Consider the following 56,526-nt stretch of genomic DNA (forward strand, 5'->3'; position numbering starts at 1 on the left):
CCCCCAGATAAATCGCCGCTTCAGCCAGGCTATTGCTGATCGCCGGGCGGGCAACGGAGGGCAGGGGAAAGGTGGTGCTGCGGTTCTCATGGTCCGTCCACACCACCGACCCGCCGACCACCTCCAGCCGCTGCGCCAAGGAATGGCTCCAGCCAAAGCCCAGCCCGCAATCCACCTCCACGGCACTGGTGCGATACAGGCGTGTCCAGGCAAATGGCAGCACGCCATCCAGTTCGCCATCGGTCAGGGTCAGCAGTTCTTCGCCGGTGACCATGGACACCGGGCAACCATGGGTCGCGGTTTTATCAGCGCTGGCGGTTGCCTCACCGTTGGGGTTTTTCGCGGAGGAGGGTGCGTCGTCCAACGCCTCTGCCTGCTTGAGCGTGGTATTGCGCCGCGCGCCCCAGTGCATCTGCAGGCCACCCTTTTTCAAGCCGCCAACCACGCCGCGCACAGCCACCGTCTTGTAGCGATCCACCGCCCCCATAAAACGCTTGAGGATGTCGAACACGCCTTTGACGAAACCCACTGCAACGTCAACCACCTGCTTGCCATACTTCGCCAGACGCAGCCCCAGGTACGCGATCCCGGCACCTTGCAGGGCAATGGTCAGCACCAGCGCAATCAGCAAATCAATGAGCAGCGACACGGCAAACCCGGCAATCACCTCGGCGGTTTTCCCTGCCACCTGGCTGGGAGGCAACGCCGACAACCAGATCATCGCCGTGCGCAACATCAGGTACAGCGCCGCTTCGTCGCTGGCCAGCAACATCGCCTGTTCCATCACCTGCGGCGCTTCGCGCGCCAGGGCTGTCAGCTCGGCGGCCTGGGCGCCAAGGCGTTCGATGTGTTTGGCCGGGTCCTTGAGGATGTCCTGCACCAGCGACAGGCTGTCCCACACCTCGGAAATGGCTGACCAGGTACCGGCCAATACCCCACTGCCAATGGCACTTGACGCCGACACCTGCCAGTGCGGTTTGAACCCCCTCCATTCCTTGCGCAGCCAGGCTTGTAGCTCGGCGGTCAAACCGTCGTAGGACGCAAACAGCGCCTCCATCTGCGCCGCCGAAGCCCCGCCCTGTACGCGCACCTGATAGCGCCCACCGGCCGCGCAGTGATGGGTACCCTTGCCCTGTTCATCCAGTTGGATAAACGTGGAACTGCCGTCCTCCAGGCCAATCACCTGCACCTGGAGATTGCCCAGCGGCACGTCATACACCGACTCGAATTTGCTTTCGATCTTCAGCTCGCCGCCTGCCGGGCACACGGCAACACTGGAAGCAAAGTCGGTGTCGGTCAGGCTTACCGACACCTGGGAATCACCGACCCGCAGCACCCGCTCCATGCCCAGCAGCGACGGCAAATCCGTGGCGTGGCTGACCTTGTCCAGGGCCTGCGCGTACCAGCTTGTTACCTGCTGGCGATACAGCGCCAGGCTCTGGTGAAAGCCATCCAGCTCGTATTCGATCAGGTCGATGGGCGATGAATCAGGGGCAGGGGCTGGCATCCATGACGTCTCTGCAAAAGAAAGGCGTCGGAGAATGCCGCAGGAAAAGGGCGCTTGGAGGTGTGGTCTGTTAAATCAGAATGGGCTTACGGACAGGGGGAGTTTTTCAGTTGGAATCGGCGCTTATGCCCACATCAACTAGCGATCAGTCTTAAAGAAAGACACAGGGTTTACGGCTATGGAGCGGCGCGTAATCGCTTGTATAAGGTATTGCGGCTGACCCCCAACTCCCTCGCCAAGTGGGAGATATTGCCGCCGACCGCTGCCAGTCGTTGCTGAAGGTTTTGCCTATCGTCCAGATCGTCCATGACCACCGGCGCGCTGGGTGCGGCTTGCCCCAGGTCGACAAAAAAATCATCCGGCAGGTGCTCGGGGCGAATCGGTTGATCTTCGGCCATGACCAGCGCCACCTGCATTACGCTGCTGACCTGGCGCAGGTTGCCCGGCCAGGGGTGTTGCTCGAATAACGCCAGCACTTCAGCACTGAGCCCGGCCCATTGCGTGGGTTCGCGGTGCTGTTGCCACAGTTGCTTGAACAGCGCCTGCTTGTCACTGCGCTCGCGCAGGGGCGGCAGTTCCAGGGTCAGGCCGCCGATGCGGTAGTACAAATCCTCCCGAAACCGTCCGATCTGCACCTGTTCGCGCAGCGAACGGTTGGTCGCCGAGATAATCCGCAGGTCCACCGGGAATAATTCGCTGCTGCCCACCGGCTGGACGCAGCGCTCCTGCAATACCCGCAGTAGCCGGGCCTGGGTGGGCAAGGGCATGTCACCGATTTCATCGAGAAACAGCGTGCCTTTGTCGGCCTTGCGGATCAGGCCAATGCTGCCTTTTTGATTGGCGCCGGTGAACGCGCCTTTTTCATAGCCAAACAGCTCCGATTCCACCAGCTCCGCCGGAATTGCCGCACAGTTGACCGCGATAAACGCCTGCTGGCTGCGGGAACTGGCCTGGTGCAGGGCTTTGACGAAAACTTCCTTGCCGACACCGGTTTCACCGTGGATCAGCAGCGGAATGTCTTTTTCCAGTAGGCGTTCGGCCTGGCGCACAGCCTTTTCCACGCGGCTGTCGCCAAAGTGCAGGGTCTTGAGGCCGATGGGCGCGGGGGCTGGTTCACTAAAGACCCTGGCCTGCACCGGCGCCTGTTTGGGGCGTTTGAGTAGGCACTGGAAACGGTTGCGCCCCGCAGCCTGCAGGGCAAAGGGCAGGCCTTCGGGCTGGTTGAGCAACTCCAGCAGCGAGACCTTGAACAGGCTGTCGATCATCACCCGCGACAGGCTGATGCCCAGCAAGTTGTCGGCGCGGCGATTGGCTGACAGCACCTGGCCACTTTCATCGAAGATCAGCAGGCCGGCCCATTGGCTGTCGAGGTTGTTCAGGCCGGTGTTGAAGGTCAGTTGGAAGTGTTCGCCGCCAAACAGGTTAAGGATCAGCCGGTTTTCCACGGTCTGGCTCATCATCTTGACCATGCCCAGGGTGTGGGAGGGCGGCAGGTAGCTGTCGCTGGACACATCCAGTACCGCAATGATCTCGCGGTTGGCATCAAAGATCGGCGCGGCTGAACCGGTCATAAAACGGTTGGCCTTGAGGAAGTGTTCGTCATGTTCGATATGCACCGCCTGGGCGCAGGCCAGCGCGGTGCCGATGGCGTTGGTGCCGGTGGCGCGCTCCATCCAACTGGCTCCGGCGTTGAAGCCACGGGCCAGCTTGGGGTCGATAAAGCGTTGGGTGCCCCACGAGGTCAGGACCTGGCCCTGATTGTCGGCCAGCATGATCAGGCAGTTGGAATTGCTGAGGATGTTCTCGTAATAAGGCAGCACTTCCTGGTGGGTGGTCTGGACCAGCGCGTGCTGGCTCTCCAGCAGTTGGCTGATGCCCTCGGCGGGCAGTTGGTCGAAGCTGGGGGCGCTCTGGTGATCCAGGCCGAACGCACGGCAGCGGCGCCAGGAGTCCTGGATGATGGTGTCGTGGGGCAAAAGCGGGGCTGGTGCGGCCATGGCGGTGACCTTCTTTTTATTGTTGTTATGAACCCTATGCAATTCCAATGTGCGAGCGGGCTTGCTCAGTGTTGTTCAGAACTGTTCATTGTCAACCTGGAGGTTGTTCAATTGTTCAGTTGTGAATGTTCATTTCTGTTCAGCACTGAGCAATGGTTTTGCTCAAGTCTTTGGCAAATCAACGTTTTTTACTATTGGCACGAAACTCGCTCTGTCCCTGGAAGAACAATTCCAATAAGAAAAAGGGCGTGTCATGTCATTGACCCTGGAACATGTGACCCGTGTCGTCGAAGGCCAGACCTGGATCGACGACGCCAACCTGCGCTTTGAAGCCGGTTCTTTCAATGTGTTGCTGGGCCGTACGCTGTCCGGCAAGACCAGCCTGATGCGCCTGATGGCCGGCCTGGACAAGCCTGACAGCGGACGCATCCTGATGAACGGCGTCGACGTCACCCATAAGCCGGTGCGCTTGCGCAATGTGTCGATGGTGTACCAGCAGTTCATCAACTACCCGACCATGACCGTGTTCGAGAACATCGCCTCGCCGCTGCGCCAGGCCGGGGCCTCCAACGAACTGATCCACAGCAAAGTGCTGGAAACCGCAAAGATGCTGCGCATCGAGAAGTTCCTGCAACGTCACCCTCTGGAGCTGTCCGGTGGCCAGCAGCAACGCACGGCGATGGCCCGGGCGCTGGTCAAGGATGCCGAGCTGATTCTGTTCGACGAACCCTTGGTCAATCTGGACTACAAACTGCGCGAAGAGCTGCGTCAGGAAATGCGCGAGCTGTTCAAGGCCCGCAACACCATTGCCATCTATGCCACCACCGAGCCCAACGAGGCACTGGCGCTGGGCGGCACCACCACCATTCTCCACGAAGGCCGGGTGATCCAGAGCGGCAAGGCCGCCGAGGTCTATCACCAACCGCAGACCGTGCTGGCGGCCGAGCTGTTTTCCGAACCGCCGATCAACCTGATGCCGGGGCGCATCAGCGGCAATGAAGTGAGTTTCGCCAGCGACGTGCACTTTCCGTTGAATGTCGACCTGCGCCCCATCGGCGAGGGCGAATTCCGCTTTGGTGTGCGCCCCAGCCATATCAGCCTGGTGCCCAGCAACGACGATGATCTGGAACTGGCAGTAACCGTGGAAGTGGCGGAGATCAGCGGCTCGGAAACCTTCCTGCACGTGCGCAGCGAGCATTTTTTGCTGGTTTTACACCTGCCGGGAGTACACGAGTACGACGTGGATGCGCCGATCCGCATCTATATTCCGACCCATAAACTGTTTGTGTTCGATGGTCAGGGCCGTTTGGTCCAGGCTCCCGGGCGCCGTGTCGCGAGGGTTGCCTGATGGCCGAGATCCATTTGCAGAACCTGGCACATAGCTACAGCCCTACACCCGCCGGGCCTGAAGACTACGCCATTCGCGAAATGAACCACATCTGGGAGCAGGGCGGTGCCTACGCGTTGCTCGGGCCGTCTGGCTGTGGCAAGTCAACCTTGCTCAACATCATCTCCGGCCTGCTCAGCCCTTCGGAAGGCCAGGTGCTGTTCGACAATAAGGTGGTAAATGAGCTGACCCCGGAAAAGCGCAATATCGCCCAGGTTTTCCAGTTCCCGGTGGTCTACGACACCATGACCGTGTTCGATAACCTAGCATTCCCCCTGCGCAACCAGGGCATGGCCGAGGCGAAAGTGCACAGCAAGGTGCAGGAAATTGCTGAAGTGCTCGACCTGCAGAACCTGCTGGGCAAAAAGGCCCGCAACCTGAGTGCCGATGAAAAGCAAAAGGTCTCGATGGGCCGTGGGCTGGTGCGCGATGACGTCTCGGCGATCCTGTTCGACGAGCCGCTGACGGTAATCGACCCGCACCTGAAGTGGAAACTGCGGCGCCAGCTCAAGCAGATCCATGAGCAGTTCAATATCACCATGGTTTACGTCACCCACGATCAGTTGGAGGCCTCGACCTTTGCCGACAAGATCGCGGTGATGTACGGCGGGCAGATTGTGCAGTTCGGCACGCCGCGGGAATTGTTTGAGCGTCCCAGCCATACCTTTGTCGGCTATTTCATCGGCAGCCCAGGGATGAATCTGATTGAAGTGCAGGCCGAAGCTGGTGGGGCGCGGTTTGCCGGGACACATCTGGCGTTGTCCGAGGTGCAGCAGCGGCAGATCGCGGAAAAGGACTACAAAAAACTTCAGGTCGGCATTCGTCCCGAGTTTATCCATGTGTGGGACGAGCCCAATCCTGATGCGTTGCAGGCCGACGTCATGCATATCGAAGACCTGGGCACCTACAAGATCCTGACCCTCAACCTCGACGGCGCGCCGTTGAAAGTACGCCTGGCCGAAGACAAACCGGTACCCGAGGGCCGGGCGTCGATCAGCTTCCCGGCGCAATGGTTGATGGTCTATGCCGATGATTACCTGCTGGAGGCGCGGCCATGAACAAGGTGCAGAACAACAAGGCCTGGTGGCTGGTATTGCCGGTGTTCCTGCTGGTGGCGTTTAGCGCGGTGATCCCGATGATGACCGTGGTCAACTACTCGGTGCAGGACATTTTCGACCAGTCCAGCCGCTATTTCGTCGGTGCCGACTGGTACAAGCAAGTGCTGCTGGACCCGCGCCTGCATGACTCGCTGCTGCGCCAGTTCATCTATTCCGCGTGTGTGCTGTTGATCGAGATCCCGCTGGGCATTGCCATTGCCCTGACCATGCCCACCAAAGGCCGCTGGTCGTCCCTGGTGCTGATTGTGATGGCCATCCCGCTGCTGATCCCGTGGAACGTGGTCGGTACCATCTGGCAGATCTTCGGCCGTGCCGATATCGGCCTGCTGGGTTCGAGCCTGAATGCCATGGGCATCAACTACAACTATGCCGCCAACACCATGGACGCCTGGGTCACGGTGCTGGTCATGGATGTGTGGCACTGGACCTCTCTGGTGGCGCTGCTGTGCTACTCCGGGCTGCGGGCCATACCGGATGTGTACTACCAGGCCGCGCGAATTGATCGGGCATCAGCCTGGGCGGTATTCCGACATATCCAGTTGCCGAAGATGAAGAGCGTGCTGCTGATCGCCGTGATGCTGCGCTTCATGGACAGTTTCATGATCTACACCGAGCCGTTTGTCCTGACGGGGGGCGGGCCGGGGAATGCGACGACCTTCCTCAGTCAGACCTTGACCCAGATGGCTATCGGCCAATTCGACCTGGGGCCGGCGGCAGCGTTTTCCCTGGTGTATTTCCTGATCATCCTGTTGGTGTCCTGGCTGTTCTACACCGCCATGACCCCCTCCGACGCCAACCGCTGAGGCCGCCAACATGAGCAAGCGCAAGGTCATCCCCCTGCTGATCTACATTCTGTTCCTGCTGGTGCCGATCTACTGGCTGCTGAACATGTCCTTCAAGAGCAACACCGAAATCCTCGGCGGCCTGACGCTGTTTCCGCAGGATTTCACCCTGGCCAACTACAAGGTGATTTTCACCGACCCCAGTTGGTACACCGGGTATCTGAACTCGCTGTACTACGTGAGCCTGAACACCGTGATTTCCCTGACGGTGGCACTGCCGGCGGCCTACGCGTTTTCGCGCTATCGCTTCCTCGGCGACAAGCACCTGTTCTTCTGGTTGCTGACCAACCGCATGGCGCCGCCGGCGGTGTTCCTGTTGCCGTTTTTCCAGTTGTATTCGTCCATCGGCCTGTTCGACACCCATATCGCTGTGGCTCTGGCCCACTGCCTGTTCAACGTGCCGCTGGCGGTGTGGATCCTGGAAGGCTTTATGTCGGGGGTGCCCAAGGAGATCGACGAAACGGCCTACATCGACGGCTATAGCTTTCCGAAGTTTTTCGTGAAGATCTTTATCCCGCTGATTGGCTCGGGGATCGGTGTCACGGCGTTTTTCTGCTTTATGTTTTCCTGGGTCGAACTGCTGCTGGCGCGCACGCTGACGTCCGTGAATGCCAAACCGATTGCCGCCGTGATGACCCGCACCGTGTCAGCGTCCGGGATTGACTGGGGCGTACTGGCGGCCGCCGGGGTGCTGACCATCCTGCCGGGCATGCTGGTGATCTGGTTTGTTCGCAACCATGTGGCCAAGGGCTTTGCCCTTGGCCGGGTCTGAGGAAACGATGATGGAATGGATGGCCTGGACCACCCCGACTGCACTGTTCTTTGCGGCGATTGCCCTGTTGCTGGCGGGCATGACCACGTGGGAGCTGCGTTCGCCGAGCATTCCCCGGCGCGGGTTGTTACCGATCAGCACCACCCGTGGTGATCGTTTGTTTATCGGTCTTCTCGGGAGCGCCTACCTGCATCTGCTGGTGATTGGCGTAACCGGCTGGAGCATCTGGGTGGCGTCCGCGCTGTCTGTGGTGTGGCTGTTGTCTGTGATGCGTTGGGGATAGCCACAGGCATCCCTTTTGATCCCAACCAGGAGGTCTCTATGTTCGATAAAAACAATAAGCTGCGACATAGCATTTCATTGGCCGCTGTCTTGGCCCTCAGTGGCCTGAGTGCTGCGGCCTGGGCTGATGCCTATGAGGATGCCGCGAAAAAATGGATTGGCAGCGAGTTCAAACCGTCCACTCTCACCGAAGCCCAGCAACTTGAAGAGTTGAAGTGGTTTATCAAGGCCGCCGAGCCGTTTCGTGGGATGAAGATCAATGTGGTGTCGGAAACCCTTACCACCCACGAGTACGAATCCAAGGTGCTGGCCAAGGCCTTCAGTGAAATCACCGGGATCAAGCTGACCCACGACCTGCTGCAGGAGGGCGATGTGGTGGAAAAACTGCAGACCCAGATGCAGTCGGACAAGAACATCTATGACGGCTGGGTCAACGATTCCGACCTGATCGGTACGCACTTTCGCTATGGCAAGACCGAATCCATCACCGACCTGATGGCCAATGAAGGCAAGGACTTCACCTCGCCGACCCTGGACCTCAAGGACTTTATCGGCATCTCGTTTACCACTGCGCCGGATGGCAAGATCTACCAGTTGCCCGACCAGCAATTTGCCAACTTGTACTGGTTCCGCGCCGACTGGTTCGAGCGGGCCGATCTCAAGGCCAAGTTCAAGGAAAAGTACGGCTATGAGTTGGGCGTCCCGGTGAACTGGTCGGCCTATGAAGATATCGCCAAGTTCTTCAGCGAAGACGTCAAGGAAATCGACGGCAAACGCGTCTATGGCCATATGGACTACGGCAAGAAGGATCCGTCCCTGGGCTGGCGTTTTACCGATGCCTGGTTCTCCATGGCCGGGGGCGGCGACAAGGGCCTGCCCAACGGCTTGCCGGTGGACGAGTGGGGCATTCGGGTCGAGGACTGCCACCCGGTGGGTTCCAGCGTGACCCGTGGCGGCGATACCAACGGCCCGGCCGCGGTGTTTGCCACGCAGAAATATGTCGACTGGATGCGCGCCTATGCGCCACCGGAAGCGGCGGGCATGACCTTCTCCGAGTCCGGGCCGGTACCGTCCCAGGGCAACATCGCGCAGCAGATTTTCTGGTACACCGCCTTTACTGCCGATATGACCAAGCCGGGCTTGCCGGTGATGAACGCCGATGGCACGCCGAAGTGGCGCATGGCACCGTCACCACGCGGTCCATATTGGGAGGAGGGTATGAAGCTGGGGTATCAGGACGTGGGCTCCTGGACCTTCCTCAAATCCACGCCTGAGAAGCAAAAACTGGCGGCCTGGCTGTATGCGCAGTTCGTCACCTCGAAAACCGTGTCCTTGAAGAAAACCATCGTCGGCCTGACGCCAATCCGCGAATCGGACATCAACTCCCAGGCCATGACTGACCTGGCACCGAAACTCGGCGGCCTGGTGGAGTTCTATCGCAGCCCGGCGCGGGTGCAATGGACGCCGACCGGCACCAACGTGCCGGATTATCCGCGCCTGGCGCAGCTGTGGTGGAGCCATATCTCGGAAGCCGCCAGCGGCGAGAAAACCCCACAACAGGCGCTGGATGGCCTGGCCAAAGATCAGGACGCCATCATGACGCGCCTGGAGCGCTCCAAGGTGCAGCCGATCTGCGGGCCGAAGATGAACCCCGAGCGCGATGCCCAGTACTGGTTCGACCAGCCGGGTGCACCGAAGCCGAAACTGGCGAACGAAAAGCCCAAGGGTGAAACCGTGAACTATGCCGACTTGCTCAAGTCGTGGGAGGCGGCGCGTAAGTGAGGTAGGGCAGATAGCACAACGGCACCGTGAGGTGCCGTTTTTTGTGGTGTCGCTGCTACCGCCATCGCGGGCAAGCCCGCTCCCACATTGATCCGGTTTCATCATGAGAGCACGGTCATGTGTGGGAGCGGGCTTGCCCGCGATGGCGACAGCGGTGGCACCGCATATCTCCCCCCAGAAACGCAAAACGGCACCCAAGGGTGCCGTTCTGTTTACTGCTTGAGCCTAAGCGATCAACCCGCCATCACCGCATGCTGCACCAGGGTGAGCAACGGTTGTGGGTAGACACCCAGGAAGAACGCCAGCAGGGCAATGGCCAGCAGCATCACGCCACCGGCTTTTTGCTCCCAGTGCAGCTCGGCGTCCACACGGCGCAGGTTTGGCTCGATCAGGTACAGGGTGACCATCACGCGCAGGTAGTAGAACACGCCGATGGCGCTGCCCAGTACCAGGGAGGCTACCAGCCACCATTCGTGGGCTTCAACACCGGTCGCGACGATGTAGAACTTGCCGATAAAGCCGGCGGTCAGCGGGATACCGGCCAGGGACAGCATCATCACGGTCAGCACGGCGGTCAGGTACGGACGGCGCCAGAACAGGCCGCGGTATTCGTACAGGGCGTCGGCGTCCCGACCTTTGTAAGGCGAGGACATCAGGGTGATCACGCCGAACGCACCGAGGCTGGTGATCACGTAGGTGACCAGGTACACGCCGATGGCTTCCACGGCCAGGCCTTTGCTCGCCACCAGGGCGATCAGCAGGTAGCCGAAGTGGGCGATGGACGAGTAACCCAGCAGACGCTTGAGGTTGTTCTGGGTCAGGGCCAGCAGGTTACCGAACAGGATCGACGCAATGGCGATCACGGTCAGCACGTCGCTGAGTACGCCGGTGTTGGCGGCAGGGGAGATCTGGAACAGACGCACCATCACCGCAAACACTGCAACCTTGGACGCGGTAGCCAGGAACGCGGCTACCGGTGCCGGGGCGCCTTCGTACACGTCCGGGGTCCACAGGTGGAACGGTACCAGCGACAGCTTGAACGCCAGGCCGATCAGCATCATGGCCAGGCCCAGTTGGGCAAGCGGCGCAGGCATGCTGGTGGTGGCCAGTGCGTGGCCGATACCGCTGAAGCTCAGGCTACCGGCTTCGGCGTAGAGCAGGGCCATACCGAACAACAGGAACGCGGAACCGGCGGCCGACAGCACCATGTACTTGATGCCGGCTTCCAGGGAGCGCTTGTTGAAGAAGGCGTAGGCCACCAGGCCGTAGGTCGGGATCGACAGCAGTTCCAGGCCGATGAACAAACCGGCCAGGTGCTGCGCGCTGACCAGCACGATACCGCCGGCCGCAGCCAGCAGGATCAGCAGGTACAGCTCTTCGCGGTTGCCCGGGTAGCCGGTGCCGCCTTCGCCGAGGTAAGCGTGGGCGAGGGTGACGCAGGCCAGTGTCGCAACCAGGATCAACGCGGTGTACAGCAGCGCGAAGTCATCGATCATCACCAGCGGGGTCACCGCCAGTGGGGCGACCTTGAGTGCCGGGATAATCGACAGCAAGGCCAGGTTCAGACCTGCGGTAGACAGCAGGAACGTCTGTGAGTGATTGCGGCGCCAGGCGATTGCCAGCATCACCACCACAATGGTGAGGCTGGTAATCAGCAGCGGCGCAAGCGCGATAAAGTGTTGGATCGTGAATTCCATAGCGCTCTTACCGGGCCGAAGCGAGTTGAGTGAAGGCGGTGCTCAACCACTGCTGCACGCCATGCATCGTGGCGGCAGAGGTGTCGAGGAACGGTTGCGGATACACGCCGATATACACCAGCAATGCCGCAAGGCCGAGCACCATGATCAGTTCGCGAGCATCCATCCCTTTAAGGACAGCGTCCGACTTGGTCGGGCCGAAGTAGGCGCGGTGGATCATGATCAGCGAGTAGACCGAACCGAACACCAGGCCGGAGGTGGCAATCGCGGTGATCCATGGCGCACTGACGAAGCTGCCCATCAGGATCAGGAACTCGCCGACAAAGTTACCAGTGCCCGGCAAGCCCAGGGAGGCGGCTGCAAAGAACAGGCTGATCGCCGGCAGGTAGGCGATACGCGACCAGATGCCGCCCATTTCACGCATGTCACGGGTGTGCAGGCGCTCGTACAGTTGGCCACTGAGGATAAACAGTGCGGCTGCCGAAACACCGTGAGCCAGCATCTGGATCACCGCGCCTTGCAACGCCAGCTGGCTGCCGGAGTAGATGCCGATCAGTACGAAACCCATGTGGGAAACGGACGAGAAGGCAATCAGACGCTTGATGTCGGTTTGTGCGAAGGCCAGGAACGCGCCGTAGAAGATCCCGATCAGACCCAGGGTCATGGCAATCGGCGCGAACTCGGCCGAAGCATTCGGGAACAGCGGCAGGGCGAAACGCAGCAGGCCGTAGGCCGCCGTCTTCAACAGGATACCGGCCAGGTCCACGGAACCTGCGGTGGGTGCCTGGGCGTGAGCGTCAGGCAACCAGGAGTGGAACGGTACCACTGGCAGCTTCACCGCGAAGGCGATGAAGAAACCGAGCATGAGAATGTACTCGGTGGTCATCGACATCTTGGTTTTCAACAGGTCGGCGTAGTTGAAGGTAATCACGCCGGTGTTGTTGAAGTTGACCAGGACCAGGCCCAGGATCGCCACCAACATGATCAGGCCGGAAGCCTGGGTGAAGATGAAGAACTTGGTCGCCGCGTAGATCCGGGTTTTCTTGCCGTCCGAAGAACTGTGACCCCAGAGCGCGATGAGGAAGTACATCGGCACCAGCATCATTTCCCAGAAGAAGAAGAACATGAACAGGTCCAGCGCAAGGAACACGCCGACAACGCCGCCCAGGATCCACATCAGGTTCAGGTGGAAGAAGCCCACGTGACGCTCGATTTCTTTCCAGGAGCAGAGTACCGAGAGGATACCCAGCAGGCCGGTCAGCAGGATCATCAACAGCGACAGGCCATCGAGGGCCAGGTGCACGTTGATGCCGAAGCGTTCGATCCAGACGTGCTTGAATTCAAGCGCGAAGGTTGGATCGACACCCGGTGCCGGAGCAAATGAATAGTCGCCATGGGCCCACAGCCAGAGGCCGAGTGCGAGTTCCAGGGACATGGTCAGCAACGCAATCCAGCGGGGCAGGGTAGCGCCGAAGCGCTCGCCCATCCAGCAGAGCAGGCCGCCGATAAAAGGGATCAGGATTAGCCAGGGCAGAATCATGACGGGCTCGTTTCCTTTCGCAAGTTCGCAAAGTTCATATCAGACCGCTACCACTACGATGGCGCCGATCACCAGCACGGCACCGGCCGCCATGGAAGCTGCATACCAACGCAATTGGCCGGTCTCGGTGCGGCTCAGGGCGGTGTGACCGGCCTTGGCGGCACGCGGGATCAAACCAATGGTCTGGTCGAGCGGGTCTTTGCGCAGTACATGGCTGATCGCAAGGTAAGGCTTGACGAACAGTTTGTCGTAGATCCAGTCGAAGCCCCAGGCAGCGAACCACCAGGCCGAAAGGAAGCGGCCAATGCCACTGTTGGCCACGGCAGTGACGAAGCGACGCTTGCCGAGGAACAACATGGCCGCCAGCAGGATACCGGCGATGGCGATGGCGCCCGAGGCGATTTCCAGGCTGTGCTTGGCGTCGCCGCCGGCATGCCCGACGCTTTGTGGCAGTACGCCAGCCAGTGGCGGGGTGATCATGGCGCCGACGAAGGTCGACAGGATGATCAGCACCGACAGTGGCAGCCAGTGGGAAATGCCGTGGCCTGCGTGGGCTTCGGTCTTGGCTTCACCGTGGAACGTGATGAAGATCAGGCGGAAGGTGTACAGCGAGGTCATGAATGCGCCAACCAGACCGGCGTACAGCAGGCCTTGGTTACCGCTGGCAAAGGCTTCCCAGAGGATTTCGTCTTTGGAGTAGAAACCTGCGGTCACCAGTGGCAGGGCTGCAAGCGCCGCGCCGCCGACGATGAAGCTGGCGTAGGCCAATGGCAGTTTCTTCCACAGGCCGCCCATCTTGAAGATGTTCTGCTCGTGGTGGCAGGCAACGATCACCGCACCGGACGCCAGGAACAGCAGGGCCTTGAAGAAGGCGTGGGTCATCAGGTGGAAGATCGCGCCGTCCCAGGCGCCGACGCCCAGGGCCAGGAACATGTAGCCGATCTGGCTCATGGTCGAGTAAGCGAGGATCCGCTTGATGTCGGTCTGCACCAGCGCGGCGAAGCCGGCCAGCACCAGGGTCACGCCACCCACCAGGCCCACCAGGTGCAGGATTTCCGGCGCCAGGGTGAACAGGCCGTGGGTACGGGCGATCAGGTAGACACCGGCGGTCACCATGGTGGCGGCGTGGATCAGTGCCGAAACCGGGGTAGGACCGGCCATGGCGTCTGCCAGCCAGGTTTGCAGTGGCAGTTGTGCCGACTTACCGACAGCGCCGCCCAGCAGCATCAGGGTTGCCAGGGTGATCCAGAAGTCGCCGACCTGGAATTTCTGCGGTGCCAGCACCAGCAGTTCCTGGATATTCAGCGTGCCCACCTGTTGGAACAGGATGAACAGGCCGATGGCCATGAACACGTCGCCGATCCGGGTCACGACAAACGCCTTGAGTGCCGCGTTACCGTTGTTGCGGTTGCTGTAGTAGAAACCGATCAACAGGTACGAGCACAGGCCCACGCCTTCCCAGCCGAAGTACAGGAACAACAGGTTATCGCCCAGCACCAGAAACAGCATGCTGGCGATAAACAGGTTGGTGTAGGCGAAGAAGCGCGAGTAACCGGCCTCACCGCGCATGTACCAGGACGCGAACAGGTGGATCAGGAAGCCCACGCCCACCACCACGCCGAGCATGGTGATCGACAGGCCGTCGACGTAGAGGGCGAAGTCGGGCTTGAAGCCTTCGACCGCCATCCACTGCCACAGCACCAGGGTGTAGTGACCCGCTTCTGGTGGCGCAACGTTGAATTGCCAGATGACGTAGGCGGCGACAATCGCCGACAGGCCAATGGAACCCACGCCGACCAGGGCCGAGAGGTTTTCCGACCAGCGTCCACGGGAGAACGACAGCAGCAGGAAACCGATCAGGGGAAATACGAAAGTCAGAAAGATCATGTTCATCCGCGCATCTCACTGGCAGCGTCGATATCAAGCGTGTGGAAGCGACGATACAGTTGCAGCAGGATCGCCAGGCCAATACTGGCCTCGGCGGCTGCCAGGCTGATCACCAGGATGAACATCACTTGTCCATCCGGCTGGCCCCAACGCGCACCCGCCACGATGAAGGCCAGTGCAGCAGCGTTCATCATGATTTCCAGGCTCATCAACACGAACAGAATGTTACGGCGAACCATCAGGCCGACCAGGCCAAGGCAGAACAGGATGCCGGCAACCGCCAGACCATGCTCCAAAGGGATAGCAGGCATCGTCATTGCTCCTTGGCTTCGTTGCGGCCCAAGTGGAAGGCAGTGATGGCTGCAGCGAGCAGCAGCATCGAAGCCAGTTCGACCACCAGCAGGTACGGGCCGAACAGGCTGATGCCCACGGCCTTGGCGTCCACGGTGGTGTGGCCGATGGCCTGGCCGCTCTGGTGAGCGAACAGTACATACAGCAGTTCAGCCAGCAGCAGCGCTGCCAGGATCACCGGGCCAAGCCAGATGCCGGGCTTGAGCCAGACGCGCTCCTGGGCGACCGAAGCCGGCCCCAGGTTGAGCATCATCACCACAAACACGAACAGCACCATGATGGCGCCAGCGTAGGCGATCACTTCCAGGACACCGGCAAACGGTGCGCCGAGGCTGAAAAAGGTCATGGCCACGGCGATCAGCGAAATGATCAGGTAGAGCAGGGCGTGCACGGGGTTGGTGTTGGTGATCACGCGAAGCGTGGACACCACTGCAATACCCGATGCGAAATAGAAAGCGAATTCCATCTTTCTTCCTTAAGGCAGCAAGCTCTTCACGTTGATCGGCTCGGCTTCGTTTTGTGCGGCGCCCTTGGGCTTACCGGCAACGGCCATACCTGCAACACGATAGAAGTTGTAATCAGGGTTTTTACCGGGACCAGAGATCAACAGATCTTCTTTCTCGTACACCAGGTCCTGACGTTTGAACTCGGCCATTTCGAAATCCGGTGTCAGCTGGATTGCGGTGGTCGGGCAAGCTTCCTCGCAGAGGCCGCAGAAAATGCAGCGCGAGAAGTTGATGCGGAAGAAGTCCGGGTACCAGCGACCGTCTTCGGTTTCAGCTTTCTGCAGGGAGATACAGCCAACCGGGCACGCCACGGCGCACAGGTTGCAGGCTACGCAACGCTCTTCGCCATCGGGGTCGCGGGTCAGTACGATACGGCCGCGATAACGCGGCGGCAGGTACACCGCTTCTTCCGGGTATTGCAGGGTGTCGCGTTTGCGAAAGCCATGGCCGAAAACCATCACCAGGCTTCGCAACTGGGTACCGGTACCCTTAACGATGTCGCCAATATATTTGAACATGGGTCAAATCCTCACTGAACCGCGCCCGCTGGCGTGTTCAACAACACAACGGCAGCAGTCACCAGCAAATTGATCAGGGTCAGCGGCAGGCAGAAGCGCCAGCTGAAATCCATCACCTGGTCGTATCGTGGACGCGGAATGGAAGCGCGCAGCAGGATAAACAACATGATGAAGAACGCGGTCTTGAGGAAGAACCAGAAGAACGCCAACTGCGGCAGGATGCCGAACGGACCGTGCCAGCCGCCGAAGAACAGCGTGACCAGCAGGGCCGAGATCAAGATGATGCCGATGTACTCACCGACGAAGAACATGCCCCATTTCATGCCGGCATATTCAATGTGGTAACCGTCGGCCAGTTCCTGTTCCGCTTCGGGCTGGTCGAAAGGGTGACGGTGAGTCACGGCCACGCCAGCGATGAAGAAGGTACAGAAGCCGAAGAACTGCGGAATGATGAACCACAGGTTCTGTGCCTGGTACTCGACGATGTCGCGCATGTTGAACGAGCCCACCTGCACCACGATGCCCATCAGCGCCAGGCCCATGAACACTTCGTAGGACACAGTCTGGGCCGAGGCCCGCAAGCTGCCCAGCAGGGCGAACTTGTTGTTACTGGCCCAGCCGGCGAACAGCACCGCGTAGACCGACAGACCGGCCATGGCGAAGAAGAACAGCAAGCCGATGTTCAGGTCCGCCACGCCCCAGGTCGGGGTGATCGGGATGATCGCGAAGGCGATCAGCAAGGCGCTCATGGCCACGACCGGTGCCAGGGTGAAGATCACCTTGTCGGCAAACGGCGGGGTCCAGTCTTCCTTGAAGAACATTTTCAGCATGTCGGCAGCGATCTGGAACATACCAAATGGGCCAACGCGGTTCGGACCGTAACGGTCCTGCCACCAGCCCAGCAGGCGACGTTCGACGAAGCTGAGCAGGGCGCCCGCGACGACCACGGCCAACAGGATCACGATGGCCTTGACGACCGAGATGATCACGTCGATCACTTCAGGGGTGAACCAGGTCATTGCGCTGCCTCCTGCAGACCGTCAACGGTTTGGCCAAAGATCGCAGGAGGAATCCCGGCGAGGCCTTTTGGCAGTGCAACCAGGCCAGCACCCAGCTCGTCGTTGATGCGCAGCGGCAGACGCAGGGTCTGGCCGGCTACGTTCACGCTGAGCAGGGCACCGTCGTTGACGCCCAGGCGATCGGCTTCGGACTTGGCCACGGACACGTAGGCTTGTGGAATGCGCTCTTGCACCGGTGCGGCTTTGGAAGAGGTCTCTTCGCTGCCGAACAGGTGGAAGAACGGCACAACCTGCCAGGTGCCCTGGGCCGGGTTGAACGGACGCGGTACTGCAGCGAACCAGTTCAGCGAATCGCCGGTGCTTTCGATCAGGCGGGTGCCTGGGTCGCCAGCGCGGATATGACCACCGACTTCGTCCTGGAACTTGTTCCAGGCCTGCGGCGAGTTCCAGCCCGGCGACCAGGCAAATGGCACCTGCTGACGGGGCTCGACCGAACCCGAGTAGCCTTCCATGGAGAAGGCGAACGCGGTGTCGTTGTCTTGCGGGGTACGCGGTTCGTGCACGCTGATATCCGCGCGCATGGCGGTACGCCCGGAGTAACGCAGCGGTTCACGGGCCAGCTTCATGCCCTTGATGCGGAACGCGGCGGACGGTGCGGCATCGACGATACGCGCCAACTGCGGTGCGCTCGCGGCGACGGCTGCGGTGACGTGGTCGAGCTGGGTCCAGTCGATCGGCTGGTTCAGCAGGGTTGCGCGCAGGGCATGCAGCCAGCGCCAGCCTTCGTGAACCAGGATGCTGGCGTCCATGTACTTTGGATCGAACACCTGGAAGAAGCGCTGGGCGCGGCCTTCCTGGCTGACCAGGGTCCCGTCGCCTTCGGCGAAGGTGGCGGCTGGCAGCACCAGGTGGGCGCGGTCGCTGGTGGCGGTCTTCTGGTGATCGGCGACGATCAGCACTTTGGCAGCATTCAGCGCGGCATCGACCTTGGTCGCATCGGTGCGGGTGTACAGGTCGTTTTCCAGTACCACGATGGCGTCCGCAGTGCCGTCGATCACGGCTTGCAGGGCGCTGTCCAGGGACTCGCCACCGAGCATGGCCAGGCCAAGGCTGTTGGCTTCCGGCACGACCAGGCTGATGGAGCCGTTCTTCTCGCGCAGCTTCAAGGCTTTGGCGATGTTGGCGGCGGCCTCGATCAGCGCCTTGGAACCCAGCGAGGTACCGGCAATGATCAGTGGACGCTTGGCCGCCAGCAGGGCATCGGCGATGCGCTGGGCCAGGGCTGCAGCTTCTGCGTCCAGGCCTTCAACGGCAGGGGCGCTGGCGTCGAGGGCGTGGGCCACGGCGAAACCGATGCGAGCCAGGTCGTCGGGTGCTGCGTGTACGCATTCTTCGGCGATATCGTCGAGCTTGGTTTCAGCCAGGCTGGCGATAAACAGCGGGTTCAGCGCGTGCTGGCCGATGTTTTTCACCGCGGCGTCGAGCCACGGCTGGACGCGCATGGCGTCGGCCATTTCTTCGGCCTTGCCTTTGACCGACTGGCGCAGCGACAGGGCGATACGTGCGGCGGTCTGGGTCAGGTCTTCACCGAGCACGAAAATCGCGTCGTGGTCTTCGATGTCGCGCATGTTCGGTACTGGCAGCGGGCTGTCATTGAGCACTTGCAGGACCAGGCGAATGCGCTCCAGCTCACCGGCTTCAATACCGCTGTAGAAGTGCTCGGCGCCTACCAGCTCGCGCAACGCGTAGTTGCTTTCGAGGCTGGCGCGTGGCGAACCGATACCCACGATGTTGCGTCCGCGCAGCAGGTCAGCGGCTTTATCCAGCGCCGCGTCCAGGCTCAGCTTGGCGCCATCGGCCAGCAATGGCTGGCGAGGGCGGTCTTCGCGGTTGACGTAGCCATAGCCGAAACGGCCACGGTCGCACAGGAAGTACTGGTTGACCGAACCGTTGAAGCGGTTTTCGATGCGACGCAGTTCGCCGTAGCGCTCGCCCGGGGAGATGTTGCAACCGCTGGAGCAGCCATGGCAGATGCTCGGCGAGAACTGCATGTCCCACTTGCGGTTGTAGCGCTCGGAGTGGGTCTTGTCGGTAAACACACCGGTCGGGCAGACCTCGGTGAGGTTGCCGGAGAACTCGCTTTCGAGCACGCCGTCTTCAACGCGACCGAAGTACACGTTGTCGTGGGCGCCGAATACGCCCAGGTCGGTGCCGCCGGCGTAGTCTTTATAGAAGCGCACACAGCGATAGCAGGCGATGCAGCGGTTCATTTCGTGGGAAATGAACGGGCCGAGGTCCTGGTTCTGGTGGGTACGCTTGGTGAAGCGATAACGGCGCTCGTTGTGGCCGGTCATCACCGTCATATCTTGCAGGTGGCAGTGACCGCCTTCCTCACAGACCGGGCAGTCGTGGGGATGGTTGGTCATCAGCCATTCGACAACGCTGGCGCGGAACGCCTTGGATTCATCATCGTCGATGGAAATCCAGGTGTTGTCGGTGGCCGGCGTCATGCAGGACATAACGATACGACCACGGGTGTCGTTTTCGTCGGTGTACTGCTTGACCGCACACTGGCGACAGGCACCGACGCTACCAAGCGCGGGGTGCCAGCAGAAATAAGGGATGTCGAGGCCTAGTGACAGACACGCCTGTAACAGGTTGTCCGCCCCATCGACTTCGAGCGCTTTGCCGTCTACGTGGATAGTGGCCATGGTTCAAAGTTCTTCGTTGGCCCGTTGTCAGCGGGCGTGGCTAATGGAATCTTGTTATTCATGTGCATCAACACAGCCTTCAAGGCGTCAGCACATGACAAGGCGAAGGGCACGGACCCTTCGCCTATTGAAGCGTTACGCGCCGACTACGATCGGCTTTGCCAGAGGCGGGACGGCGGCGCTTTTGGGCGCGATGCCGGCTTCGAACTCCGAGCGGAAGTACTTGATTGCGCTGCCCAGTGGCTCCACGGCGCCCGGTGCGTGAGCACAGAAGGTCTTGCCCGGGCCGAGGAAACCCACGAGGCCCAGCAGGGTCTCGATATCCCCCGGCTGGCCTTCGCCTTTCTCGATCGCCATCAGGAGCTTGACGCTCCATGGCAAGCCATCGCGGCACGGGGTGCAGAAGCCACAGGATTCGCGAGCGAAGAACTGCTCCATGTTGCGCAGCAGCGAGACCATGTTCACGGTGTTGTCCACCGCCATCGCCAGGCCGGTACCCATCCGGGTGCCCACCTTGCCGATGCCGCCGGCATACATCTGTGCGTCGAGGTGCTCGGGCAACAGGAAACCGGTGCCGGCGCCGCCTGGCTGCCAGGCCTTGAGGGTGTAGCCGTCGCGCATGCCGCCGGCGTAGTCCTCGAACAGCTCACGGGCGGTCACGCCGAATGGCAGTTCCCACAGGCCAGGGTTCTTGACCTTGCCGGAGAAGCCCATGAGCTTGGTGCCCATGTCTTCGCTGCCTTCGCGGGCCAGGGATTTGTACCAGTCCACGCCGTCGGCGATGATCGCCGGCACGTTGCACAGGGTCTCGACGTTGTTCACGCACGTAGGCTTGCCCCACACGCCAACGGCGGCAGGGAAGGGCGGCTTGGAGCGTGGGTTGGCGCGGCGGCCTTCGAGGGAGTTGATCAGGGCGGTTTCTTCACCGCAGATATAACGCCCGGCGCCGGTATGCACGAACAGTTCGAAGTCAAAACCCGAACCGAGGATGTTCTTGCCCAACAGGCCTGCGGCCTTGGCTTCGGCCACGGCACGGTTCAGGTGCTTGGCGGCGGTGGTGTATTCGCCACGCAGGAAGATGTAGCCCCGGTAGGTTTTCAGCGCACGGGCACTGATCAGCATGCCTTCGATCAGCAGATGGGGCAGTTGCTCCATCAGCATGCGGTCTTTCCAGGTGTTGGGCTCCATCTCATCCGCGTTGCACAGCAGGTAACGGATGTTGATGGATTCGTCTTTAGGCATCAGGCCCCACTTCACACCCGTGGGGAAGCCTGCACCACCACGACCTTTAAGGCCTGCGTCCTTCACGGTCTGGACGATATCGTCCTGGGCCATATCGGCAAAGGCTTTGCGCGCTGCGGCGTAACCGTTCTTGGCCTGGTACTCGTCAAGCCATACCGCCTCGCCGTCGTCACGCAGGCGCCAGGTCAGCGGGTGAGTCTCGGCCGAACGCTTGATCAGGTTGGCGGGACCAAAGGAAGTCAGGGTCATGGGTAGCCCTCGAGCAATTGGGTGACGCCAGCAGCCTGGACGTCGCCGAATGTGTCGTCGTCGATCATCAACGCCGGCGCCTTGTCACAGTTGCCCAGGCAGCACACCGGCAGCAGCGTGAAGCGACCGTCTGCAGTGGTTTGGCCCAGGCCGATGCCCAGCTTGCTCTGGATCGCGTCGACCACCGACTCGTGGCCACCGATGTAGCAGACCATGCTGTCGCACACGCGAATGATGTGGCGGCCGACCGGCTGGCGGAAGATCTGGCTGTAGAACGTCGCCACGCCTTCCACATCGCTGGCCGGGATGCCGAGGATCTCGCCGATGGCGTAGAGGGCACCATCGGGCACCCAGCCACGTTCCTTCTGGACGATCTTCAAGGCTTCGATAGACGCCGCGCGCGGGTCTTCGTAGTGATGCAGCTCGTGCTCGATGGCCGAGCGCTCGGTTTCACTCAAGGTGAAACGGTCTGTCTGGATAAGCGTGCTGTTCATGCTTAGCGGTCCACGTCGGCCATAACGAAATCGATACTACCCAGGTACGCAATCAAGTCCGCGACCATCTCGCCTTTGATCACCGAAGGGATCTGCTGCAAGTGGGCAAAGCTTGGGGTACGAATCCGGGTGCGGTAGCTCATGGTGCCGCCATCGCTCGTCAGGTAATAACTGTTGATACCCTTGGTCGCTTCGATCATCTGGAAGGACTCGTTGGCCGGCATGACCGGGCCCCACGAGACTTGCAGGAAGTGCGTGATCAGGGTTTCGATGTGCTGCAGGGTGCGCTCTTTAGGCGGCGGCGTGGTCAGCGGGTGATCCGCCTTGTACGGGCCGGCCGGCATGTTGCGCATGCACTGCTCGATGATTTTCAGGCTCTGGCGCATTTCTTCGACGCGCACGATGCAACGGTCGTAGGCATCGCCGTTGGCCGCCAGCGGGACTTCGAACTCGAAGTTCTCGTAGCCGGAGTACGGGCGCGCCTTGCGCAGGTCGAAATCGCAACCGGTGGAACGCAGGCCAGCACCGGTGACACCCCATTCCAGGGCCTCCTTGGTGTTGTACTGGGCGACGCCGATGGTCCGGCCCTTGAGGATGCTGTTATCCAGCGCAGCCTTTTGGTACTCGTCCAGACGCTTGGGCATCCAGTCGATGAATTCCTTGACCAGGCGCTCCCAGCCGTTCGGCAGGTCGTGGGCCACACCGCCGATGCGGTACCAGGCCGGGTGCAGGCGGAAGCCGGTGATGGCTTCGATGACCTTGTACGCACGCTGACGGTCGGTGAAGGTGAAGAACACCGGGGTCATGGCGCCGACGTCCTGGATATAGGTACCCAGGAACAGCAGGTGGCTGGTGATCCGGAAGAACTCGGCCATCATGATGCGGATGGTGTCGACGCGGTCCGGAACCTTGATCCCGGCCAGCTTCTCGACCGAGAGCACGTACGGCAGGTTGTTCATCACGCCGCCGAGGTAGTCGATACGGTCGGTGTACGGGATGAAGCTGTGCCAGGACTGGCGTTCGGCCATTTTCTCGGCACCACGGTGGTGGTAGCCGATGTCCGGTACGCAGTCGACGATTTCTTCGCCGTCCAGTTGCAGGATGATGCGGAAGGCACCGTGGGCCGAAGGGTGGTTCGGGCCCAGGTTGAGGAACATGTAGTCCTCGTTGGTGCCGGAGCGTTTCATGCCCCAGTCTTCCGGACGGAAGCGCGCCGCTTCTTCTTCAAGCTGCTGCTTGGCCAGGTTGAGGCTGAACGGATCGAATTCGGTGGCGCGGGCAGGGAAGTCCTTGCGCAGCGGGTGACCTTCCCAGGTTGGCGGCATCATGATGCGCGTCAAGTGCGGGTGGCCCGGGAAGTCGATGCCGAACATGTCCCAGACTTCGCGTTCGTACCAGCTGGCGTTCGGCCAGATACCGGTCACGGTCGGGATGCTCAGGTCGCTTTCCGACAGGGCGACCTTGATCATCACGTCGCTGTTACGTTCCAGCGACATCAGGTGATAGAACACGGTGAAATCAGCGCCGCTCGGCAGCCCCTGGCGCTTGGTGCGCAGACGCTCGTCCACGCCATGCAGGTCATAGAGCATGACGTACGGCTTGGGCAGGTTGCGCAGGAAGGTAAGGACTTCGACGAGCTTGGCACGCGCCACCCACAGCACCGGCATACCGGTGCGTGTGGCCTGGGCAGTGAAGGCGTCAGGGCCAAAACGGTTATTGAGTTCGACGACCACATCCTGGTCGTCTGCCTTATAAGGCGGGATGTACAGAGCACTGCCTGTAGTCATGGTTTTTTATCGCTTTCGGTCAACGTAAAGAATGAAGCCAGGTTTTCGTTCTATAAAAGAAGCGGTTCTGGATCAGACTTCGTCGGGGCTGCGCAGGTTGGTGACTGCGATTCGCTGTTCGCGGCGCTGTTCCTTTTGTGACGGCATCTCGGCGCGGTACACGCCTTGATCGCCGACAACCCAGGACAGTGGGCGACGCTCCTTGCCAATCGACTCCTGCAGCAGCATCAAGCCTTGCAGGAAAGCTTCAGGGCGGGGCGGGCAGCCAGGCACGTAGACGTCCACGGGCAGGAACTTGTCGACCCCCTGAACCACGGAGTAGATGTCGTACATGCCACCGGAGTTGGCGCACGAACCCATGGAGATAACCCACTTCGGCTCGAGCATTTGCTCGTAGAGACGCTGGATGATCGGCGCCATCTTGATAAAGCAGGTACCGGCGATAACCATGAAATCCGCCTGACGCGGCGATGCCCGGATAACCTCGGCGCCAAAGCGCGCGATGTCGTGGGGCGCCGTGAAGGCGGTGGTCATTTCCACGTAGCAGCACGAAAGGCCGAAGTTGTACGGCCACAGGGAGTTCTTACGCCCCCAGTTGACCGCGCCACTCAGCACGTCTTCCAGCTTGCCCATGTAGATGTTTTTGTGGACTTGGTCTTCTAACGGATCGGAGACGGTTTCCCGCTCGCCGATGGGGTACTGATCGTTAGGAGCATCCGGGTCGATCCTGGTGAGATTGTATTGCATCGCCAAAGCCTCATTGTTTCAGCTTCGCTTGCCGCTTGCGACGAGCTTCCGGAGCCCAGTCAAGGGCGCCCACTCGGAACAGGTAGACAAGACCTGCCAACAGAATTGCTATGAAAACGAGAGCTTCGACGAATCCGGTCCAGCCGCTTTCGCGGACGGACACAGACCAGGCAAAGAGAAAGAGGGCTTCGATATCGAAGATCACGAACAGCATCGCGACCAGATAGAATTTGGCTGAGAGCCGCAAGCGGGCGCCACCTGTAGGTAGCATGCCGGACTCGAACGGTTCGTTTTTGCTGCGGCCCCAGGCTTTTGACCCGAGGAGGCTGGAAACACCGAGCATGAAGGCGCAGAGGCCGACAACACCGAGGAGGAAAATGGCAAAGCCCCAGTTGTGGGCCATGAGTCCTGTCGCTTCGGTCATGCTGGAAATCCTTAACAGAGAGCAAAGGTCTCTGAGCTCGAAAAAGTAACGACGCAGTGACGATATGTCGCAGCGCAATCAATCGCGGTGATTTTATGGCTAAACACCTAGCAAGTAAAATTCCTGTGGCTAAATTATTCGCTGAAATAAGGACATAGTGCACCTTTGTGGGGCTGTAGCCCAGACGCTGCGGGCATTAGCTTGATTTTAATCAATTGTGTTTTGTTTAGGGTGTAACGAAGTTTTATTGCTCTAAATGATAATGAATATTGTTTGCGAGAGTTTTAAGCGGGTGTTGAGTGCGTCGCGGGGAAAGTTGTTGTTACTTGCCCGTATGGCGCAAGTTGCCAGCGCGCAACTTTTAACTGATTTTTCCTAAGCCAATACCGCTCTGGATCAAGGTTTTGCTCAAAAAGTCGTTTTGACTCGGTTTCTGTGGGAGTCGGGCTTTTCGGATCGCCGCATCGCCGCGATGGCGGTGGGGCATTAGGCAAATGGGTGGCTGAAACGCCGCTACCGCAGGCAGGCCAGCTCCCACATTGGGTTTCGGGAGGGGGGGCAGTAACCTTTCGCCCAGGCAAAAAAACGCCCCGAACCAGTCGGGGCGTCAGATCGTGCGGCACTGCGGTTAGCTTTCTATCGGGCCCGCAATGGCCGTGTACTCAGGTCACTTAGTGAAACTGTTCTTCTTCGGTCGAGCCGGTCAGCGCGGTCACGGACGAGGTGCCGCCCTGGATCACGGTGGTCATGTCGTCGAAGTAGCCGGTGCCCACTTCCTGCTGGTGCGCCACGAAGGTGTAGCCTTTGGCGGCGTCAGCGAATTCCTGCTCTTGCAGCTTCACGTAGGCAGTCATGTCGTTGCGGGCGTAGTCGTGCGCCAGGTTGAACATGCTGTGCCACATGTTGTGAATGCCGGCCAGGGTGATGAACTGGTGCTTGTAGCCCATGGCGGACAGTTCGCGCTGGAACTTGGCGATGGTCGCGTCGTCCAGGTTCTTCTTCCAGTTGAAAGAAGGCGAGCAGTTGTAGGACAGCAGTTGGTCCGGGTATTCCTTCTTGATCGCCTCGGCGAAGCGACGGGCTTCGTCCAGGTCTGGCTTGGCGGTTTCGCACCAGATCAGGTCGGCGTACGGTGCGTAGGCCAGGCCGCGGGCAATTGCTTGATCCAGGCCAGCGCGTACCTTGTAGAAACCTTCCTGGGTGCGCTCGCCAGTCACGAACGGCTGGTCGTACGGGTCGCAGTCCGAAGTCAGCAGGTCAGCAGCGTTGGCGTCGGTACGGGCCAGGATGATGGTCGGCGTGCCGGCAACGTCAGCTGCCAGACGGGCAGCGGTCAGCTTCTGTACGGCTTCCTGGGTCGGAACCAGTACCTTGCCGCCCATGTGGCCGCATTTTTTCACGGAAGCCAGTTGGTCTTCGAAGTGCACGCCGGCGGCGCCTGCTTCGATCATGCTTTTCATCAGCTCGTAGGCGTTCAGTACGCCACCGAAACCGGCTTCGGCGTCAGCCACGATTGGCGCGAAGTAGTCGATGTAGCCTTCGTCGCCCGGACCTTTACCGGCTTTCCACTGGATCTGGTCGGCGCGGCGGAACGAGTTGTTGATGCGCTTGACCACGGTCGGCACGGAGTCCACCGGGTACAGCGATTGGTCAGGGTACATGGACTCGGCGGAGTTGTTGTCCGCAGCCACTTGCCAGCCGGACAGGTAGATCGCCTGGATACCGGCCTTGACTTGTTGCACAGCCTGGCCGCCGGTCAGGGCGCCCATGCAGTTGACGAAATCTTTCTCGGGGCGGAAGGACGGCTTGGCGCCCTGGGTAACCAGCTTCCACAGCTTCTCGGCGCCCAGTTTTGCAAAGGTGTGCTCAGGTTGAACCGAGCCGCGCAGGCGGACGACGTCAGCAGCGGAGTAAGCGCGAGTCACGCCTTTCCAGCGTGGGTTTTCAGCCCAGTCTTTTTCAAGGGCTGCAATTTGCTGTTCGCGTGTCAGTGCCATGGGGAAAAACCTCGTCGCGTCTTTTGTGGAAAAACTACTGGGTTGAAAATTCCGTTTTGCCAGCCACGCATTCAGTACGTGGTTATGGCTGCTCGCTGACCAGAAGCTTAGGCGGTCAAGTTGGGCTTGGCGGGGAAGGCGACGGGATGAACGATAGGCTCAAGGGAGAAAGTGAGCAGGTAGAGGCGAACCGAGAACAGTCTTCGGGCGTCGTGGGCCTTTGTACGATCCAACAGTGTGTTGCCGGGTTACCTGGTTAGCTTCCGTCCCTCGGGACAACTTCGTTCCAGTCGCAACCTCGTCAAACACGCCTTGTGGGCGGTACAGACACGAATCGGCTCAGGTGGGTAACTTGGAGCGACGATCCGAAGGCCCTTGCCAGGGCCCCTGATTAGCGGGAGCGAGGCCATCATGCCCATGCTTTTTTGGATCGTCAAATGTTTTGTAGTGCTTTTTTTATGGCACTACATCTTTGGTCTAATACGACTAATCAGTCAGTTTTTGGTGCTTCAGTTCAAGGTGTCGACTTTGACCCGCACTGTCAGGTCATCCCGGCCCTGGGTCGAGTAGGTGCGGGTCGCGCCCTGTTTGTCGGCCTGGGTCTGGCGATTGATGCCGGCCAGGGTGATCCACTCACCCAGGCGCCCGCTGACGGTTGTGTCGGTACTTTGCACGTTCACTACATCGGGACGCTCCTGGCTCATGCGGTCACGATTGGTGCTGATGCTCAGGTGCACGGTCTCGCCGGTGACGCTGGCGGTGACATAGAAGCCCTGGGTGACGTTGCGGTACTGGGTCTGGTTTTGCGGGCGGCCATAGGCATCGGGCTGGGTGGTGGTCAGTGGCACGCTCTGGCCGACCTGGATCAGTGCGGGCACGCCTTCGCTGGCCTGGATCTGCTGGATCCCGCCGTCACGGCTTTCGGTGCTGTAGGTGATGACCTGGCGGTTGGCCTGCTGATTGTTTTCGTTGGTGTCGACGGTGATCAGCAAGCGTTTGGAGGGTGTATCCAGTTGTGCGAGCAGGGCGCGCAGGGCCTGGATCCTGTCGGGCTCGGCATTGACGATCAACTGATTGCCGTAGGCGCTGACAGTGCCGTCCTTGCCAATGAAATTCTGCGCCACGGGTAACAGGTCGGCGCTGGTGCGGTTGTTCAAGGGTACGACTTCGGTGGCTGCCATTGTCGAAAAGCTGACGGCCATGAGCAGGCTGGCGACTAGGGTGCGTAGGGACATGTCCGTTATCTCTGCAAGTCATTTGGGCTTGATGGTGCCAGTTTATCGGCCCGGCGGGGCGCAAGTTGAATCGTAGACGGCAAAAGGCCCTGGCATCGGTGGATGGCAGGGCCTTTTTGGGGGGGGGCTGCTAATGACGCCTTCGCGAGCAAGCCCGCTCCCACTTTTGACCGCATTTCAGGGGTCGAGCTCGATCAAGTGTGGGAGCGGGCTTGCTCGCGAAGGGAGCGACTGGGTCTAAAGTCAGCCCTCGCGCTCCATATCAACATGGGGAATCCCGACTTCCAGGAATTCCCCGCTGACGATCTTGAACCCCAACCGCTCATAGAACGGCGCGGCATACACCTGTGCGCTGAGGAACTGCCGGCTCTGGCCGCGTTTCTCGGCCTCGCCAATCACCGCTTCCATCAGTTTGTCGCCGACCTTCAGCCCGCGCCAGTCCTTGAGGACCGATACGCGACCGATCTCGCCGCTGGGCAGCAGGCGCGCCGTGCCAATGGGGAAGTCGCCTTCGAACGCGAGGAAATGCATGGCCCAGGCGTCGTCTGCGTCCCATTCCAGCTCAGGTGGAACCGATTGTTCAGCGATAAATACCGCTTCACGAATGCGCCGAATCTCGGCGATATCCTTTTGCCAGTCCGCGACACTTACGTGAATTTTATTCATCGGCAAACCCCAGGCTTCCTTGCTTGACCAGTTCGCACAGCAGGTCGCGGCCATCTTCATCAATCAGCCACGGGCCCAGGTTGTCGACGTGCAGGGCGTCGGCCGCGCAGATCAACTTCAACAGCTCGCGCAGTTTGCCCGGCAGGTAACGGCTCTGGCCGCTGGCGAACAGCAATACATCGTCGTCCACTTCCGACCAGGCCAGGCGCGCGCTTGGGTTGCGGATCAGGACTGCACCGTCTTCCAGGCTGCTGATCACTTCATCCTGCGCCAGCTCTTCGGGGCCGGCGACCAGTTCCGGGTAGCGCGGCTCGGTCATGAATTGGCCGAACCAGGTCAGCAGCATGCGCTCGTCGCTCATGTGCTCGGCCAGCAGGCTTTTCAGGCGGTCGAGGGCGTCGCTCTGGATCTGGTGCGGGTCACTGACGGGCTGGACGTCGGCGTCGGTGTAGCGCTCTTCATCCGTCAGGTACTGGCTGAGGAAGTCGGTGAAGTGGGTCAGCACTTCGGCGGCGCTCGGTGCACGGAAGCCGACCGAGTAGGTCATGCAGTCATCTTCGGCGATGCCGAAGTGCGCCAGGCGCGGCGGCAGGTAGAGCATGTCGCCAGGCTCCAGTACCCATTCGGCGCTCTCTTCGAATTCGGCGAGGATGCGCAGGTCGGCGTGTTGCAGCAGCGGGCTCTCCGAGTTGCACATCTGGCCGATCTTCCAGTTGCGCTTGCCATGGGCCTGCAGCAGGAACACATCGTAGTTATCGAAGTGCGGGCCTACGCTGCCACCAGGGGCGGCAAAGCTGATCATCACGTCGTCGATGCGCCAGCTTGGCAGGAAGCGGAACTGCTCCAGCAGTTCGGCCACTTCCGGTACGAACTGGTCGACCGCCTGCACCAGCAGGGTCCACTCGCGCTCGGGCAGGGTGCTGAAGGCATCTTCGGCAAATGGGCCGCGACGCAGCTCCCACGGGCGCTCGCCGTGCTCGATCACCAGGCGCGACTCGACTTCTTCTTCCAGCGCCAGGCCGGCCAGTTCGTCGGCGTCGATCGGGCTTTCGAAATCAGGGATGGCCTGGCGGATCAGTAGTGGTTTTTTCTGCCAGTAGTCGCGCAGGAATTCCCGTGCCGTGATGCCGCCCAGAAGTTGAAGAGGAATATCAGGATTCATGTGTAACCTATTGAAAAAAATCACTTTTCAGACGGGAATAAAAACGCCCGGCGCTGCCGGGCGTCTTAAGGGGTCAAGCCGCAATCAGATGCGTTTGGCTTGGTCTACAGCGTTGCCGATGTAGTTGGCCGGGGTCAGCAGTTTCAGCTCGGCCTTGGCCGCAGCTGGCATGTCCAGGCCGTCGATGAAAGTTTGCAGTGCTTCAGGGCTGATGCCCTTGCCGCGTGTCAACTCTTTCAGCTTCTCGTACGGGTTTTCGATGTTGTAGCGGCGCATCACGGTCTGGATCGGCTCGGCCAGGACTTCCCAGCAGGCGTCCAGGTCAGCGGCGATTTTCTGCGCGTTGAGCTCCAGCTTGCTGATGCCTTTGAGGCTGGCTTCGTACGCGATCACGCTATGGGCAAAGCCCACGCCGAGGTTGCGCAATACGGTGGAGTCGGTCAGGTCGCGCTGCCAGCGGGAAATCGGCAACTTGCTGGCGAGGTGCTGGAACAAGGCGTTGGCGATGCCCAGGTTGCCTTCGGAGTTTTCGAAGTCGATCGGGTTGACCTTGTGCGGCATGGTCGACGAGCCGATTTCGCCTGCGATGGTGCGCTGCTTGAAGTAGCCCAGGGAGATGTAGCCCCAGATATCGCGATCGAAGTCGATCAGGATGGTGTTGAAGCGCGCAATGGCGTCGAACAGCTCGGCGATGTAGTCGTGGGGTTCGATCTGCGTGGTGTACGGGTTGAAGCCCAGGCCCAGTTCGTCTTCGATGAAGGCGCGGGCGTTGGCTTCCCAGTCGATCTCAGGGTAGGCCGACAGGTGGGCGTTGTAGTTGCCTACGGCGCCGTTGATCTTGCCCAGCAATGGCACGGCAGCCACTTGCGCGATCTGGCGCTCCAGGCGGTACACCACGTTGGCCAGTTCTTTACCCAGGGTGGTCGGCGAGGCCGGCTGGCCGTGGGTGCGCGACAGCATCGGCACGTCGGCGAAGCGGATGGCCAGTTCGCGGATGGCGTTGGCGGTCTGGCGCATCAGTGGCAGCATCACGTCATCACGGCCTTCGCGCAGCATCAGGGCGTGGGACAGGTTGTTGATGTCCTCGCTGGTGCAGGCAAAGTGGATGAACTCGCTGACCTGGGCCAGTTCCGGCAGCTTGGCCGCTTGTTCTTTGAGCAGGTACTCGATGGCTTTGACGTCGTGGTTGGTGGTGCGCTCGATCTCTTTCACACGCTCGGCGTGCTCCAGGGAGAAGTTTTCCGCCAGGGTGTTGAGTACCGCGTTGGCTTGCGCAGAAAACGCCGGCACTTCGCTGATGGCGGGGTGAGCGGCCAGGCGCTGGAGCCAGCGCACTTCAACCAGTACACGAGCACGGATCAGGCCGTATTCGCTGAAAATAGGGCGCAGGGCCTGGGTTTTGCCGGCGTAGCGGCCGTCAACAGGGGAAACCGCAGTGAGCGAAGAGAGCTGCATGGGGTGTTCTCGGACAGTCGGGCAACGAAATGGGGCGCGTATCATACATGAAAAAATCCGCCGGTCCGTTGCCAACTGACCGGCGTATTACGCGTAACGGCTTGAAAATAGCCCGTGGCTGCGACTTATTCGTTGCGCATCAACGGGTAAAGCTCTTTGAGCAATTTGCGACGGCTGATGACCAACTGCCAACGATGACCGCCCAACTGCCGCCACAACCGCGCCGAACGGATACCGGCCAGCAGCAGGGCGCGGATTTTCGAGGCGTTGTTGGGCTGTTGCAGGTTGCGCATGTCGCCGTGGACCTGGATCCGCTGGCGCAAGGTGCTCAAGGTGTCCTGGTACAAAGCGCCACAGGCGGCGATCACGTTCTCGTGGGCCGGGCCGAAGTGCTCGACCTGGGACTGGATCTGCGGCAGGCGCTTGCCGATGGTTTCCAGCAGGTCGTCGCGCTTGGCCAGTTGCCGCTCAAGGCCTAGCATCGACAAAGCATAGCGCAGCGGCTCGCGTTGCAGGGTGCTGGGGTCGCGTTCGAGGGCGCCGATCAGCGCCCGATAACCTTCACGCAGGCTCAGGTCGTCGCCGCCGTACACATCCAGGGTGTCCTTCGGGTCGACCACCAGCAGGCTGCCGAGCATGCAGGTCAGGCCGGCCTCGGTGACCTGGCCGGTCTTGGCGATCTTATCCACCAGCACTGCGGCGAGAAACACGCCGCCCAATGCCGTCAATTGCTCCTGGGTCGGGCTCATGCCGGGGTGCTCCAGGGTTCGGCGACTTCAATCACGCCGCCTCCCAGGCAGATCTCACCGTCGTAGAACACCACGGACTGGCCGGGCGTGACCGCACGTTGCGGGTCATCGAAGGTGGCACGGTAGCCATTGGCGGTTTTTTCCAGGGTGCAGGGCTGGTCGCTCTGGCGATAGCGCACCTTGGCGGTCAGGCGGCGCGGAGCGCTCAGGTCGATCGGGTTGACCCAATAGATCTCCGAGGCCAGCAGCGCGCCGGAGAACAGCAGGGGATGCTCGTTGCCCTGGCCGACGATCAGCACGTTATGTTGCAGATCCTTCACCAGCACGTACCACGGCTCTTCACCGGCGTCCTTCAAGCCACCAATACCCAGGCCCTGGCGCTGGCCGATGGTGTGGTACATCAGGCCGTGGTGACGGCCGATGACTTCGCCTTCGGTGGTCTTGATCTCGCCCGGTTGCGCCGGCAGGTACTGCTTGAGGAAGTCGCTGAAGCGGCGTTCGCCGATAAAGCAGATCCCGGTGGAATCCTTCTTCTTGGCGGTGGCCAGGCCGTGTTTCTCGGCAATCTTGCGCACTTCGGGCTTTTCCAGTTCGCCCACCGGGAACAGGGTCTTGGCGATCTGTTCACCGCCGACGGCGTGCAGGAAGTAGCTCTGGTCCTTGTTAGGGTCCAGGCCCTTGAGCAATTCGGTGCGGCCATCAACATCGCGACGGCGCACATAGTGGCCAGTGGCGATCAGGTCGGCGCCGAGGATCATGGCGTAGTCGAGGAACGCCTTGAACTTGATTTCGCGGTTGCACAGGATGTCCGGGTTCGGCGTGCGACCGGCCTTGTATTCGGCCAGGAAGTGCTCGAACACATTGTCCCAGTACTCGGCGGCGAAGTTGGCGGTGTGCAGCTTGATGCCAATCTTGTCGCACACGGCCTGGGCGTCCGCCAGGTCGTCCATGGCGGTGCAGTATTCCGTTCCATCGTCTTCTTCCCAGTTCTTCATGAACAGGCCTTCCACCTCATAACCCTGCTCCATGAGCAGAACGGCGGAAACGGAAGAATCCACGCCGCCGGACATACCGACGATGACGCGCTTCTTTTGTGTGTCAGAAGGGGCTGGATCACGCATAGGATTTCAACGGGTGTCTTTAAAAAGGACGCGATTCTAGCAGGCCCGAGCCCGCAAGGCTAAAGAGAAGGACGGATCAATTCGAGACTGTGGCAGTGGCCGGCCAGATAATCGTCAATACAACGCATGATCAGCTCGCTGCGCCAGTCATCGCGCAAGGCCATCAACTCATCACGGGTCAGCCAGCGGGCGCGCACGATGCCGTCGTCCAGTTGATAGTCCGGGTGGTGTTGCAAGGCCTTGGCGATAAAGCACACGCGCTGGTAGGTCACGCCATTGCTGGGAGCGGTGTACAGATAGATACCGACGATGCCGGTGGCTGCGACGTCCCAGCCGGTTTCCTCGAGGGTTTCGCGCACGGCGGCTTCGGTCAGGGTTTCGTGCGGGTCGAGATGGCCGGCAGGCTGGTTGAGCACGGCGCGGCCGCCCTTGAGCTCTTCGACCATGAGGAAGCGGCCATTGTCTTCGACGATGGTGGCGACGGTGATGTGGGGTTGCCAGGTCATAGTGGCCTCGAATTCGGTGGGGGTTGGGCCTAATCAGTGTGGGAGCTGGCTTGCCTGCGATGGCGGTGGCTCGGCTACATCTGTACCGACTGGCAGACTGCTATCGCAGGCAAGCCAGCTCCCACATTTGCTCGGTTTTTTCATTAAAACGGTGTTGGACACAAAGAGAAACCCCGGCACATGGCCGGGGTTTGTGATGTCGCCCTACAGCATTACTTCAATGCAGCAATCGCCGCATTGAGGGTAGCGCTCGGACGCATAGCCTTGCTGGTCAGCTCAGGATTCGGCGCGTAGTAGCCGCCGATGTCCACTGGCTTGCCCTGCACGGCGTTGAGTTCGGCAACGATGGTTGCCTCGTTCTCGGCCAGGGTTTTTGCCAGTTGAGCGAACTGCGCCTGCAGCGCGGTATCTTCAGTCTGGGCGGCCAGGGCTTGTGCCCAGTACAGCGCCAGGTAGAAGTGGCTGCCGCGGTTGTCGATGTTGCCGACTTTGCGCGATGGCGACTTGTTGTTATCGAGGAATTGGCCGGTGGCCTGGTCCAGGGTCTTGGACAGTACCAGGGCTTTCGGGTTGTTGTAGTTCACACCCAAATGCTCAAGGGAGGCTGCCAGGGCCAGGAACTCGCCCAGGGAGTCCCAACGCAGGAAGTTTTCTTCCAGCAGTTGCTGCACGTGTTTTGGAGCCGAACCGCCAGCGCCGGTTTCGAACAGGCCGCCACCGTTCATCAGCGGCACGATCGACAGCATCTTGGCGCTGGTGCCCAGTTCCATGATCGGGAACAGGTCAGTCAGGTAGTCGCGCAGTACGTTGCCGGTCACCGAGATGGTGTCCAGGCCCTTGCGGGTGCGTTCCAGGGTGAACTTCATCGCGTCGACCGGCGACATGATGCGGATGTCCAGGCCTTCGGTGTTGTGGTCTTTCAGGTAGGCCTGAACTTTCTCGACCACGACGCCGTCGTGGGCGCGCAGCGGGTCCAGCCAGAAAATTGCTGGCGTGTTGCTGGCGCGGGCGCGGTTGACGGCCAGTTTGACCCAGTCCTGGATCGGCGCGTCTTTGGTCTGGCACATGCGGAAGATATCGCCGGCTTCAACCGACTGTTCCATCAGCAGCTTGCCCTTGCTGTCGGTGACGCGGACTACGCCGTCAGCCTTGATCTGGAAAGTCTTGTCGTGGGAACCGTACTCTTCGGCTTTCTTTGCCATCAGGCCAACGTTTGGCACGCTGCCCATGGTGGTTGGGTCGAAGGCGCCATTAGCCTTGCAGTCTTCGATGACCGCCTGGTAGATGGTGGCGTAGCAGCGATCCGGGATCACGGCCTTGGTGTCGTGCAGCTGGCCGTCGGTGCCCCACATTTTGCCGGAGTCACGGATCATGGCTGGCATCGAGGCGTCGACGATCACGTCGCTCGGCACGTGCAGGTTGGTGATGCCTTTGTCGGAGTTGACCATCGCCAGGGAAGGGCGAGCGGCGTAGACCGCCTGGATGTCGGCTTCGATCTGCGCTTGCTGGTCGGCCGGCAGGGCCTTGATGCGAGCGTACAGGTCGCCGATGCCGTTGTTCAGGTTGAAGCCGATCTGTTCCAGCACGGTAGCGTGCTTGGCCAGGGCGTCTTTATAGAACTCGGCAACGATCTGGCCGAACATGATCGGGTCGGAGACCTTCATCATGGTGGCTTTCAGGTGAACCGACAGCAGTACGCCTTGTTTCTTGGCGTCTTCGATTTCTGCGGCGATGAAGCTGCGCAGGGCGTTCTTGCTCAGCACGGCGCTGTCGAGGATCTCGCCGGCCAGTGCGGTGGTCTTTTCTTTCAGGACGGTGGTGCTGCCATCCTTGCCGACCAGTTCGATCTTGACCGCATCGGCGGCTTCGATCTGTACGGCTTTTTCGCTGCCGTAGAAGTCGCCGTTGCTCATGTGAGCGACGTGGGACTTGGAGTCAGCAGCCCAGGCACCCATTTTGTGCGGGTGCTTGCGCGCATAGTTCTTGACCGACAGTGGGGCGCGGCGGTCGGAGTTGCCTTCGCGCAGGACCGGGTTTACGGCGCTGCCCTTGACCTTGTCGTAACGTGCACGGGTTTCTTTTTCCGCGTCGGTGGTTACGGTTTCCGGGTAGTCCGGCAGGGCGTAGCCCTGGGCCTGCAGTTCCTTGATCGCGGCTTGCAGCTGCGGGGTCGAGGCGCTGATGTTAGGCAGCTTGATGATATTGGCTTCGGGGGTCACGGCCAGGGCGCCCAGTTCGGCGAGGTGGTCCGCAACGGCCTTGGTGCCCAGTTGCTCGGGGAAGCTTGCGAGGATGCGCCCTGCGAGGGAGATATCGCGGGTTTCCACTTCAATATCAGCGGAAGCGGTGAAGGCCTCTACGATAGGCAGCAGTGAATAGGTGGCGAGGGCTGGGGCTTCGTCGGTGAAGGTATAGATGATCTTCGAGCGGGTGGGCATATTCGGATTAACTCTCTTCTTTGCTAAAAGCGTGCGCGGAAACTCGAGATGCGCCGGGTAAAGCGCGTTCGTTCAAAGTCATCCATGAGCCGAATGTCGATGTTTCTTCGCGGTGATGTTGGGTTGCATCAGTCGAGCGTCAAGCGGGTGGGCTACGGTGGCAGCCCGGCTTTTTCAGGCGCAGGTGCTCGATATAGAGCGGTCGGCCGTCGTGACTCTTTGGTCAGCGGCGGCATTATACATAGGTCGCTATGCTTACGCCGAGCCTTCATACAAAAGGTGGATCGTCCATTGGTCTAAAGGTCGCATGGACCGGATTGCGCCTAAAGTCGCACGCAGTGCTCAAGTTTGGCGTTTTTCCCTTTTGTTTCAAGGTTGTAGGCGACTAAATCTACCGTTTTCGCAGCAAATGTACCGGGCGCAAGGTTCCAGTCCACATTCAACTGGAGTAGGCTCGGGCACAGCCAGATGTTCAATCCACAAACGGAGTTCAGCATGGGATACAAGAAGATTCAGGTTCCGGCAGTCGGCGACAAAATCACCGTCAACGCAGACCATTCTCTCAATGTTCCTGACAACCCGATCATTCCCTTCATCGAAGGTGACGGTATTGGCGTCGACATCAGCCCGGTGATGATCAAGGTGGTCGATGCAGCTGTTAACAAGGCTTACGGCGGCAAGCGCAAAATCTCCTGGATGGAGGTGTATGCCGGCGAGAAGGCGACTCAAGTTTACGACCAGGACACCTGGCTGCCCCAGGAAACCCTGGACGCGGTCAAGGACTACGTGGTTTCCATCAAGGGCCCGCTGACCACGCCGGTCGGTGGCGGTATCCGCTCGCTGAACGTTGCCCTGCGCCAGCAGCTGGACCTGTATGTCTGCCTGCGTCCGGTGCGTTGGTTCGAAGGTGTGCCAAGCCCGGTCAAGAAGCCAGGCGATGTGGATATGACTATCTTCCGTGAGAACTCCGAAGATATTTACGCCGGTATCGAGTGGAAGGCCGGTTCGCCCGAAGCAACCAAGGTCATCAAGTTCCTCAAAGAGGAAATGGGTGTCACCAAGATCCGTTTCGACCAGGATTGCGGGATTGGCATCAAGCCGGTTTCCAAAGAGGGCACCAAGCGCCTGGCGCGCAAGGCCCTGCAATATGTAGTGGATAACGACCGTGAGTCGCTGACCATCGTGCACAAAGGCAACATCATGAAGTTCACCGAAGGTGCCTTCAAGGAGTGGGCCTACGAAGTGGCGGCCGAAGAGTTCGGCGCGACCCTGCTCGATGGTGGGCCGTGGATGCAGTTCAAGAACCCGCGCACCGGCCGCAATGTGGTGGTCAAGGATGCGATTGCCGACGCCATGCTCCAGCAGATCCTGCTGCGCCCGGCCGAATATGACGTGATCGCCACCCTGAACCTCAATGGTGACTACCTCTCCGATGCCCTGGCGGCAGAAGTGGGCGGTATCGGTATTGCACCGGGTGCCAACCTGTCCGACACCGTGGCGATGTTTGAAGCCACCCACGGTACTGCGCCTAAGTACGCGGGCAAGGACCAGGTCAACCCGGGTTCGCTGATTCTGTCGGCGGAAATGATGCTGCGCCATATGGGCTGGACCGAGGCGGCCGATTTGATCATCAAGGGTACCAACGGGGCGATTTCGGCCAAGACCGTGACCTATGACTTCGAGCGCCTGATGGACGGCGCCAAGCTGGTGTCGTCGTCGGGCTTCGGCGATGCGTTGATTTCGCATATGTAAGTCGAAGGCTATGAAAAACGGCCATCCTGATTGCTCGGGATGGCCGTTTTTTTATGCGTGGTATCTGCTCGGTGGCGGATCAGGCCGTTTGTTTCTTTTTCGAATGAGCGGATTTATCTGCCTTGTCGTGCCTGTCTTCGTTGGTTTTTCCAGGCTCGACTGCGCAGATGGCGACAGCATGCAGGCCCTTGGGTCCCTGGACGATTTCAAAGGACACTAATTGACCCGCTTTAAGGGTCTTGTATCCGTCCATCGTGATCGCCGAGTAATGCGCAAAAAGATCATCCTCTTTGCCGTCTTCGTTAATGAAGCCGTAGCCCTTGGCATTGTTGAACCATTTGACCTTGCCACTGATCTTGACGCCAGACATACCCATATCCCTCTGCACCAGACTCCATCACTGGAGTATCATCCAGTTTATCCGTCCTAACCCGAATAAATAAGGTTGACTGCGCGGACCTTTTTTACCCACTGTGGGTTCTATTGGTTGTAACACCGTTTTGCCGATAGTCAAGGCGACCAGTCGGTCGGAGTTGAATTTCTGACAGGTCGCCCCCATCACTGTAAATGCACAACAGACGAACCTTTCTTTCATGCATGCATTCAGCCAGATTCGACTAACATTCAATCAGGATCGCCCGGATCATCTAGAAGACGATGACGGTTCTGCAGGCATCGCTGTTCAAGAGGCCAAGCCTGCTTTACAGGCGCCGCCGATGTACAAGGTGGTTTTGTTCAATGATGACTACACGCCGATGGATTTCGTCGTCGAAGTACTCGAGGTGTTTTTTAATCTGAACCGCGAGTTGGCGACCAAGGTAATGCTGGCCGTTCACACAGAAGGACGGGCAGTATGTGGAGTGTTTACCCGCGACATCGCCGAGACCAAGGCCATGCAGGTCAACCAGTACGCCAGGGAAAGCCAGCATCCGCTACTCTGTGAAATCGAGAAGGACGGTTAACTCCGACCACTTGGGTATGAGGTGAAGCTATGTTAAACCGCGAGCTCGAAGTCACCCTCAATCTTGCCTTCAAGGAGGCCCGTTCGAAGCGTCATGAATTCATGACCGTCGAACACCTGCTGCTGGCACTTTTGGATAACGAAGCTGCCGCCACCGTTCTGCGTGCGTGCGGCGCCAACCTCGACAAACTCAAGCATGACCTGCAGGAGTTCATCGACTCCACCACGCCACTGATCCCCGTGCATGACGAGGACCGTGAGACCCAGCCAACCCTGGGCTTCCAGCGGGTGTTGCAGCGTGCTGTCTTCCACGTGCAGAGCTCCGGCAAGCGCGAAGTGACGGGCGCCAATGTCTTGGTTGCCATCTTCAGCGAACAGGAAAGCCAGGCCGTGTTCCTGCTCAAGCAGCAGAGCGTGGCGCGCATTGATGTCGTCAACTACATCGCCCATGGCATCTCGAAAGTCCCAGGGCATGGCGATCATTCCGAGGGTGAGCAGGATATGCAGGACGACGAGGGCGGTGAGTCTTCTTCTTCAAGCAACCCGCTGGATGCCTACGCCAGCAATCTCAACGAACTGGCGCGCCAGGGGCGGATTGATCCGCTGGTGGGGCGTGAGATGGAAGTTGAGCGTGTTGCGCAGATCCTCGCGCGTCGTCGCAAGAACAACCCTTTGCTGGTGGGCGAGGCGGGCGTGGGCAAGACCGCGATTGCCGAAGGCCTGGCCAAGCGCATTGTTGATAATCAGGTGCCTGACCTGCTGGCCAACAGCGTTGTCTACTCCCTGGACCTGGGCGCGCTGCTCGCTGGGACCAAGTACCGTGGCGACTTTGAAAAGCGTTTCAAGGCGTTGCTTGGCGAGCTGAAAAAGCGTCCGCAGGCGATCCTGTTCATTGATGAAATCCACACCATCATTGGCGCCGGTGCGGCTTCCGGTGGGGTGATGGATGCGTCCAACCTGCTCAAGCCGCTGCTGTCTTCGGGTGATATCCGTTGCATCGGTTCGACCACGTTCCAGGAGTTTCGCGGGATCTTCGAAAAAGACCGTGCCCTGGCGCGTCGCTTCCAGAAAGTCGACGTGTCCGAGCCTTCGGTCGAAGACACTATTGGCATCCTGCGGGGGCTGAAAGGGCGTTTCGAAGCGCACCACGGCATCGAGTACAGTGATGAGGCGCTGCGTGCGGCCGCCGAGCTGGCCTCGCGCTACATCAACGACCGGCATATGCCCGACAAGGCCATCGACGTGATCGACGAAGCCGGGGCCTACCAGCGCCTGCAGCCGGTAGAGAGGCGCGTGAAGCGCATCGAAGTGCCGCAGGTCGAGGATATCGTGGCGAAAATCGCGCGAATTCCGCCAAAACACGTCACCAGCTCCGACAAAGAGCTGCTGCGTAACCTGGAGCGCGACCTCAAGTTGACAGTGTTTGGCCAGGATGCAGCGATTGACTCGCTGTCGACGGCGATCAAGCTGTCCCGGGCTGGCCTCAAGTCGCCGGACAAGCCGGTGGGTTCGTTCCTGTTTGCCGGGCCTACCGGCGTCGGCAAGACCGAAGCGGCGCGGCAGTTGGCCAAGGCTATGGGCATTGAGCTGGTGCGGTTCGACATGTCCGAATACATGGAGCGGCACACCGTGTCGCGCCTGATCGGTGCGCCTCCGGGCTATGTCGGCTTCGATCAGGGCGGACTGTTGACCGAGGCGATCACCAAGCAGCCGCATTGCGTACTGCTGCTCGATGAAATCGAAAAGGCCCACCCGGAAGTCTTCAACCTGCTGCTGCAGGTCATGGACCACGGGACCCTGACCGATAACAACGGGCGCAAGGCGGACTTCCGCAACGTGATCGTGATCATGACCACCAACGCCGGTGCCGAGACGGCCGCGCGGGCTTCCATTGGCTTTACTCATCAGGATCACTCTTCCGACGCCATGGAAGTGATCAAGAAGAGCTTCACGCCGGAATTCCGCAACCGCCTGGACACCATTATCCAGTTTGGTCGCCTCAGCCATGAGGTGATCAAGAGCGTGGTGGACAAGTTCCTTACCGAGCTTCAGGCGCAGTTGGAAGACAAGCGCGTGCAGCTGGAGGTGACGGAAGCGGCACGCAGTTGGATCGCCGAGGGCGGCTACGACGCGGCAATGGGCGCCCGCCCAATGGCGCGTCTGATCCAGGACAAGATCAAGCGGCCATTGGCCGAAGAGATCCTGTTCGGCGAGCTCTCCGACCATGGTGGCGTGGTGCATATCGACTTGAAGGATGGCGAGCTGACCTTCGACTTCGAGACCACTGCTGAAATGGCCTGATCGCAACACAACAAAAAGGCGCTTCGGCGCCTTTTTGCTATTTCTCAAGCGCTGCAATCAAAATGTGGGAGCGGGCTTGCCCGCGATAGCGGTGTATCGGTGCCAGATGTATTGCCTGACACACAGCTATCGCGAGCAAGCCCGTTCCCGCATTAATTTTATAGCGCGCACAAAAACGCCCGGCATAACCGGGCGTCTTGTATTGACTTGTTTAGCGAGCGCGGTAAGTGATGCGCCCTTTGCTCAAGTCATAGGGCGTCAGCTCGACGCGCACTTTGTCACCGGTAAGAATACGAATGTAGTTCTTGCGCATCTTGCCGGAGATATGCGCGGTTACGACGTGCCCATTTTCCAACTCCACACGAAACATGGTGTTGGGCAGGGTGTCGACGACAGTGCCTTCCATTTCGAAGCTGTCTTCTTTCGACATGCAGTAAAGCCCTCGGTATCCAGTGAATGGCCCGGTGCAACTGCGCCAGGCAAAAGCGGCGTGCATTGTGCCCGAAAAAGGGTGTTTAAGCCAAGGGGTTCTAGTTAAGCGTGACCCATCTTTGATTAATTAGCAGCTCAATGGGCCGATATTGGGTCTTGTAATTCATCTTTTTGCAGTTTTTTATCCAGTATCCGAGGTACACCGCGTCCAGGTTTTGCCGGGAGGCTTCACTGATTTGCCACAAAATCGCAAAGCGCCCGAGGCTGCGGCGCTCTTCGGCGGGTTCGTAAAAGGTGTAGACCGCCGATAAGCCATTGGGCAGCAGGTCGGTGACCGCGACCGCCAGCAGCCTTCCCTCAAGGCGGAATTCGTAAAAACGCGAGAACGGCAGGTCGCGCACCAGGAACGTGGAAAACTGGTCACGACTCGGTGGGAACATGTCGCCGTCGGCGTGGCGTTGTTCGATATAGCGCTGGTACAGGTCGAAGTACTCTTCGCTGAAGCCGGGCTTGGCGGGGGTCACGATCAGGTCGGCATTACGCTTGAGGATGCGTTTTTGATTGCGGTCGGCTAAAAATTGCGCCACGGGGATACGCGCCGGCACACAGGCGTTGCAGTTCTGGCAGTGCGGCCGGTACAGGTGGTCGCCACTGCGCCGAAAGCCCATCTCTGACAGGTCGGCATACACATGCACGTCCATCGGCTGGCTGGGGTCGAGGAACAGCGTAGTGGCCTGTTCTTCGGGCAGGTAGCTGCAAGAGTGGGGTTGAGTGGCATAAAACTTCAAGCGCGCCAACTCGGTCATGATCAACCCTCGGATAAGCTTTGAAATAAGTGTAAGCCAGGTGCGCGCATGTCGCCTAAGAAACCCACGGCCCACTGCTGGCTTGATCAAGATGGTCGCGCAGGTAACCGGCAAAGTCGCTGCGGGGAATGGCGCGGGCGCCGAGGCTGTGCAGGTGATCGGTGGGCATCTGGCAGTCGATCAGCACAAAACCCCAGGCCTGCAATTGCCTGACGAGCGTGGCAAAGCCATATTTCGAGGCATTGTCTGCGCGACTGAACATCGACTCGCCAAAAAACAACTGGCCCATGGCCAGGCCATACAGGCCGCCGACCAGTTTGCCCTGGTCCCAGACTTCAACGGAATGGGCGTAGCCCCGTTGGTGCAGTTGCAGATAGGCGTTCTGCATGGCTTCGGTGATCCAGGTACCGTCTGCATAGCTGCGTGGCGCAGCACAGGCCTGTATGACAGCGGCGAAGTCCTGGTCGAAGGTGACCTCGTAGCGTTGCTGGCGCAGCAGCTTGGCGAGGCTGCGGGACACGTGCAGTTCGGCGGGGAACAGCACCGTGCGTGGGTCTGGCGACCACCACAGGATGGGCTGGCCTTCGGAGAACCAGGGGAAACAGCCGTGGCGATAGGCCTGGACCAGGCGGTCGGCGGACAGGTCGCCACCTGCAGCCAGAAGGCCGTTGGGTTCACGCATGGCTTTGGCCAGCGGTGGAAACGTCAAGGTGTTGCGTTGCAACCAGGTGAGCATGGTATTCAGGCTTACAGAAGGGGAGGGCGGTGACAGGCCGGGGCCCGCCGCGTTAAGCAGTGATTATTGTCGAGCCGGCGCCACTCGGCCAGCCCGATCATGTAATCCGTACCCTGATGCATGAGCGGGTGTTTCTGCAACTCTATAGCGGTGATGCGGTCGTAATCGCGTCATGTCGCCATCCGTTGAGCGGGAATGCTGGGTAAAGCTTGTCCAGTCTGATAAAAACAGCTCATAAGCCTTTGTCAGTAAAGACAATGCATGCTCAAATTGAAACCCATGGGCAATGCGCCGGGCGATGCTCCATGAGCGAAGCCGGCAGCGTGGCAACGGGCACACAAACCCGTACAATGGCGGCACTATGTCCTTGTGGGCTGGCGTTAACGTCGGTGCATGATTCAATCTCGGAGTGTTAAAGGACGCTTGACGACGCTCATTCACTTTTCACCTGTCCGGATTGGGCAGTATTTTTATAGTCATTCAACTGTTGGACGCGCTTAAGGCGCAGGAAAAGACCCGTTTTGAAGAAATCCGCCGCAGCACCCAAAACAGCAGTAGTACCGGCCTGGCGCCAGCACCTGCACTATCGGCTCAAGGAAGGCGCGCTGATTGCCATCGGTGCTTTATGCCTGTTCCTGATGATGGCCTTGCTGACCTATGGCAAGGACGATCCGGGCTGGAGCCATAACAGCAAGATCGACGATGTGCAGAACTTCGGCGGGCCTGTGGGCTCCTACAGCGCCGATATCCTGTTCATGATCCTGGGCTATTTCGCCTATATCTTCCCGTTGTTGCTGGCGATCAAGACCTGGCAGATCTTCCGCCAGCGCCATGAGCCGTGGCAGTGGAGTGGCTGGCTGTTCTCCTGGCGCCTGATCGGCCTGGTGTTCCTGGTGCTGTCGGGCGCGGCCCTGGCGCATATTCACTTCCATGCACCGACCGGCCTGCCGGCTGGCGCGGGCGGTGCCTTGGGCGAAAGCCTGGGTGACCTGGCCCGCAGGACCCTGAATATCCAGGGCAGCACGCTGACGTTCATTGCCCTGTTCCTGTTTGGTCTGACGGTATTTACCGACTTGTCGTGGTTCAAGGTCATGGACGTGACCGGCAAGATCACCCTCGATCTGTTCGAGTTGTTCCAGGGTGCCGCCAACCGCTGGTGGGCCGCCCGTGTGGACCGCAAGCGCATGGTCGCGCAATTGCGTGAAGTCGACACCCGGGTCAACGAAGTGGTGGCCCCGAGTACGCCGGATCGCCGTGAGCAGGCCAAGGTCAAGGAGCGCCTGATCGAGCGCGAGCAGGCCCTGACCAAGCACATGTCCGACCGCGAGAAGCAAGTGCCGCCGGTTATCGCCCCGGCGCCGGTCAAGGCGCCCGAGCCAAGCCATCGCGTGCAAAAGGAAAAGCAGGCGCCGCTGTTTATCGACAGCGCCGTCGAGGGCACCTTGCCGCCGATCTCGATCCTCGATCCGGCGGAAAAGAAGCAACTCAACTATTCCCCGGAATCCCTGGCGGCCGTCGGCCATCTGCTGGAAATCAAACTCAAGGAGTTTGGCGTCGAAGTGTCGGTGGATTCGATCCACCCCGGTCCGGTGATTACCCGTTACGAAATCCAGCCGGCCGCAGGGGTCAAGGTCAGCCGTATCGCCAACCTGGCCAAAGACCTGGCGCGCTCCCTGGCGGTTACCAGCGTGCGGGTGGTGGAAGTGATCCCCGGCAAAACCACCGTGGGTATCGAGATTCCCAACGAAGACCGGCAGATCGTGCGCTTCTCCGAAGTGCTGTCGACCCCGGAATACGACAACTTCAAGTCGCCGGTCACCCTGGCCCTGGGGCACGACATCGGCGGCAAGCCGGTGATCACTGACCTGGCGAAAATGCCCCACCTGCTGGTTGCCGGTACCACCGGTTCTGGTAAGTCGGTGGGTGTGAACGCAATGATCCTGTCGATCCTGTTCAAGTCCGGCCCGGAAGACGCCAAGCTGATCATGATCGACCCGAAGATGCTCGAACTGTCGATCTACGAAGGCATCCCGCACCTGCTGTGCCCGGTGGTGACCGACATGAAGGACGCCGCCAACGCCCTGCGCTGGAGCGTGGCCGAGATGGAGCGGCGCTACAAACTGATGGCGAAGATGGGCGTGCGTAACCTGTCCGGCTTCAACGCCAAGGTCAAGGAAGCCCAGGACGCCGGCACGCCGCTGACCGACCCGCTGTACAAGCGCGAAAGCATTCACGATGAAGCGCCGCTGCTGACCAAGTTGCCGACCATCGTGGTGGTGGTCGACGAATTTGCCGACATGATGATGATCGTCGGCAAGAAGGTTGAAGAACTGATCGCGCGTATCGCGCAGAAGGCCCGTGCGGCCGGGATCCACTTGATCCTCGCGACCCAGCGGCCGTCGGTGGATGTGATCACCGGCCTGATCAAGGCCAACATCCCGACCCGCATGGCGTTCCAGGTGTCGAGCAAGATCGACTCACGGACCATCATCGACCAGGGCGGTGCCGAGCAACTGCTGGGCCATGGTGACATGCTCTACATGCCGCCCGGCACCAGCCTGCCGATCCGCGTTCACGGTGCATTTGTGTCCGATGACGAGGTGCACCGCGTGGTCGAGGCGTGGAAACTGCGCGGCGCGCCGGAATACAACGACGATATCCTGGCGGGTGTCGAAGAAGCCGGCAGCGGTTTCGACGGTGGCAGCGGTAGCGGCGACGATGATGCCGAGACCGACGCGCTGTACGACGAAGCGGTGGCATTCGTGCTGGAAAGCCGTCGCGCCTCGATCTCGGCGGTGCAACGTAAACTGAAGATCGGCTACAACCGCGCCGCGCGTATGATCGAGTCCATGGAAATGGCCGGCGTCGTTACGGCCATGAACACCAACGGCTCGCGCGAAGTCATCGCGCCAGGGCCGATGCGCGACTGACCTCGTGCCGCGTGGCAGCATGCGGCGCGCCTTTCACATCATTCTATGAGGACTCCCATGCGTCTTATCCGCATGCTGTTGTTGCCGGCATTGGCCCTGACCGCGTTTTCGGCCCACGCCGACCAGGCATCCGTCGCGAGCCTGACCAACTTGCTGGACAAATCCAAGACCCTGACCGCGCGCTTCTCCCAGCTGACCCTGGACGGTGGCGGTACGCAGTTGCAGGAAACGGCCGGTGAAATGGCCGTGCAGCGTCCTGGCCTGTTCTTCTGGAAAACCGACGCGCCCAATGAGCAGACCATTGTCTCCGATGGCAAGAAAGTCACGCTGTGGGACCCGGACCTGGAGCAGGCGACCATCAAGACCCTCGACCCACGCCTGAGCCAGACCCCGGCCTTGCTGCTGTCGGGTGATGTGTCGCAGATCAGCGAGAGCTTCGAGATTACCTCCAAGCAACAAAGCAACGTGATCGACTTCACCCTCAAGCCCAAGTCCAAGGACACGCTGTTCGACAGCCTGCGCCTGTCGTTCCGCAATGGGGTGATCAACGATATGCAACTGATCGACAGTGTCGGCCAGCGCACCAATATCCTGTTCACCGGGGTCAAGGCCAATGAGTCGGTCCCGGCCAAGACGTTCAAGTTCGACATCCCCAAGGGTGCCGATGTGATCCAGGAGTAAAAAGCCGCCCATGGACCTGTTTCGCAGTGACCCGATTGCCCAGCCATTGGCCGCGCGCTTGCGCTCGACCAACCTGGATGAGTATGTCGGGCAGGAGCACTTGCTGGCTCGTGGCAAGCCGCTGCGCGAAGCTCTGGAGCAGGGTGCCCTGCACTCGATGATCTTCTGGGGGCCGCCGGGCGTGGGCAAGACCACCCTGGCGCGGCTGCTGGCGAAGGTCTCCGATGCACACTTTGAAACGGTCTCGGCGGTATTGGCCGGGGTCAAGGAAATCCGCCAGGCGGTGGAAGTCGCCAAGCAACAGGCCGGGCAATACGGCCGCCGCACTATCCTGTTTGTCGACGAAGTGCATCGCTTCAACAAGTCGCAGCAGGATGCGTTCCTGCCTTACGTGGAAGACGGCACGCTGATTTTTATCGGTGCGACCACGGAAAATCCCTCGTTTGAGTTGAACAACGCTTTGCTCTCGCGAGCGCGGGTGTATGTGCTCAAAAGTCTCGATGAAGCGGCGATGCAGAAGCTGTTGCAGCGGGCGCTGAGCGAGGACAAGGGGCTGGGCAAGCGCCACCTGAGTCTGGGTGACGAGGGTTTCAAGATCCTGTTGGCGGCGGCAGACGGTGATGGCCGGCGGTTTCTCAACCTGCTGGAAAACGCCTCCGACCTTGCCGAAGATAATAGTGAGATTGGCGTCGACCTGCTGCAAAGCCTGTTGGGCGATACCCGGCGGCGTTTCGACAAGGGCGGCGAAGCCTTTTACGATCAGATTTCCGCGCTGCATAAATCCGTGCGCGGCTCTAACCCGGACGGCGCGCTGTACTGGTTCGCCCGCATGATCGACGGCGGCTGCGACCCGCTGTACCTGGCCCGGCGCGTGGTGCGCATGGCCAGCGAGGACATCGGCAACGCCGACCCACGGGCCCTGAGCCTGTGCCTGGCGGCCTGGGAGGTCCAGGAGCGCCTGGGCAGCCCGGAAGGTGAGTTGGCGGTGGCGCAAGCCATCACCTACCTGGCCTGCGCGCCGAAAAGCAATGCGGTGTATATGGGCTTCAAATCGGCATTGCGCGCCGCGGCCGAGCACGGCTCGCTGGAAGTCCCCTTGCACCTGCGTAATGCACCGACCAAGCTGATGAAACAATTGGGTTATGGCGATGAGTACCGCTACGCCCACGATGAACCGGATGCCTATGCCGCCGGTGAAGACTACTTTCCCGACGAGCTTGCCCCGCAACCGTTCTACCAGCCGGTGCCCCGTGGCCTGGAGTTGAAGATCGGGGAAAAGCTCAACCACCTGGCGCAACTTGATCGCCTGAGCCCCAAACAACGGAGAAAACTATGATTCCCTTGGTGGTCGCAGTCTCTGTTGGCGGTGTGGCCGGTACCTTATTGCGCTTTGCCACCGGTAATTGGATTAACGCCAATTGGCCGAAACACTTCTATACCGCGACGCTGGCCGTTAATATCGTGGGCTGCCTGTTGATCGGCGTGTTGTACGGCCTGTTTCTGTTACGCCCGGAGGTGCCTGTTGAGGTGCGCGCCGGGTTGATGGTGGGCTTCCTTGGCGGCCTGACCACCTTTTCATCCTTTTCACTGGATACCGTGCGCCTGCTGGAAAGTGGGCAAGTGCCGCTGGCGATAGGCTATGCGGCCATCAGTGTATTCGGCGGGCTGCTCGCCACCTGGGCCGGCCTGTCCTTGACCAAACTTTGATAAACGAGAGACCGACATGCTCGATTCCAAACTGTTACGTAGCAACCTTCAGGACGTAGCGGACCGCCTGGCATCCCGTGGCTTTGCCTTGGATGTTGCGCGCATCGAAGCGCTGGAAGAACAGCGCAAGACCGTCCAGACCCGCACCGAAGCACTGCAGGCTGAACGCAATGCGCGCTCCAAATCCATCGGTCAGGCCAAGCAGCGTGGCGAAGACATCGCGCCGTTGATGGCGGACGTCGAGCGTATGGGCAGCGAGCTGTCTGACGGTAAGGTCGAGTTGGACAAGATTCAGTCCGAGTTGGATTCCATCCTGCTGGGCATTCCCAACCTGCCGCATGAGTCGGTACCGGTCGGCGAAGATGAAGACGGCAACGTCGAAGTGCGCCGCTGGGGTACGCCAAAAGCCTTTGATTTCGAGATCAAGGACCACGTCGCCCTGGGCGAATTGACCGGCGGCCTGGATTTCGAAACCGCCGCCAAGATGTCCGGTGCGCGCTTTGCCTTACTGCGCGGCCCGATCGCGCGCATGCACCGGGCCCTGGCGCAGTTCATGCTCAACCTGCACACCGGCGAACACGGGTACGAAGAGGCTTATACCCCGTACCTGGTTCAGGCGCCGGCGCTGATGGGCACCAGCCAGCTGCCGAAGTTCGAGGAAGACCTGTTCAAGATCAGCCGCGATGGTGAAGCCGATCTGTACCTGATTCCGACTGCCGAAGTGTCGCTGACCAATATCGTGGCCGGCGAGATCCTCGACGCCAAACAGCTGCCGATCAAGTTCGTGGCCCACAGCCCGTGCTTTCGCAGTGAAGCCGGTGCCTCGGGGCGTGACACCCGCGGCATGATCCGCCAGCACCAGTTCGACAAGGTCGAGATGGTACAGGTGGTCGAGCCGTCGACCTCCATGGAAGCCCTGGAAGGCCTGACTGCCAACGCCGAGCGCGTCCTGCAACTGCTGGAGCTGCCGTATCGCGTATTGGCGCTGTGCACTGGCGACATGGGTTTCAGCGCGGTGAAGACCTACGACCTGGAAGTGTGGGTGCCGAGCCAGGATAAATACCGCGAGATTTCTTCGTGCTCCAACTGCGGTGATTTCCAGGCCCGACGCATGCAGGCGCGTTTCCGTAACCCGGAAACCGGCAAGCCGGAGCTGGTCCACACCCTTAACGGTTCGGGCTTGGCGGTAGGTCGCACCCTGGTTGCCGTTCTGGAGAACTACCAGCAGGCCGACGGTTCGATCCGTGTACCTGAAGTGCTCAAGCCGTACATGGCGGGCGTTGAGGTCATCGGCTAAATGGAATTTCTGCCACTGTTTCATAACCTGCGCGGCAGCCGTGTGTTGGTCGTCGGTGGTGGGGAGATTGCCTTGCGCAAGTCCCGGCTGCTGGCCGATGCCGGCGCGGTATTGCGGGTGGTTGCTCCCCTGATTGAAGATCAGTTGCGTGAACTGGTGCAGGGCAGTGGCGGTGAACTGATTGTGCGCGGTTATCAGGAGGCGGACCTTGATGGCTGCACCCTGATCATCGCTGCAACCGACGACGAGCCGCTGAACGCGCAAGTGTCCAGCGATGCCCGGCGGCGGTGTGTGCCGGTCAATGTGGTGGACGCGCCAGCCTTGTGCAGCGTGATCTTCCCGGCGATTGTCGACCGCTCGCCCTTGGTGATTGCGGTGTCCAGTGGCGGCGACGCGCCGGTGCTGGCGCGTTTGATCCGCGCCAAGCTGGAAACCTGGATTCCGTCTACCTATGGTCAATTGGCCGGGCTGGCCGCGCGCTTTCGCGCCCAGGTCAAGGGTTTGTATCCCGATGTTCAGCAACGCCGAGCTTTTTGGGAAGAGGTTTTCCAGGGCCCGATTGCCGATCGGCAATTGGCGGGGCAAGGTGATGAAGCCGAGCGGTTGCTGGTGGAAAAAGTCAACGGCAAGCCGCCCCATGCACCAGGTGAGGTGTATCTGGTGGGCGCAGGCCCCGGTGATCCGGACCTCCTGACCTTTCGCGCGCTGCGTTTGATGCAGCAAGCCGATGTGGTGCTGTATGACCGCCTGGTGGCCCCCGCGATTCTTGAGCTATGCCGACGCGATGCCGAGCGGGTCTATGTCGGCAAGCGCCGCGCCGATCACGCGGTGCCGCAAGAGCAGATCAACCAGCAACTGGTGAACCTGGCCAAGCAAGGTAAGCGTGTGCTGCGCCTCAAGGGCGGCGACCCGTTTATTTTTGGGCGCGGCGGCGAAGAGATCGAAGAGCTGGCGGCCCATGGCATCCCGTTCCAGGTGGTGCCGGGCATTACCGCGGCCAGTGGATGCGCGGCTTACGCGGGCATCCCTTTGACCCATCGCGACTATGCGCAATCGGTACGCTTCATCACCGGCCACCTGAAAGATGGCACCTCGGATTTGCCCTGGAATGACCTGGTGGGGCCGTCGCAGACCCTGGTCTTCTATATGGGGTTGGTGGGCTTGCCGGTCATCTGCGAGCAACTGATTCGCCATGGTCGTTCGGCGGACACCCCGGCTGCGCTGATCCAGCAAGGCACCACGTCCAACCAGCGTGTGTTTACCGGCACACTGGCCGACCTGCCGCGCCTGGTGGCGGAGCATGAAGTGCATGCGCCGACCCTGGTGATCGTCGGCGAAGTGGTGGTGTTGCGTGAGAAGTTGAAGTGGTTTGAGGGCGCCCAGTCCCAGGTATAACCTGTTCGCCCGGCTGCACACAGACCCACCGTGGGAGCCGGGCTTGCCCGCGATGAGGCTGGCGCATCAGCGCCAGATCTCTTTACCGCTCAATCCTTCTCGATCATGTTTGCTATCAAACGCCTGCAATGGCCCCTTCGGCACGATCCCTGTCGGATTGATCGTCCGGTGGCTGGCATAGTAATGCCCCTTGATATGCGCAAAATCCACGGTCTCGGCCACCCCCGGCCATTGATACAGCTCTCGCAACCAATTCGACAGATTCGGATAATCTGCTATCCGCCGTAGGTTGCATTTGAAGTGGCTGTAATACACCGCGTCAAACCGAATCAGCGTGGTAAACAGCCGCACATCGGCCTCTGTCAGGTATTCACCGGCCAGGTAGCGCTGCTGGCCCAGGTGTTGTTCCAACTGATCCAACTCGGCAAACACCTCATCAAATGCGCTTTCATACGCCTGCTGCGAGGTGGCGAAGCCTGCGCGATACACGCCATTGTTCACGGCGGGATAGATCCGCTCGTTCAACGCGTCGATGGTCGGGCGCAGCGGTTCGGGGTAGAAGTCCAGGGTGTTGCCGGTCAGCCCGTTGAACGCGCTGTTGAACATGCGGATGATCTCTGCCGACTCATTGCTGACGATGCGATTGAGCTTCTTATCCCATAGCACCGGAACGGTGACACGCCCGGTGTAGTCGGCGGTATCGGCGGTATAGCGCTGGTGCATGAAGGCAAAGTCGTCGAGCTTGTCGCCAGTGGAGCCGTGGGCCTTGTCGAAGGTCCAGCCATTCTCCAGCATCAACCAACTGACCACCGACACGTCAATCAGGCTTTCCAGGCCTTTGAGCTTGCGCAGGATCAGAGTGCGGTGGGCCCACGGGCAGGCGAGCGAAACATAGAGATGGTAGCGGCCAGCCTCAGCCTTGAAGCCGCCATCCCCGCTCGGGCCAGGTTGGCCATCGGCGGTGACCCAGTGCCGGCGTTGCGCCTGTTCCCGTTGGAAGGCGCCATCTGCGCTACTTTCGTACCACTGGTCATGCCAGTGTCCTTCAATCAGCAAACCCATGACTGACTCCTTGGCTAGTAAGCGTTGGAGTGCAGTCTAATCGTCTGGGTTCGAACAAATAGCGCAAAGGGTCGGGGTTAATTATCGACTAGTTCGATGTGTTGCGCGCATCCCAATACTGTTGGGCCAGTTCGAAGGCCTGTTCCCGTGGGTGCCCCAGGCCGCGCAGGGCCAAGGCCATGGTGGCGATCAGCGCTAATTGTGGGTAGCTGTCTTGTACCTCACCACGCCATAGGGCCTTTAGATGTTCGGGGTCGAGACTGGCGGGCTTGACGTGGCGCTGGGCGGAGAGGGCAGGCCACTCCTCGTCCCAGCTTGCGCCGCCGGTGGTGCCGTACAAGTGGCTGGTGGTGTCGGGATTGATCTCGATCTCGCCGCCATCGCCCTTGATCACAATGGTGTTGTCACCCAGCAGGCCACTGGCATCGCGGTGTACCCCCTGGTAGCCGGGATGGAAGATGCTTTGCAGGCCGCAGCGTGCGCCCAGCGGGTTGAGGATGCGGGCCAGGGAGTGAATGGGCGAGCGCAGGCCGAGGATATTGCGCAGGTCAATCATGCGTTGCAACTGCGGGGCCCAGTCGCCCAGTGGCATAAATGCCAGGTTGCCTTGTTCCAGAGCGGTCTCGACCTGTTGCCAGTTGCGGCACAGTGGAATCTGCAGCTCACCCAGCAACTGTTCGGTGTACAGCCGGCCGGCCGTATGGGCACCGCCGCCGTGCATGAAAATCCGCACGCCGTTCTGCGCCAGGCACTTGGCGGCCAGCAGGTACCACGGCAGGTGGCGTTTTTTCCCGGCATAGGTGGGCCAGTCGAGATCCACCGTCAGTGCTGGAGGGTTGAGCCGCTCGCGCAGGGCCTCGGTGAAGCCGGCGAGCTCCTCCGGGCTTTCTTCCTTGTGGCGCAGCAGCATCAGGAACGCACCGAGCTGGGAGTCCTCGACTTTCTCGTCGAGCAGCATGCCCATGGCTTCCCGGGCTTCTTCACGCGTCAGGCTGCGGGCGCCGCGCTTGCCTTTGCCGAGGATCCGCACAAACGGCGCAAAGGGGTGTTCGGCGGGAGTTTCGGTGATCAACGGGGCAAAGTCGGTCATAAGCAATTCGTCGGCCTGGGCAGGCCCGCCAGCTTGGCGGCAAGTTTGGCGGGAGTGCCTTTGAACAGTCGGTTGAGGTGCAGGCTGTTGCCCTTTTCCGGGCCCAGCTTCAAGGCGGTGTACTTGATCAGGGGGCGGGTGGCCGGGGACAACTGGAACTCCTGGTAAAAACCCCTGAGCAGCTTAAGGATTTCCCAGTGTTCGTCGGTCAGTTCCAGCGCTTCGGCGCTCGCCAGGGCATTGGCCACCTCGACTGACCAGGCATTCAGGTCAACCAGGTAGCCGTCCTTGTCCAGCTCAAGGGTGTGGGGGCCTACAGTCAGGGTGTTCATAGCCAGGTGTTGACCTTGTCATGGTCGATCGACAGCTGCACAAAACCTGGGTAGTCGACACTCCTGGCCCACTGCGGCAACGCCAGGCCGCGGGCCTGGGCATCTTCGGCAAGCACGAAGATGGCCAGGGCCTTGGCTTGCAGGGCCTGGAAGGGGGCGCTACCGGGTTGCAGGGCATAGATTGCATCGCCGCACAGCAGGATCGCATCTTGCGCGCCACACAGGCGTAGGCAACTGCCGAGGCGGCTGTCGGTAAACGGGGAGTGGGACAACACATGCAAGGTCGACATCAGAGGGTCATCACCTGATCGTAACGGTCAATCATCTGGGAAATCTGTTCGCTGCTCAGTGGCTGCGCGCTATCAGGGGCGGTCAACCCACGCTCCGCCAGGCTGTGGCTGCATGCGAACACGTCGTCGATGCCAAACAGCGAGAGGGCCTGCAGGTTGGCCGTCACATCCTTTTGTTGCACGGCCTTGGCATCTTGGGCGGTTGCCAGTTGAAACACCCCGTCATCGAGAAACAGCAGTCCGATCGGCAAGTCGAATGCGCCGCCGGCCAGCACCACATCCAGTGCTTCCCGCGCAACGGGCCCGGACCATGGCGCCTGGCGGCTGATGACTAACAAGGATCTGGACATTTCATGGCCCTCCAAAGCAGATCAGGCGGTCGGCGTCCTGAATGGCGTCGTGCAACTGCCCCAGGCCTGACAGCGCCCACGGCGCGTCCAGATTCACCGCACTGCGCTGGTAGCGCGCAGCTTCCTCGGCATTCAACACCCCTCGGCGCAGCGCCGCCGCAATGCAGACCACGCCGTCAAGCTGATGCTCGCTGACGAAGGAGCGCCATTGTTGGGCGATATCCTGCTCATCCTGGGGCGTGACCACCGAATTGGCAGCGCTATAGACGCCATCCTGATAGAAAAACAGCCGCACAATCTCATGCCCGCCGGCCAACGCCGCCTGGGCAAACTGCAGGGCGCGGCGCGAGGAGGGCGCATGGGCGGCGGAAAAAAGCGCAATCGCGAACTTCATGGAACACTCTGTAGGCAAACCTTTGCCAATGATAAAGCCGCAGGCAACAAAAAGCCCGCCGAAGCGGGCTTTTTGATGAGGCTGGGATCAGTCGTCGCGGCTCATGATGCCGAAGATCTGCAACAGGCTGACAAACAGGTTGTAGATCGATACATACAGGCTGATGGTCGCCATGATGTAGTTACGCTCGCCGCCATGGATGATGGCGCTGGTCTGGAACAAAATGCAGACCGAGGAAAACAGCACAAAACCGGCGCTGATCGCCAATTGCAGGCCGCTGATCTGGAAGAACATGCTCGCCAGCACGGCCGCCAGCAACACGAAGAAGCCAGCCGTGATGAAACCGCCGAGGAAGCTCATGTCCTTACGGGTGATCAGCACATAGGCCGACAGGCCACCAAACACCAAGGCCGTCATGGCGAATGCCGAGCTGACCACTTCCGCGCCGCCCTGCATACCCAGGTAACGGTTCAGGATCGGGCCCAGCAGGAACCCCATGAAACCGGTCAGGGCAAACGCCGACACCAAGCCCCAGGCCGAGTCGCGCAGCTTGTTGGTGAGGAAAAACAGGCCGTAGAAGCCGATCAATACCACGAAGATATTCGGGTAGCCGACACGCATCTGCTGCGCCACATACGCCATCACGCCGCTAAATGCGAGGGTGAGGGCGAGCAAGCCGTATGTATTGCGCAGGACGCGGCTAACCTCTAGCTGCTCAGCCTGCACGTTGCTATTAACTGCGTAATCCTGTTCGCGCATGGCGACACTCCTCCAGTTTTGAAACGTTCAGTCGCAAAGATCATAACAGACGCTCTGTAACAAGCTATGCAGAGAGTTTGACAGTGTGTTTCATTCGGGTATTATGGCGCCCGCTGAGACAGGATGGGCTATTATAATCCTGTGTTGCGCAAGGGAAATTGGCAGAGTGGTTGAATGCACCGGTCTTGAAAACCGGCGAACGTTAATAGCGTTCCCAGGGTTCGAATCCCTGGTTTCCCGCCAAGATTCATACGAAAGCCCCGCGATTGCGGGGCTTTTGTGTTTCTGGCGTTCGATAATTGGACAGGGTTTTAAACTAGCAGTTTCCGCATCGTTTACGACGCTTTCCGCAACTACTGTCAGATGCTCTATCAACGGGTCGGTTTCACGATCTCGCCAACGCGCCTATAAACCGTCTCGGTTATCCGCTTATCCGTATGCCCAAGCAGGCGACTGGCATCGCCCAGGTCCAATATCTCACTGGCTGCTTTTGGTCGGATGTCGCGGAACTGGAACTGCCGGATGCTCGCGGCAAGTACGCCGTCTCCCGCCTCGTTAGCAATGGCAATTGCCTTGTTCCTGGCATCGTCAAAGCGTAGGCGTAGCATCGGCTTGGTCACCTGCCGGCCATCTTCAGTGATTATTAGGTATGGAGTCCGTACTCCACGCGAGCGCCGCTGCTCTATCAGTCGCTCGACCAGTGTACCCAGGTCATTAAGGTTTCCGGCAGCGGTAAGGCGGATCCGGAGCTTCTTGGCCGTTTTGCCTTGCGACACCTGCAGGAATTCATTTACCGCATCAGCCTCGCGCATCGAAAGCACATCTGCGGGGCGCTGTCCGGTCAGGTAGGCCAAGTCCATAGCATCGCGAAGCTCCGAAGCTGCGACTGCGTACACTGCGCTCCAGATCTCCTCTGTTGCGTAGAAGTCCCGAGGCGCCTCCTTGTTCTTGCGCACGCCGGCGGCAGGGTTGTTCTCGGTGAGCCCCCACTCCCGCGCAATGTTGTAGATGTGCGACAGCAGTGATATTTCCCGGTTGGCTCGAACCTTGGCGGTCCGGCTAT

At 60.3% G+C, this 56,526-nt stretch carries 51 protein-coding genes and 1 tRNA gene (1 of these 52 only partly in view); 16 read left to right on the plus strand and 36 right to left on the minus strand.

Annotation, left to right across the window (positions count from 1 at the left end):
* Together HBO24_RS27285 and HBO24_RS27290 are read right to left on the minus strand one after the other, a co-directional pair.
* Nucleotides 1-1,507: DUF6531 domain-containing protein (locus HBO24_RS27285; RefSeq protein WP_222933247.1), on the minus strand; the 1,507-nt coding region annotated here is incomplete at its 3' end.
* A gap of 176 nt (nt 1,508-1,683) precedes the next feature.
* A complete protein-coding gene (locus HBO24_RS27290; protein WP_170060716.1) occupies nt 1,684-3,504 on the minus strand; it encodes a sigma-54-dependent Fis family transcriptional regulator in 1,821 nt (606 codons plus the stop codon).
* Between the two features lie 253 nt (nt 3,505-3,757).
* Between HBO24_RS27290 and HBO24_RS27295 the strand changes: the two genes are divergently transcribed.
* The 6 genes from HBO24_RS27295 to HBO24_RS27320 are packed head-to-tail and all read left to right on the plus strand — an operon-like array spanning nt 3,758 to nt 9,687.
* Nucleotides 3,758-4,852: an ABC transporter ATP-binding protein gene (locus HBO24_RS27295; RefSeq protein ID WP_057445261.1), complete on the plus strand. Its 1,095-nt coding sequence runs from the start codon at nt 3,758-3,760 to the stop codon at nt 4,850-4,852.
* Nucleotides 4,852-5,949 carry an ABC transporter ATP-binding protein gene (locus tag HBO24_RS27300; protein ID WP_170060717.1) on the plus strand — a complete coding sequence of 366 codons (1,098 nt, stop codon included), beginning with the start codon at nt 4,852-4,854 and terminating at the stop codon, nt 5,947-5,949. Before HBO24_RS27295 ends, HBO24_RS27300 begins: the two co-directional genes overlap by 1 nt.
* The gene (locus tag HBO24_RS27305) at nt 5,946-6,812 is read left to right on the plus strand and encodes a sugar ABC transporter permease (RefSeq protein WP_170060718.1); all 867 of its coding nucleotides are present in this window, start codon (nt 5,946-5,948) and stop codon (nt 6,810-6,812) included. The genes HBO24_RS27300 and HBO24_RS27305 overlap by 4 nt, the downstream gene beginning before the upstream one ends.
* 10 nt (nt 6,813-6,822) lie before the next feature.
* Nucleotides 6,823-7,623: a carbohydrate ABC transporter permease gene (locus tag HBO24_RS27310; protein WP_017735079.1), complete on the plus strand. Its 801-nt coding sequence runs from the start codon at nt 6,823-6,825 to the stop codon at nt 7,621-7,623.
* A gap of 10 nt (nt 7,624-7,633) precedes the next feature.
* Nucleotides 7,634-7,906, plus strand: coding sequence for a DUF2160 domain-containing protein (locus HBO24_RS27315; protein ID WP_029293327.1), 273 nt, complete (start codon nt 7,634-7,636; stop codon nt 7,904-7,906).
* A 38-nt stretch (nt 7,907-7,944) separates the two neighbouring features.
* The gene (locus HBO24_RS27320) at nt 7,945-9,687 is read left to right on the plus strand and encodes an ABC transporter substrate-binding protein (RefSeq protein WP_029293329.1); all 1,743 of its coding nucleotides are present in this window, start codon (nt 7,945-7,947) and stop codon (nt 9,685-9,687) included.
* 233 nt (nt 9,688-9,920) lie between these two features.
* Here the strand turns inward: HBO24_RS27320 and nuoN are convergent, their stop codons facing one another.
* From nuoN to HBO24_RS27430, 22 genes are all read right to left on the minus strand, one after another.
* Complete coding sequence (gene nuoN / locus HBO24_RS27325; RefSeq protein WP_057441395.1) at nt 9,921-11,384, minus strand: NADH-quinone oxidoreductase subunit NuoN; 1,464 nt, start codon at nt 11,382-11,384, stop codon at nt 9,921-9,923.
* Nucleotides 11,385-11,391: 7 nt separating this feature from the next.
* A complete protein-coding gene (gene nuoM / locus HBO24_RS27330) occupies nt 11,392-12,924 on the minus strand; it encodes an NADH-quinone oxidoreductase subunit M (RefSeq protein ID WP_057445263.1) in 1,533 nt (510 codons plus the stop codon).
* Between the two features lie 39 nt (nt 12,925-12,963).
* Nucleotides 12,964-14,817: an NADH-quinone oxidoreductase subunit L gene (nuoL, locus tag HBO24_RS27335; protein WP_029293339.1), complete on the minus strand. Its 1,854-nt coding sequence runs from the start codon at nt 14,815-14,817 to the stop codon at nt 12,964-12,966.
* Nucleotides 14,814-15,122, minus strand: coding sequence for an NADH-quinone oxidoreductase subunit NuoK (nuoK, locus tag HBO24_RS27340; protein ID WP_003174727.1), 309 nt, complete (start codon nt 15,120-15,122; stop codon nt 14,814-14,816). The genes nuoL and nuoK overlap by 4 nt, the downstream gene beginning before the upstream one ends.
* 2 nt (nt 15,123-15,124) lie before the next feature.
* Nucleotides 15,125-15,628 carry an NADH-quinone oxidoreductase subunit J gene (nuoJ, locus tag HBO24_RS27345; protein WP_017476146.1) on the minus strand — a complete coding sequence of 168 codons (504 nt, stop codon included), beginning with the start codon at nt 15,626-15,628 and terminating at the stop codon, nt 15,125-15,127.
* A 9-nt stretch (nt 15,629-15,637) separates the two neighbouring features.
* Complete coding sequence (nuoI, locus tag HBO24_RS27350) at nt 15,638-16,186, minus strand: NADH-quinone oxidoreductase subunit NuoI (RefSeq protein WP_003174725.1); 549 nt, start codon at nt 16,184-16,186, stop codon at nt 15,638-15,640.
* A gap of 11 nt (nt 16,187-16,197) precedes the next feature.
* On the minus strand, nt 16,198-17,205 hold the full coding sequence (gene nuoH, locus HBO24_RS27355) for an NADH-quinone oxidoreductase subunit NuoH (RefSeq protein WP_017737147.1): 1,008 nt from the start codon (nt 17,203-17,205) through the stop codon (nt 16,198-16,200).
* Entirely contained in the window at nt 17,202-19,916 is a 2,715-nt protein-coding gene (nuoG, locus tag HBO24_RS27360) for an NADH-quinone oxidoreductase subunit NuoG (protein WP_057960016.1), read from the minus strand. Before nuoG ends, nuoH begins: the two co-directional genes overlap by 4 nt.
* 135 nt (nt 19,917-20,051) lie before the next feature.
* The gene (gene nuoF, locus HBO24_RS27365; RefSeq protein WP_057441397.1) at nt 20,052-21,407 is read right to left on the minus strand and encodes an NADH-quinone oxidoreductase subunit NuoF; all 1,356 of its coding nucleotides are present in this window, start codon (nt 21,405-21,407) and stop codon (nt 20,052-20,054) included.
* A complete protein-coding gene (gene nuoE / locus HBO24_RS27370; protein ID WP_057441399.1) occupies nt 21,404-21,901 on the minus strand; it encodes an NADH-quinone oxidoreductase subunit NuoE in 498 nt (165 codons plus the stop codon). The genes nuoF and nuoE overlap by 4 nt, the downstream gene beginning before the upstream one ends.
* 2 nt (nt 21,902-21,903) lie before the next feature.
* Nucleotides 21,904-23,688, minus strand: a complete 1,785-nt coding sequence (nuoC, locus tag HBO24_RS27375) for an NADH-quinone oxidoreductase subunit C/D (RefSeq protein ID WP_033896875.1) — start codon at nt 23,686-23,688, stop codon at nt 21,904-21,906.
* Between the two features lie 72 nt (nt 23,689-23,760).
* Entirely contained in the window at nt 23,761-24,435 is a 675-nt protein-coding gene (locus HBO24_RS27380; RefSeq protein WP_012724951.1) for an NADH-quinone oxidoreductase subunit B, read from the minus strand.
* 10 nt (nt 24,436-24,445) lie between these two features.
* Nucleotides 24,446-24,859, minus strand: a complete 414-nt coding sequence (locus tag HBO24_RS27385) for an NADH-quinone oxidoreductase subunit A (protein ID WP_003219575.1) — start codon at nt 24,857-24,859, stop codon at nt 24,446-24,448.
* A gap of 671 nt (nt 24,860-25,530) precedes the next feature.
* Nucleotides 25,531-26,856 (minus strand): isocitrate lyase, encoded by a 1,326-nt coding sequence (gene aceA / locus HBO24_RS27390; protein WP_003219577.1) that lies wholly within the window; start codon nt 26,854-26,856, stop codon nt 25,531-25,533.
* 509 nt (nt 26,857-27,365) lie between these two features.
* On the minus strand, nt 27,366-28,091 hold the full coding sequence (locus HBO24_RS27395) for a secretin N-terminal domain-containing protein (RefSeq protein ID WP_057441401.1): 726 nt from the start codon (nt 28,089-28,091) through the stop codon (nt 27,366-27,368).
* Between the two features lie 243 nt (nt 28,092-28,334).
* On the minus strand, nt 28,335-28,757 hold the full coding sequence (locus HBO24_RS27400; protein ID WP_170060719.1) for a GNAT family N-acetyltransferase: 423 nt from the start codon (nt 28,755-28,757) through the stop codon (nt 28,335-28,337).
* Nucleotides 28,750-29,919 (minus strand): cupin domain-containing protein, encoded by a 1,170-nt coding sequence (locus tag HBO24_RS27405; protein ID WP_120733467.1) that lies wholly within the window; start codon nt 29,917-29,919, stop codon nt 28,750-28,752. The genes HBO24_RS27400 and HBO24_RS27405 overlap by 8 nt, the downstream gene beginning before the upstream one ends.
* 84 nt (nt 29,920-30,003) lie before the next feature.
* Nucleotides 30,004-31,374: an adenylosuccinate lyase gene (purB, locus tag HBO24_RS27410; RefSeq protein WP_038441746.1), complete on the minus strand. Its 1,371-nt coding sequence runs from the start codon at nt 31,372-31,374 to the stop codon at nt 30,004-30,006.
* Between the two features lie 125 nt (nt 31,375-31,499).
* Nucleotides 31,500-32,123 carry a high frequency lysogenization protein HflD gene (gene hflD, locus HBO24_RS27415; RefSeq protein WP_005789104.1) on the minus strand — a complete coding sequence of 208 codons (624 nt, stop codon included), beginning with the start codon at nt 32,121-32,123 and terminating at the stop codon, nt 31,500-31,502.
* Nucleotides 32,120-33,244, minus strand: a complete 1,125-nt coding sequence (gene mnmA, locus HBO24_RS27420) for a tRNA 2-thiouridine(34) synthase MnmA (RefSeq protein WP_057441406.1) — start codon at nt 33,242-33,244, stop codon at nt 32,120-32,122. Before mnmA ends, hflD begins: the two co-directional genes overlap by 4 nt.
* Before the next feature lie 59 nt (nt 33,245-33,303).
* The gene (locus HBO24_RS27425; RefSeq protein ID WP_169961320.1) at nt 33,304-33,750 is read right to left on the minus strand and encodes an NUDIX hydrolase; all 447 of its coding nucleotides are present in this window, start codon (nt 33,748-33,750) and stop codon (nt 33,304-33,306) included.
* Nucleotides 33,751-33,962: 212 nt separating this feature from the next.
* Nucleotides 33,963-36,188, minus strand: coding sequence for an NADP-dependent isocitrate dehydrogenase (locus HBO24_RS27430; RefSeq protein ID WP_170044286.1), 2,226 nt, complete (start codon nt 36,186-36,188; stop codon nt 33,963-33,965).
* A 495-nt stretch (nt 36,189-36,683) separates the two neighbouring features.
* Between HBO24_RS27430 and icd the strand changes: the two genes are divergently transcribed.
* Nucleotides 36,684-37,940, plus strand: coding sequence for an NADP-dependent isocitrate dehydrogenase (gene icd / locus HBO24_RS27435; RefSeq protein ID WP_057441442.1), 1,257 nt, complete (start codon nt 36,684-36,686; stop codon nt 37,938-37,940).
* A 79-nt stretch (nt 37,941-38,019) separates the two neighbouring features.
* Here icd and cspD read toward each other — a convergent pair whose 3' ends face one another.
* A complete protein-coding gene (gene cspD / locus HBO24_RS27440; protein WP_057960026.1) occupies nt 38,020-38,310 on the minus strand; it encodes a cold shock domain-containing protein CspD in 291 nt (96 codons plus the stop codon).
* A gap of 223 nt (nt 38,311-38,533) precedes the next feature.
* Between cspD and clpS the strand changes: the two genes are divergently transcribed.
* Complete coding sequence (gene clpS / locus HBO24_RS27445; RefSeq protein WP_029293391.1) at nt 38,534-38,902, plus strand: ATP-dependent Clp protease adapter ClpS; 369 nt, start codon at nt 38,534-38,536, stop codon at nt 38,900-38,902.
* A 29-nt stretch (nt 38,903-38,931) separates the two neighbouring features.
* Nucleotides 38,932-41,202: an ATP-dependent Clp protease ATP-binding subunit ClpA gene (gene clpA, locus HBO24_RS27450; protein WP_170060720.1), complete on the plus strand. Its 2,271-nt coding sequence runs from the start codon at nt 38,932-38,934 to the stop codon at nt 41,200-41,202.
* 211 nt (nt 41,203-41,413) lie between these two features.
* On the opposite strand, the gene infA is transcribed toward clpA, so the two are convergent.
* The 3 genes from infA to aat all read right to left on the minus strand — a co-directional run bounded on the left by infA (nt 41,414) and on the right by aat (nt 43,176).
* Nucleotides 41,414-41,632, minus strand: coding sequence for a translation initiation factor IF-1 (infA, locus tag HBO24_RS27455; protein ID WP_002553999.1), 219 nt, complete (start codon nt 41,630-41,632; stop codon nt 41,414-41,416).
* A gap of 100 nt (nt 41,633-41,732) precedes the next feature.
* Nucleotides 41,733-42,440 (minus strand): arginyltransferase, encoded by a 708-nt coding sequence (locus tag HBO24_RS27460; RefSeq protein WP_057441413.1) that lies wholly within the window; start codon nt 42,438-42,440, stop codon nt 41,733-41,735.
* A 55-nt stretch (nt 42,441-42,495) separates the two neighbouring features.
* On the minus strand, nt 42,496-43,176 hold the full coding sequence (gene aat / locus HBO24_RS27465) for a leucyl/phenylalanyl-tRNA--protein transferase (RefSeq protein ID WP_170060721.1): 681 nt from the start codon (nt 43,174-43,176) through the stop codon (nt 42,496-42,498).
* A 521-nt stretch (nt 43,177-43,697) separates the two neighbouring features.
* Between aat and HBO24_RS27470 the strand changes: the two genes are divergently transcribed.
* From HBO24_RS27470 to cysG, 6 genes are read left to right on the plus strand one after another with little or no spacing between them, the layout of a single operon-like run.
* The gene (locus tag HBO24_RS27470) at nt 43,698-46,106 is read left to right on the plus strand and encodes a DNA translocase FtsK (RefSeq protein ID WP_170060722.1); all 2,409 of its coding nucleotides are present in this window, start codon (nt 43,698-43,700) and stop codon (nt 46,104-46,106) included.
* Nucleotides 46,107-46,163: 57 nt separating this feature from the next.
* A complete protein-coding gene (lolA, locus tag HBO24_RS27475; RefSeq protein WP_057960009.1) occupies nt 46,164-46,787 on the plus strand; it encodes an outer membrane lipoprotein chaperone LolA in 624 nt (207 codons plus the stop codon).
* Nucleotides 46,788-46,797: 10 nt separating this feature from the next.
* Nucleotides 46,798-48,123: a replication-associated recombination protein A gene (locus HBO24_RS27480; protein WP_057960008.1), complete on the plus strand. Its 1,326-nt coding sequence runs from the start codon at nt 46,798-46,800 to the stop codon at nt 48,121-48,123.
* Complete coding sequence (gene crcB / locus HBO24_RS27485; protein ID WP_057441422.1) at nt 48,120-48,494, plus strand: fluoride efflux transporter CrcB; 375 nt, start codon at nt 48,120-48,122, stop codon at nt 48,492-48,494. The genes HBO24_RS27480 and crcB overlap by 4 nt, the downstream gene beginning before the upstream one ends.
* Nucleotides 48,495-48,510: 16 nt before the next feature.
* A complete protein-coding gene (serS, locus tag HBO24_RS27490; RefSeq protein WP_057441423.1) occupies nt 48,511-49,791 on the plus strand; it encodes a serine--tRNA ligase in 1,281 nt (426 codons plus the stop codon).
* Complete coding sequence (gene cysG, locus HBO24_RS27495; protein WP_057960007.1) at nt 49,792-51,186, plus strand: siroheme synthase CysG; 1,395 nt, start codon at nt 49,792-49,794, stop codon at nt 51,184-51,186.
* Between the two features lie 66 nt (nt 51,187-51,252).
* On the opposite strand, the gene HBO24_RS27500 is transcribed toward cysG, so the two are convergent.
* The 7 genes from HBO24_RS27500 to HBO24_RS27530 form a co-directional block, all read right to left on the minus strand.
* Nucleotides 51,253-52,248 (minus strand): glutathione S-transferase family protein, encoded by a 996-nt coding sequence (locus HBO24_RS27500; protein WP_120733461.1) that lies wholly within the window; start codon nt 52,246-52,248, stop codon nt 51,253-51,255.
* Between the two features lie 88 nt (nt 52,249-52,336).
* On the minus strand, nt 52,337-53,338 hold the full coding sequence (locus tag HBO24_RS27505; protein ID WP_170060723.1) for a glycosyl transferase family protein: 1,002 nt from the start codon (nt 53,336-53,338) through the stop codon (nt 52,337-52,339).
* Nucleotides 53,335-53,670, minus strand: a complete 336-nt coding sequence (locus HBO24_RS27510; protein WP_057441427.1) for a TusE/DsrC/DsvC family sulfur relay protein — start codon at nt 53,668-53,670, stop codon at nt 53,335-53,337. Before HBO24_RS27510 ends, HBO24_RS27505 begins: the two co-directional genes overlap by 4 nt.
* Nucleotides 53,667-53,960, minus strand: a complete 294-nt coding sequence (tusB, locus tag HBO24_RS27515; protein WP_128593583.1) for a sulfurtransferase complex subunit TusB — start codon at nt 53,958-53,960, stop codon at nt 53,667-53,669. The genes HBO24_RS27510 and tusB overlap by 4 nt, the downstream gene beginning before the upstream one ends.
* Nucleotides 53,960-54,310: a sulfurtransferase complex subunit TusC gene (gene tusC / locus HBO24_RS27520; protein WP_170060724.1), complete on the minus strand. Its 351-nt coding sequence runs from the start codon at nt 54,308-54,310 to the stop codon at nt 53,960-53,962. The genes tusB and tusC overlap by 1 nt, the downstream gene beginning before the upstream one ends.
* A 1-nt stretch (nt 54,311) precedes the next feature.
* Complete coding sequence (gene tusD / locus HBO24_RS27525; RefSeq protein ID WP_169990004.1) at nt 54,312-54,704, minus strand: sulfurtransferase complex subunit TusD; 393 nt, start codon at nt 54,702-54,704, stop codon at nt 54,312-54,314.
* An 87-nt stretch (nt 54,705-54,791) separates the two neighbouring features.
* Entirely contained in the window at nt 54,792-55,463 is a 672-nt protein-coding gene (locus tag HBO24_RS27530; RefSeq protein ID WP_029293588.1) for a Bax inhibitor-1/YccA family protein, read from the minus strand.
* A 152-nt stretch (nt 55,464-55,615) separates the two neighbouring features.
* Here HBO24_RS27530 and HBO24_RS27535 point away from each other — a divergent pair.
* Nucleotides 55,616-55,706: transfer RNA gene (locus tag HBO24_RS27535), tRNA-Ser, on the plus strand.
* Nucleotides 55,707-55,834: 128 nt separating this feature from the next.
* Here the strand turns inward: HBO24_RS27535 and HBO24_RS27540 are convergent.
* Nucleotides 55,835-56,526, minus strand: partial view of a tyrosine-type recombinase/integrase gene (locus HBO24_RS27540; RefSeq protein WP_170060725.1) — the 3' portion only. 373 nt of this gene lie beyond the right edge of the window; the window shows 692 of its 1,065 coding nt (coding positions 374-1,065); its start codon lies off the right edge, out of view; the stop codon is at nt 55,835-55,837.

The sequence above is a fragment of the Pseudomonas sp. WS 5410 genome, assembly GCF_012985645.1.
In the GTDB taxonomy this organism is placed as follows: Bacteria; Pseudomonadota; Gammaproteobacteria; order Pseudomonadales; family Pseudomonadaceae; genus Aquipseudomonas; species Aquipseudomonas shahriarae.

Excerpts from the sequence above, each read along its gene's own strand:
- HBO24_RS27500 (WP_120733461.1), bottom strand. The coding sequence starts at position 52,248 with ATGGGTTTGCTGATTGAAGGACACTGGCATGACCAGTGGTACGAAAGT.
- HBO24_RS27385 (WP_003219575.1), bottom strand. The coding sequence starts at position 24,859 with ATGACCGAAGCGACAGGACTCATGGCCCACAACTGGGGCTTTGCCATT.
- nuoM (WP_057445263.1), bottom strand. The coding sequence starts at position 12,924 with ATGATTCTGCCCTGGCTAATCCTGATCCCTTTTATCGGCGGCCTGCTC.
- HBO24_RS27425 (WP_169961320.1), bottom strand. The coding sequence starts at position 33,750 with ATGACCTGGCAACCCCACATCACCGTCGCCACCATCGTCGAAGACAAT.
- hflD (WP_005789104.1), bottom strand. The coding sequence starts at position 32,123 with ATGAGCCCGACCCAGGAGCAATTGACGGCATTGGGCGGCGTGTTTCTC.
- HBO24_RS27295 (WP_057445261.1), top strand. The coding sequence starts at position 3,758 with ATGTCATTGACCCTGGAACATGTGACCCGTGTCGTCGAAGGCCAGACC.
- HBO24_RS27530 (WP_029293588.1), bottom strand. The coding sequence starts at position 55,463 with ATGCGCGAACAGGATTACGCAGTTAATAGCAACGTGCAGGCTGAGCAG.
- HBO24_RS27430 (WP_170044286.1), bottom strand. The coding sequence starts at position 36,188 with ATGCCCACCCGCTCGAAGATCATCTATACCTTCACCGACGAAGCCCCA.
- icd (WP_057441442.1), top strand. The coding sequence starts at position 36,684 with ATGGGATACAAGAAGATTCAGGTTCCGGCAGTCGGCGACAAAATCACC.
- tusB (WP_128593583.1), bottom strand. The coding sequence starts at position 53,960 with ATGTCGACCTTGCATGTGTTGTCCCACTCCCCGTTTACCGACAGCCGC.
- clpS (WP_029293391.1), top strand. The coding sequence starts at position 38,534 with ATGCATGCATTCAGCCAGATTCGACTAACATTCAATCAGGATCGCCCG.
- HBO24_RS27310 (WP_017735079.1), top strand. The coding sequence starts at position 6,823 with ATGAGCAAGCGCAAGGTCATCCCCCTGCTGATCTACATTCTGTTCCTG.
- aceA (WP_003219577.1), bottom strand. The coding sequence starts at position 26,856 with ATGGCACTGACACGCGAACAGCAAATTGCAGCCCTTGAAAAAGACTGG.
- aat (WP_170060721.1), bottom strand. The coding sequence starts at position 43,176 with ATGCTCACCTGGTTGCAACGCAACACCTTGACGTTTCCACCGCTGGCC.
- cysG (WP_057960007.1), top strand. The coding sequence starts at position 49,792 with ATGGAATTTCTGCCACTGTTTCATAACCTGCGCGGCAGCCGTGTGTTG.
- nuoJ (WP_017476146.1), bottom strand. The coding sequence starts at position 15,628 with ATGGAATTCGCTTTCTATTTCGCATCGGGTATTGCAGTGGTGTCCACG.
- lolA (WP_057960009.1), top strand. The coding sequence starts at position 46,164 with ATGCGTCTTATCCGCATGCTGTTGTTGCCGGCATTGGCCCTGACCGCG.
- nuoK (WP_003174727.1), bottom strand. The coding sequence starts at position 15,122 with ATGCCTGCTATCCCTTTGGAGCATGGTCTGGCGGTTGCCGGCATCCTG.
- nuoH (WP_017737147.1), bottom strand. The coding sequence starts at position 17,205 with ATGACCTGGTTCACCCCTGAAGTGATCGACGTGATCATCTCGGTCGTC.
- infA (WP_002553999.1), bottom strand. The coding sequence starts at position 41,632 with ATGTCGAAAGAAGACAGCTTCGAAATGGAAGGCACTGTCGTCGACACC.
- cspD (WP_057960026.1), bottom strand. The coding sequence starts at position 38,310 with ATGTCTGGCGTCAAGATCAGTGGCAAGGTCAAATGGTTCAACAATGCC.
- HBO24_RS27400 (WP_170060719.1), bottom strand. The coding sequence starts at position 28,757 with ATGAATAAAATTCACGTAAGTGTCGCGGACTGGCAAAAGGATATCGCC.
- nuoN (WP_057441395.1), bottom strand. The coding sequence starts at position 11,384 with ATGGAATTCACGATCCAACACTTTATCGCGCTTGCGCCGCTGCTGATT.
- nuoC (WP_033896875.1), bottom strand. The coding sequence starts at position 23,688 with ATGACTACAGGCAGTGCTCTGTACATCCCGCCTTATAAGGCAGACGAC.
- HBO24_RS27405 (WP_120733467.1), bottom strand. The coding sequence starts at position 29,919 with ATGAATCCTGATATTCCTCTTCAACTTCTGGGCGGCATCACGGCACGG.
- tusC (WP_170060724.1), bottom strand. The coding sequence starts at position 54,310 with ATGTCCAGATCCTTGTTAGTCATCAGCCGCCAGGCGCCATGGTCCGGG.
- HBO24_RS27480 (WP_057960008.1), top strand. The coding sequence starts at position 46,798 with ATGGACCTGTTTCGCAGTGACCCGATTGCCCAGCCATTGGCCGCGCGC.
- HBO24_RS27300 (WP_170060717.1), top strand. The coding sequence starts at position 4,852 with ATGGCCGAGATCCATTTGCAGAACCTGGCACATAGCTACAGCCCTACA.
- HBO24_RS27510 (WP_057441427.1), bottom strand. The coding sequence starts at position 53,670 with ATGAACACCCTGACTGTAGGCCCCCACACCCTTGAGCTGGACAAGGAC.
- nuoG (WP_057960016.1), bottom strand. The coding sequence starts at position 19,916 with ATGGCCACTATCCACGTAGACGGCAAAGCGCTCGAAGTCGATGGGGCG.
- clpA (WP_170060720.1), top strand. The coding sequence starts at position 38,932 with ATGTTAAACCGCGAGCTCGAAGTCACCCTCAATCTTGCCTTCAAGGAG.
- nuoI (WP_003174725.1), bottom strand. The coding sequence starts at position 16,186 with ATGTTCAAATATATTGGCGACATCGTTAAGGGTACCGGTACCCAGTTG.
- nuoF (WP_057441397.1), bottom strand. The coding sequence starts at position 21,407 with ATGACCCTGACTTCCTTTGGTCCCGCCAACCTGATCAAGCGTTCGGCC.
- HBO24_RS27315 (WP_029293327.1), top strand. The coding sequence starts at position 7,634 with ATGGAATGGATGGCCTGGACCACCCCGACTGCACTGTTCTTTGCGGCG.
- HBO24_RS27460 (WP_057441413.1), bottom strand. The coding sequence starts at position 42,440 with ATGACCGAGTTGGCGCGCTTGAAGTTTTATGCCACTCAACCCCACTCT.
- HBO24_RS27290 (WP_170060716.1), bottom strand. The coding sequence starts at position 3,504 with ATGGCCGCACCAGCCCCGCTTTTGCCCCACGACACCATCATCCAGGAC.
- mnmA (WP_057441406.1), bottom strand. The coding sequence starts at position 33,244 with ATGCGTGATCCAGCCCCTTCTGACACACAAAAGAAGCGCGTCATCGTC.
- HBO24_RS27380 (WP_012724951.1), bottom strand. The coding sequence starts at position 24,435 with ATGCAATACAATCTCACCAGGATCGACCCGGATGCTCCTAACGATCAG.
- purB (WP_038441746.1), bottom strand. The coding sequence starts at position 31,374 with ATGCAGCTCTCTTCGCTCACTGCGGTTTCCCCTGTTGACGGCCGCTAC.
- serS (WP_057441423.1), top strand. The coding sequence starts at position 48,511 with ATGCTCGATTCCAAACTGTTACGTAGCAACCTTCAGGACGTAGCGGAC.
- HBO24_RS27505 (WP_170060723.1), bottom strand. The coding sequence starts at position 53,338 with ATGACCGACTTTGCCCCGTTGATCACCGAAACTCCCGCCGAACACCCC.
- HBO24_RS27395 (WP_057441401.1), bottom strand. The coding sequence starts at position 28,091 with ATGTCCCTACGCACCCTAGTCGCCAGCCTGCTCATGGCCGTCAGCTTT.
- crcB (WP_057441422.1), top strand. The coding sequence starts at position 48,120 with ATGATTCCCTTGGTGGTCGCAGTCTCTGTTGGCGGTGTGGCCGGTACC.
- nuoE (WP_057441399.1), bottom strand. The coding sequence starts at position 21,901 with ATGAACAGCACGCTTATCCAGACAGACCGTTTCACCTTGAGTGAAACC.
- HBO24_RS27305 (WP_170060718.1), top strand. The coding sequence starts at position 5,946 with ATGAACAAGGTGCAGAACAACAAGGCCTGGTGGCTGGTATTGCCGGTG.
- tusD (WP_169990004.1), bottom strand. The coding sequence starts at position 54,704 with ATGAAGTTCGCGATTGCGCTTTTTTCCGCCGCCCATGCGCCCTCCTCG.
- HBO24_RS27320 (WP_029293329.1), top strand. The coding sequence starts at position 7,945 with ATGTTCGATAAAAACAATAAGCTGCGACATAGCATTTCATTGGCCGCT.
- nuoL (WP_029293339.1), bottom strand. The coding sequence starts at position 14,817 with ATGAACATGATCTTTCTGACTTTCGTATTTCCCCTGATCGGTTTCCTG.